Origin of the sequence: Nonomuraea sp. NPDC050202 (assembly GCF_040656115.1) — a bacterium.
GTDB lineage: Bacteria > Actinomycetota > Actinomycetes > Streptosporangiales > Streptosporangiaceae > Nonomuraea.
In genome coordinates this window covers 1-55932 of the sequence record NZ_JBFALF010000024.1, presented here as the reverse complement: position 1 = coordinate 55932, position 55932 = coordinate 1, and the positions used below count along the sequence as shown (strand labels likewise).

At 70.3% G+C, this 55932-nt stretch carries 49 protein-coding genes and 1 pseudogene; 24 read left to right on the top strand and 26 right to left on the bottom strand.

All coding sequences use genetic code 11. From position 1 onward, the window contains the following. Positions 1-108: 108 nt before the first annotated feature. Together AB0I79_RS42755 and AB0I79_RS42750 are read right to left on the bottom strand one after the other, a co-directional pair. Positions 109-555 (bottom strand): hypothetical protein, encoded by a 447-nt coding sequence (locus tag AB0I79_RS42755; RefSeq protein WP_357886001.1) that lies wholly within the window; start codon positions 553-555, stop codon positions 109-111. 571 nt (positions 556-1126) lie between these two features. Continuing rightward, entirely contained in the window at positions 1127-1462 is a 336-nt protein-coding gene (locus AB0I79_RS42750; RefSeq protein ID WP_357885999.1) for a hypothetical protein, read from the bottom strand. 274 nt (positions 1463-1736) lie between these two features. Here AB0I79_RS42750 and AB0I79_RS42745 point away from each other — a divergent pair, with 274 nt between their 5' ends. Then, entirely contained in the window at positions 1737-2162 is a 426-nt protein-coding gene (locus AB0I79_RS42745) for a hypothetical protein (protein WP_357885997.1), read from the top strand. 202 nt (positions 2163-2364) lie between these two features. Further along, positions 2365-2604 carry a hypothetical protein gene (locus AB0I79_RS42740; protein ID WP_357885995.1) on the top strand — a complete coding sequence of 80 codons (240 nt, stop codon included), beginning with the start codon at positions 2365-2367 and terminating at the stop codon, positions 2602-2604. Positions 2605-3013: 409 nt separating this feature from the next. Here the strand turns inward: AB0I79_RS42740 and AB0I79_RS42735 are convergent. The 5 genes and pseudogenes from AB0I79_RS42735 to AB0I79_RS42715 form a co-directional block, all read right to left on the bottom strand. After that, positions 3014-3530: pseudogene (locus AB0I79_RS42735) on the bottom strand (transposase family protein); the annotation flags it as partial. A 146-nt stretch (positions 3531-3676) separates the two neighbouring features. After that, positions 3677-5008 (bottom strand): radical SAM protein, encoded by a 1332-nt coding sequence (locus AB0I79_RS42730; protein WP_357885993.1) that lies wholly within the window; start codon positions 5006-5008, stop codon positions 3677-3679. A gap of 410 nt (positions 5009-5418) precedes the next feature. Continuing rightward, the gene (locus AB0I79_RS42725; RefSeq protein ID WP_357885991.1) at positions 5419-5688 is read right to left on the bottom strand and encodes a hypothetical protein; all 270 of its coding nucleotides are present in this window, start codon (positions 5686-5688) and stop codon (positions 5419-5421) included. Between the two features lie 153 nt (positions 5689-5841). Further along, on the bottom strand, positions 5842-7068 hold the full coding sequence (locus AB0I79_RS42720; RefSeq protein WP_357885989.1) for a nucleotide disphospho-sugar-binding domain-containing protein: 1227 nt from the start codon (positions 7066-7068) through the stop codon (positions 5842-5844). 460 nt (positions 7069-7528) lie between these two features. Then, positions 7529-8215 carry a hypothetical protein gene (locus AB0I79_RS42715; RefSeq protein WP_357885988.1) on the bottom strand — a complete coding sequence of 229 codons (687 nt, stop codon included), beginning with the start codon at positions 8213-8215 and terminating at the stop codon, positions 7529-7531. Positions 8216-8287: 72 nt separating this feature from the next. Between AB0I79_RS42715 and AB0I79_RS42710 the strand changes: the two genes are divergently transcribed. Then, positions 8288-8602 (top strand): helix-turn-helix transcriptional regulator, encoded by a 315-nt coding sequence (locus AB0I79_RS42710; RefSeq protein WP_357885986.1) that lies wholly within the window; start codon positions 8288-8290, stop codon positions 8600-8602. A 277-nt stretch (positions 8603-8879) separates the two neighbouring features. On the opposite strand, the gene AB0I79_RS42705 is transcribed toward AB0I79_RS42710, so the two are convergent. Further along, positions 8880-9371 (bottom strand): hypothetical protein, encoded by a 492-nt coding sequence (locus AB0I79_RS42705; protein WP_357885984.1) that lies wholly within the window; start codon positions 9369-9371, stop codon positions 8880-8882. Positions 9372-9769: 398 nt separating this feature from the next. Between AB0I79_RS42705 and AB0I79_RS42700 the strand changes: the two genes are divergently transcribed. Continuing rightward, the gene (locus tag AB0I79_RS42700; protein ID WP_357885982.1) at positions 9770-10303 is read left to right on the top strand and encodes a hypothetical protein; all 534 of its coding nucleotides are present in this window, start codon (positions 9770-9772) and stop codon (positions 10301-10303) included. Positions 10304-10864: 561 nt separating this feature from the next. Here AB0I79_RS42700 and AB0I79_RS42695 read toward each other — a convergent pair. Further along, a complete protein-coding gene (locus AB0I79_RS42695) occupies positions 10865-11584 on the bottom strand; it encodes a transglutaminase domain-containing protein (protein ID WP_357885980.1) in 720 nt (239 codons plus the stop codon). A gap of 955 nt (positions 11585-12539) precedes the next feature. On the opposite strand from AB0I79_RS42695, the gene AB0I79_RS42690 reads away from it, so the two are divergent. After that, positions 12540-16175, top strand: a complete 3636-nt coding sequence (locus AB0I79_RS42690) for a helix-turn-helix domain-containing protein (protein WP_357885978.1) — start codon at positions 12540-12542, stop codon at positions 16173-16175. A gap of 49 nt (positions 16176-16224) precedes the next feature. Here the strand turns inward: AB0I79_RS42690 and AB0I79_RS42685 are convergent, their stop codons facing one another. Both AB0I79_RS42685 and AB0I79_RS42680 read right to left on the bottom strand, forming a co-directional pair. Next, positions 16225-19107, bottom strand: a complete 2883-nt coding sequence (locus AB0I79_RS42685) for a BTAD domain-containing putative transcriptional regulator (protein ID WP_357885976.1) — start codon at positions 19105-19107, stop codon at positions 16225-16227. Between the two features lie 667 nt (positions 19108-19774). Continuing rightward, complete coding sequence (locus AB0I79_RS42680) at positions 19775-21127, bottom strand: MFS transporter (RefSeq protein ID WP_357885974.1); 1353 nt, start codon at positions 21125-21127, stop codon at positions 19775-19777. A gap of 422 nt (positions 21128-21549) precedes the next feature. Here AB0I79_RS42680 and AB0I79_RS42675 point away from each other — a divergent pair, with 422 nt between their 5' ends. Next, positions 21550-22725 (top strand): MFS transporter, encoded by a 1176-nt coding sequence (locus AB0I79_RS42675; RefSeq protein ID WP_357885972.1) that lies wholly within the window; start codon positions 21550-21552, stop codon positions 22723-22725. 104 nt (positions 22726-22829) lie between these two features. Here the strand turns inward: AB0I79_RS42675 and AB0I79_RS42670 are convergent, their stop codons facing one another. Further along, entirely contained in the window at positions 22830-22988 is a 159-nt protein-coding gene (locus AB0I79_RS42670) for a hypothetical protein (protein ID WP_357885970.1), read from the bottom strand. Between the two features lie 16 nt (positions 22989-23004). After that, entirely contained in the window at positions 23005-23577 is a 573-nt protein-coding gene (locus AB0I79_RS42665; RefSeq protein ID WP_357885968.1) for a dihydrofolate reductase family protein, read from the bottom strand. Between the two features lie 72 nt (positions 23578-23649). Between AB0I79_RS42665 and AB0I79_RS42660 the strand changes: the two genes are divergently transcribed. Beyond that, a complete protein-coding gene (locus AB0I79_RS42660; protein WP_357885966.1) occupies positions 23650-24222 on the top strand; it encodes a TetR family transcriptional regulator in 573 nt (190 codons plus the stop codon). 357 nt (positions 24223-24579) lie between these two features. On the opposite strand, the gene AB0I79_RS42655 is transcribed toward AB0I79_RS42660, so the two are convergent. Beyond that, positions 24580-25383: a hypothetical protein gene (locus AB0I79_RS42655; protein ID WP_357885964.1), complete on the bottom strand. Its 804-nt coding sequence runs from the start codon at positions 25381-25383 to the stop codon at positions 24580-24582. A gap of 295 nt (positions 25384-25678) precedes the next feature. On the opposite strand from AB0I79_RS42655, the gene AB0I79_RS42650 reads away from it, so the two are divergent. Further along, positions 25679-26764, top strand: coding sequence for a hypothetical protein (locus AB0I79_RS42650; protein ID WP_357885962.1), 1086 nt, complete (start codon positions 25679-25681; stop codon positions 26762-26764). Between the two features lie 151 nt (positions 26765-26915). Here the strand turns inward: AB0I79_RS42650 and AB0I79_RS42645 are convergent, their stop codons facing one another. Together AB0I79_RS42645 and AB0I79_RS42640 are read right to left on the bottom strand one after the other, a co-directional pair. Next, positions 26916-28241: an ABC transporter permease gene (locus AB0I79_RS42645; protein WP_357885960.1), complete on the bottom strand. Its 1326-nt coding sequence runs from the start codon at positions 28239-28241 to the stop codon at positions 26916-26918. Continuing rightward, complete coding sequence (locus AB0I79_RS42640) at positions 28238-29011, bottom strand: ABC transporter ATP-binding protein (protein WP_357885958.1); 774 nt, start codon at positions 29009-29011, stop codon at positions 28238-28240. Before AB0I79_RS42640 ends, AB0I79_RS42645 begins: the two co-directional genes overlap by 4 nt. A 68-nt stretch (positions 29012-29079) precedes the next feature. Between AB0I79_RS42640 and AB0I79_RS42635 the strand changes: the two genes are divergently transcribed. Beyond that, a complete protein-coding gene (locus AB0I79_RS42635; RefSeq protein ID WP_357885956.1) occupies positions 29080-29646 on the top strand; it encodes a TetR/AcrR family transcriptional regulator in 567 nt (188 codons plus the stop codon). A gap of 43 nt (positions 29647-29689) precedes the next feature. On the opposite strand, the gene AB0I79_RS42630 is transcribed toward AB0I79_RS42635, so the two are convergent. Then, positions 29690-30676: a DUF5937 family protein gene (locus tag AB0I79_RS42630; protein ID WP_357885954.1), complete on the bottom strand. Its 987-nt coding sequence runs from the start codon at positions 30674-30676 to the stop codon at positions 29690-29692. Between the two features lie 193 nt (positions 30677-30869). Between AB0I79_RS42630 and AB0I79_RS42625 the strand changes: the two genes are divergently transcribed. The 6 genes from AB0I79_RS42625 to AB0I79_RS42600 all read left to right on the top strand — a co-directional run bounded on the left by AB0I79_RS42625 (position 30870) and on the right by AB0I79_RS42600 (position 36832). Next, on the top strand, positions 30870-32246 hold the full coding sequence (locus AB0I79_RS42625) for an MFS transporter (RefSeq protein ID WP_357885952.1): 1377 nt from the start codon (positions 30870-30872) through the stop codon (positions 32244-32246). 217 nt (positions 32247-32463) lie between these two features. Next, the gene (locus AB0I79_RS42620) at positions 32464-32625 is read left to right on the top strand and encodes a hypothetical protein (protein ID WP_357885950.1); all 162 of its coding nucleotides are present in this window, start codon (positions 32464-32466) and stop codon (positions 32623-32625) included. Positions 32626-32686: 61 nt separating this feature from the next. After that, on the top strand, positions 32687-33661 hold the full coding sequence (locus AB0I79_RS42615) for an MvdC/MvdD family ATP grasp protein (protein ID WP_357885948.1): 975 nt from the start codon (positions 32687-32689) through the stop codon (positions 33659-33661). Beyond that, positions 33658-34626: a TIGR04500 family putative peptide maturation system protein gene (locus tag AB0I79_RS42610; protein ID WP_357885946.1), complete on the top strand. Its 969-nt coding sequence runs from the start codon at positions 33658-33660 to the stop codon at positions 34624-34626. The genes AB0I79_RS42615 and AB0I79_RS42610 overlap by 4 nt, the downstream gene beginning before the upstream one ends. A gap of 167 nt (positions 34627-34793) precedes the next feature. After that, a complete protein-coding gene (locus tag AB0I79_RS42605) occupies positions 34794-35519 on the top strand; it encodes an ABC transporter ATP-binding protein (protein ID WP_357885944.1) in 726 nt (241 codons plus the stop codon). Continuing rightward, entirely contained in the window at positions 35516-36832 is a 1317-nt protein-coding gene (locus AB0I79_RS42600) for an ABC transporter permease (RefSeq protein WP_357885942.1), read from the top strand. The genes AB0I79_RS42605 and AB0I79_RS42600 overlap by 4 nt, the downstream gene beginning before the upstream one ends. Positions 36833-36948: 116 nt before the next feature. Here the strand turns inward: AB0I79_RS42600 and AB0I79_RS42595 are convergent, their stop codons facing one another. From AB0I79_RS42595 to AB0I79_RS42585, 3 genes are read right to left on the bottom strand one after another with little or no spacing between them, the layout of a single operon-like run. Continuing rightward, complete coding sequence (locus AB0I79_RS42595; protein WP_357885940.1) at positions 36949-37719, bottom strand: hypothetical protein; 771 nt, start codon at positions 37717-37719, stop codon at positions 36949-36951. Continuing rightward, positions 37716-38216, bottom strand: coding sequence for a SigE family RNA polymerase sigma factor (locus tag AB0I79_RS42590; RefSeq protein ID WP_357885938.1), 501 nt, complete (start codon positions 38214-38216; stop codon positions 37716-37718). Before AB0I79_RS42590 ends, AB0I79_RS42595 begins: the two co-directional genes overlap by 4 nt. A 59-nt stretch (positions 38217-38275) precedes the next feature. Further along, complete coding sequence (locus AB0I79_RS42585; protein WP_357885936.1) at positions 38276-39073, bottom strand: AraC family transcriptional regulator; 798 nt, start codon at positions 39071-39073, stop codon at positions 38276-38278. Positions 39074-39150: 77 nt separating this feature from the next. On the opposite strand from AB0I79_RS42585, the gene AB0I79_RS42580 reads away from it, so the two are divergent. From AB0I79_RS42580 to AB0I79_RS42570, 3 genes are read left to right on the top strand one after another with little or no spacing between them, the layout of a single operon-like run. Next, a complete protein-coding gene (locus AB0I79_RS42580) occupies positions 39151-40554 on the top strand; it encodes an MFS transporter (RefSeq protein WP_357885934.1) in 1404 nt (467 codons plus the stop codon). A 34-nt stretch (positions 40555-40588) separates the two neighbouring features. Then, entirely contained in the window at positions 40589-42139 is a 1551-nt protein-coding gene (locus AB0I79_RS42575; RefSeq protein ID WP_357885932.1) for a PP2C family protein-serine/threonine phosphatase, read from the top strand. Then, positions 42136-43158 carry a cobalamin-dependent protein gene (locus AB0I79_RS42570; RefSeq protein WP_357885930.1) on the top strand — a complete coding sequence of 341 codons (1023 nt, stop codon included), beginning with the start codon at positions 42136-42138 and terminating at the stop codon, positions 43156-43158. The genes AB0I79_RS42575 and AB0I79_RS42570 overlap by 4 nt, the downstream gene beginning before the upstream one ends. A 56-nt stretch (positions 43159-43214) precedes the next feature. Here AB0I79_RS42570 and AB0I79_RS42565 read toward each other — a convergent pair whose 3' ends face one another. Next, a complete protein-coding gene (locus AB0I79_RS42565) occupies positions 43215-45035 on the bottom strand; it encodes a rhamnogalacturonan lyase (protein WP_357885928.1) in 1821 nt (606 codons plus the stop codon). A gap of 354 nt (positions 45036-45389) precedes the next feature. Here AB0I79_RS42565 and AB0I79_RS42560 point away from each other — a divergent pair, with 354 nt between their 5' ends. Then, the gene (locus AB0I79_RS42560; protein ID WP_357885926.1) at positions 45390-46919 is read left to right on the top strand and encodes an amidohydrolase family protein; all 1530 of its coding nucleotides are present in this window, start codon (positions 45390-45392) and stop codon (positions 46917-46919) included. On the opposite strand, the gene AB0I79_RS42555 is transcribed toward AB0I79_RS42560, so the two are convergent. Continuing rightward, positions 46905-48233 (bottom strand): MFS transporter, encoded by a 1329-nt coding sequence (locus AB0I79_RS42555; RefSeq protein WP_357885924.1) that lies wholly within the window; start codon positions 48231-48233, stop codon positions 46905-46907. The genes AB0I79_RS42560 and AB0I79_RS42555 overlap by 15 nt on opposite strands. A 197-nt stretch (positions 48234-48430) precedes the next feature. Here AB0I79_RS42555 and AB0I79_RS42550 point away from each other — a divergent pair, with 197 nt between their 5' ends. Beyond that, on the top strand, positions 48431-49651 hold the full coding sequence (locus AB0I79_RS42550; RefSeq protein WP_357885922.1) for a cytochrome P450: 1221 nt from the start codon (positions 48431-48433) through the stop codon (positions 49649-49651). Between the two features lie 113 nt (positions 49652-49764). Here the strand turns inward: AB0I79_RS42550 and AB0I79_RS42545 are convergent, their stop codons facing one another. Continuing rightward, positions 49765-50394, bottom strand: a complete 630-nt coding sequence (locus AB0I79_RS42545; RefSeq protein WP_357885920.1) for a TetR family transcriptional regulator — start codon at positions 50392-50394, stop codon at positions 49765-49767. Positions 50395-50472: 78 nt separating this feature from the next. Here AB0I79_RS42545 and AB0I79_RS42540 point away from each other — a divergent pair, with 78 nt between their 5' ends. Continuing rightward, positions 50473-50745, top strand: a complete 273-nt coding sequence (locus tag AB0I79_RS42540; protein WP_357885918.1) for an antibiotic biosynthesis monooxygenase — start codon at positions 50473-50475, stop codon at positions 50743-50745. 56 nt (positions 50746-50801) lie between these two features. On the opposite strand, the gene AB0I79_RS42535 is transcribed toward AB0I79_RS42540, so the two are convergent. After that, positions 50802-51716, bottom strand: coding sequence for a LysR family transcriptional regulator (locus AB0I79_RS42535; RefSeq protein WP_357885916.1), 915 nt, complete (start codon positions 51714-51716; stop codon positions 50802-50804). A 72-nt stretch (positions 51717-51788) separates the two neighbouring features. Between AB0I79_RS42535 and AB0I79_RS42530 the strand changes: the two genes are divergently transcribed. Further along, positions 51789-52178 (top strand): RidA family protein, encoded by a 390-nt coding sequence (locus AB0I79_RS42530; protein ID WP_357885914.1) that lies wholly within the window; start codon positions 51789-51791, stop codon positions 52176-52178. An 88-nt stretch (positions 52179-52266) separates the two neighbouring features. Here AB0I79_RS42530 and AB0I79_RS42525 read toward each other — a convergent pair whose 3' ends face one another. Both AB0I79_RS42525 and AB0I79_RS42520 read right to left on the bottom strand, forming a co-directional pair. Then, positions 52267-53322 carry a hypothetical protein gene (locus AB0I79_RS42525; RefSeq protein WP_357885912.1) on the bottom strand — a complete coding sequence of 352 codons (1056 nt, stop codon included), beginning with the start codon at positions 53320-53322 and terminating at the stop codon, positions 52267-52269. A gap of 257 nt (positions 53323-53579) precedes the next feature. Next, on the bottom strand, positions 53580-54644 hold the full coding sequence (locus AB0I79_RS42520; protein WP_357885910.1) for a hypothetical protein: 1065 nt from the start codon (positions 54642-54644) through the stop codon (positions 53580-53582). 379 nt (positions 54645-55023) lie between these two features. Here AB0I79_RS42520 and AB0I79_RS42515 point away from each other — a divergent pair, with 379 nt between their 5' ends. Then, the gene (locus AB0I79_RS42515; protein ID WP_357885908.1) at positions 55024-55581 is read left to right on the top strand and encodes a DUF6624 domain-containing protein; all 558 of its coding nucleotides are present in this window, start codon (positions 55024-55026) and stop codon (positions 55579-55581) included. A 78-nt stretch (positions 55582-55659) separates the two neighbouring features. Continuing rightward, on the top strand, positions 55660-55932 hold a 273-nt coding region (locus tag AB0I79_RS42510; RefSeq protein WP_357886208.1), incomplete at its 3' end, for an alpha/beta fold hydrolase.

Genomic DNA, 55932 nt, shown 5'->3' with positions numbered 1-55932 from the left:
GAGCCTTCAAAGAGTTAGGACCTGTTGGGCGCTCACGCAACCCGGTGCCGTCGAGCTGCAACTCGGCGGCACCACTGTTTGACCCGGTCGCCAGACCGGCATGTCGGCTCAGCTCGTGGCGGCGCTCCCTTCGCCGGCGAACCCGTTCACCCCGGCGGCGATCGTGAACAGGCCCTGCTCCCGCTCGGCCAGCCAGCCATCGTCCACCAGCCGCTTGAGCCGGGCGCGCATCCCCTCCACCTGGCCGCGGACATCCTGCTGACCCAGCGCCCGCACCACATCCCGCGCCCGCAGCGGCTTGTCGGAGCTGGCCAGCAACACCACCGCGTCCTTGCGCAGCCCCCGCAGGGCCGGACGCTCCTGAGGGGCCTCCGCGTGCCCGGCAGTTCCCGGGGCGACGTGGCCCGCAGCATCATGATCGGCATCGGCAACCTCGCCGAGCCCCGCGTCGGCCGGCTCGTCGGCCGCCTCCAGCGCGGTCAGCTCCTCGCGCGCGATGGACAGTCGTTCCAGGCGCCGCTGCGCCACGGCCAACCGCTCCTGCAGTTCCTCCATCTGCTGGGGACAGCTCGGCGCATTGCTGCCGTGCGGCCTCCTCGGCCCGGCCCAGCTCTGTCAGCAGCGACGTCACCATCGCCTCCCTCGCGGCAGTCCCAGAACCATCGCTATCACTCAGCGCATAGCTGCAACTCCACACTGTAGGCGGCAATGGCATCGCTGACCCCAAAGACTGCAAGATCCCTTACCGGCCGCACGAAGAAGGCATGCCCTCCACCACGTGGACAACGATCATCGCATTGTCATCAGAGCCACCGCGGCTCTCCGCCCTCAACGCAGGCCGAAGAACATCCTGAAGGATGGCGCAAGCGTCCATGGTCAGGTCAGGCGAACGACTTTCGCGTTCAACGCATCTCATTCAGCGGAAAACGCCGATCCGAGAGGCGCCCGATGGCACTCAGACGAAGGATGTGGAATCAGCCTCGATTCTTCAGCTGGTTGGCTTGCGTGAGTGGCCCCGCGGGTTCGCCCGTAATGTCCCCAAGGCGGTTGGGGCGGGCCGTCGCATGACGCTGCGGGGGCGCCGGGGCCCACGGGCCCGGATGAGCTCCTTCCTCGATCGTCGTGGTCAGGCCCGGCTCTCAGGCGAGAGCGGGCAGGTCGGTGAGGCGCTGCCAGGCCAGGACGAAGGCTTGGGCCCAGGGCCAGGTCTGTTAGATGCGCAGGTGGCGGCGGGCGTGGGCGGCCAGCCGGGCCGGCAGGTCGCCGCCTGGTGAGCTTGCAGCCGCTCGGCCTCCAGCAGGCTCCGCGCGCCGCACGCGATCGCCGTGGCCAGGCTGACCAGGACGTGCGCGCGGTCGCGCCAGGTCGCGCTCTGCCGATGCGGCCATAGCCTGCCGAGCGCCTCGCTCAGCCCGACCCGGTCGGCGAGCTTGTGCAGCAGCACCGCTCCCGCATGACCCACAAGCCCTTTTCCATCGGCTGTGACAGACAGCCGGCGGTCCCACCCGGTACGCTCGTTCACCAGAAAGGTGCACCTGCTTCTGCACTGGATATGGCGTCGACACCCAAATCCTTGCAGCTCAGGGGCACCTTTTCTCATGTTGCAGGTAGAGCTGGCTCCCTCGGCTGAATACCTGAGGTCAGTGAGAACACGTGACTTCAGGCTCCCGCTCTGGCATGGCTTGGGCGCTCTCGCGCTTGCCACGCTCATGGGCTGCGTTCCGACCAGCCCAGCGTTGACCGGGCTGACCGGCATCACGGTCAACGCCGAAGGACGGCTGACACTGGTCGTGGCCTGGTGCCAGCAGCCCCCAGACCGTGTGGTCATCTACCAGAGGGTCAATGATCGGCTTGAGGACCAGGCTGAACTTAAGGCTCCGAAGTTATCCGGATCGCCGGTCTTTCTGGACTTGGAGAAGATTCCGCCAGGCTGGTCTCTCGTCGAAGGCGATCTGAACTTCCAGCCAGGTCACAAGTACGTTGCCGGCGCGTACAACGCCAAGACGTCTGGGGGAACGTTCCGCGTCTCCTTCACAACCGCGTCCAAGACGAACCCGACGGGTCGCATCCTTATCCAGGACCACAGCGGCGAGCAGCCCGACGGTGTCGATGTGCCGCTTTCCGCCGCCGAGTTCATGACACGAGCAAACTACTACTGCTGAGAGGCTGCATCTGCTTCCGGCAGCCCGCGGGATGGCCTCGGAGCTTCTGTCAGAGACCACCACGACCTGACCCTGGGAAACGATCACCTCGCTACGCGAAACGATCTTCTAGACATGGGTTTTAGCCCAGGCCAGACGTACTCGTGAACACCCCAGTGCCAGGAGGGCGGCCCGTCAGAAATGGATCCTCATCTACGAGGAGATGCTGGCACTCAACGCTCTGGAACTGCGTCCCGGCATCACCATCGAGGACCTCGCGGACATCCTCTCCGTCACCATCGAAGGCGTCGCCCTCCGCGCGCTGTCCGGTCCACCGGAAGAGCGGGAGCAGCTTCGGCTGACCCTGCGCAAGGCAGTGCTCGCCGTGCTGGTTTCCAGCGTGAATCCCGGGGACGGCCTGTGCCTCGACGAGGTGCTCTGGCAACTCATGGCCGTTCCATAAGCCATGCGGGGCACCCCGTCGCCGTGAACGATCCCCTCTTCACGAGACTGCCGCGCTGCATGGTCAGCAGGTGGTCGAGAGTCACGTGCGGTTGCGGGCTGAGGCCGACGTCGCGCTCAGGCGCGACGTGCCGGCCGCGGAGGCGAATCGAGGCCTCGGCCGCCTCACAGGCGTGCCCAGCGTCAACCGGCCGACGCCCGGTACGGGTGGCCACGGTGGTGGGCGGCAGAGCGTGCTATGCAGGAGGTCCGGATGGAGCGGAGGCTGGCATGGGGCAGGGCAGAAGACCAGCGGTCGTGGCCTGGTGGGCCAGCGACGGCACTGCGATTCTGCCGCCATGTCACCTACCGACGAAACCCGACCCTCCAGCACGGCTCGACGCGCGTCTGCCAGTGGCCGGACCCGGTCGGCCCGTTTGGTTGATCAGGACGGTGGCATACCGGTGCCGCCGCTTGAGCGCGAAGTCATCACCCCCAGCACGCGCGGGACCCGCAACGCCGGCAGTGGCAGCCGCACCAGCAGCCGCAGCGCCGTGGACCTGGAGATCGTGACGGCCAGGACCGCCGACAGCCTCGCCCCCGCCCGGCCGGCCAGTTCCCTGACCACCGCACCCCCAGTTGATCGGTGAGTCTGCTGGTGCGACGCTGGTAGCGCTCGAGCAGCCCGGGAACCTGCTCACGGAACGTCCGGCGAGGACACTCCCACGCTGGGCAGAGCAGACGCCGTACCTGTAGCGACACCACCACCCGCCGTCCGTCGACCGGGACATCCGTGACCGTCCGGCTCGCGTGGCCGTGCACCCGGCCGGTCAGCGCGCCACACACCGGACGCGGCACCGGCTCGCCCCGGGTACGGGCCATCACCCGAACGAGGTCGTCCTCGTCCTGCACTCCCTCGATGACCAGGGCAGCCAGACCTGCAAACACCACACCTACAAGATCGTCGATCTTCAGCACGGCCCAGCTTGGCAAGCATCACCCAACGCCACCACCGATTACGGGCCAGAGCCGTTAGTTTTACAGTCCCTGCCCGGTTCAGCGGGGAACTACGGAGCCACCGCGGTCTCGGCCGATCAGGAGAGCCCCGCTGTGTTCATCAGCCCACTGAGCTGATTCTGTTCGGCAAAGTCGACGAACTTGCTCACTTGCTCGTGGAAGGTGTGGCGGAATGTCCCGCACCGGTTCTCGTAAAGGAGCTCGTCGAAGGCATGGTGGGCGCACCCTCCCATGCAGACCGGAAGAGCGATGCACTCCCTGCACTCTTGGTTCTGAAAGGGGTCATAGGAGAGCCACTTGGCCAGTCGACCATTGGGGCTTGCATGGTCACGGATGTCACCGATCACCTCGTTCCGGTCGCCGACTGAATCCCAGCACTTGTACAGCTCGCCACGGCTGCCGACCACAAGTTCATTGGCGCGCACCGCGGTACAGGGCGCACCCTTCGGCGAGGGCACGCGTGGTGCGGCCAGGCCATACCGTGCCGCCAGGTCCAGGAACCGCTGCTCCTCGCGTGCGAACTCGGCGTTGGAGAAGCACCCGTGATAGCTGGCAGAGGGCGCGCGGAGGTTCTGCTGCACGCCGACGATCTGGCCGGGGTAGACGGTCAGCTTCCCCCCGAAGCCTTCGTCCGCGAGCAGCTTGAAGAGTTCCTCCACGCTGGAGGCGTTAGCGCGGTCGATGTTGACTCTCACGGTGATGTCGAGATGGTGGACTGCCTTATGCAGGTTGGCCAGGATGGTGTGGAAACTGCCCCGTCCGCTGTTGAGGGGCCGCATCCGGTCGTGTACGGTCGGCGGGCCATCGATGCCGACCTGCACGCTGGATACACTCCGAGCTGCGAGTTCTCGGCAAGTTACCTCGTCCAGGAGAAACCCGTTGGTGACGATGCTGGCGTCATAGCGCACCGCTCCCGAATCGCAGCGACGGATGAAGGCGTCCGAGAGTTGGAAAAGTGACCTTTTTCCGACAAGAGGCTCTCCGCCGAACCATGTGACATGGAATGATTCGATGTGTGGAAGCTGTGCGTCGAGGACCTCTAGGATGTGCGTCTCTACCTCTTCGTCGAGTAGTGAAGGGTGCTTCTCCTCGAAGCAGTAGGGGCACGAAAAGTTGCATCCCAGGCTTGTGACCACAGTCAGCGCGAAATGCCTGTCGGTGTTTCGGCTGGAGTGGTAGCGCTTCTCCAGGCTCTTAAGCTCGTCGGCGTCGTCACGTACGATCATGAGACCTGCGATCAGATTGGCCAGGAGGCTGGGCGGGCAGGAGACGTTGGTGTCGCCGGCCATAAAAGCGCGATACGCAACGTAGTGCTCGGTGGGAATGCGCAGCAGAGCGCCACTGCGAGAATTGAACACATACGCGGCGTCGGGACGCTGCACCCAGACGTTGTAGCGGGATTCTCTCATGATTTCGTCACCTGAGGGATGAATGGAGCGTTGGGCGAGGATGGGTTAAGTCGGCCTTGTGAAAGTACCGCACGATGCAAGGCTGGAGCAGCTATCGGCGCGGTAGGTGGCGCATTGCGCCAACGTCGGGCACTCTCTTTCTATGGGCTCATTGGCGGCCTCGGCTTCCTGGACGCGAACCATCAACTGGTGCAGCACTTCCAGCATCTCGGGAGTGAGGCTATCCGCCCGGGTAAGACATTTTAGTTCGTTACTGATCTCGCTCGACACGTTTGGTCGCCGAACCCAGCTGCCTTGGGTCTGCTCTCTTTCCGCGGGTTGCTCAACCGGCTCCGATTTATTTTCCATGCCTTCCTCTCTCGCTCTCCAGTCGGTTAGAAGGTAGATTTAATCCTATGAAACTTTCCGTCTCACTGAATGCCGTAGGCGCCGCAGTGTCCGAGCCGCGGGCAATCTGGCGGCGTTCCCACCAGCACGTCCCTTTCGGCGGCCTCGAATTCCTGGGCGCGAACCATCAGCTGGTGCAGCAGCTCCAGCATTTCAGGAGTGATTCGGTCCGCCTTGGTAAGGCTGGCGATTTCGATACTGGTCCCGCTCGGTGCGTTCGGCCGCCGCACCCAGTTGCCGTCGGCTTGCTCTCTTTTCGCGGGCTTCTCAATCGACTCCGATTTCTCTTCCATGCCTTCCTCTCTCGCTCTTCAGTCAGGTAGGACGTAGATTCAACCTTTACGAATCCGATGCGGCCACGCCGATGGCTGTCTGCGGATCCTAACCGGCGAGGGGTTGAAGCCTCGGTCAGGTCGATGCTTGCTGGAGTTCCGATCGGCGACCCATCACGCACGAGATAATCCGCTAGTCACGGAACGTTTAGAGACGGCCGCACCTTCGGCGAGAGACTCCAGGAGGTCGGCCGCACGGAGATGACCCTGAACCTTCGACAGGTAGGACTGGATATGCATTGCCGAGGCTCGGAATCGTGGATTTACGCCAATTTCTCGGAGTGCTGCGTGGAGTGATTCCGGAGTGACGCCCTCAGGGTCGAGCGTCAGCGCCGCGCCAATGCGTTTGCAGATGGCAGCCATCTCCAACTGTTCACCCCCGCCCGGAAGCAGGATGAGCGGCAAGCCGAAAGACAGGGATCCCAGGACAGCGGTTGTGTTGGCCGTACTGACTACCGCTGTTGCGTGCGGGAGAACCTGTCCCTGGGGGACATGGTCCCGGACAAAGAAATTGAGAGGTGAGGGCTTCATCAGTTCTGCATCCGTTCTTCCTGTCGAAGCTACGAGACGAAGATTCGCTCCGCCGAGACACTCGGTCACTGCCTGCCAGAGACTTCCCAGATGGAATAGACGGCCGTGCTGCATATAGACGACCGGGCCCAATTCTTCCGTGTTTTTCATCCACTCAGTAAGATCCTTGTCAGTAGTCGGGGGTTCCCATACGCAGGATCCGACACAGTGGACTTCAGGCGGCAGGTCTGCGGACGCCGGCTCTAGTTCCGGAACGGACTGGAGCAGGAACAGATCGCCCAACAGGAAGTCCGCCGCCTGCTTCCGGGAAAGGGGCGGAAGGTGCAGGTATTTCCTGGCCTCATGAAGCTTTTTTGACATCGAATCCAGTCGCCAGGCGGCACGCTCTTCGGCCTCGTCCGGCTTTTCGTCACCTTGCTCGGCGTCTCTTCGGGGCTTAGGGAACAGGTGCGTAGCGAACCCGAGGATTGCGACCGGCAGATCAAGGGCCTCTCCCATAAGCATGGGTCCATAGGCGAGTTGGCCGCCAATCAGGACATCCGGCTGGAATTCCGAGGCCGCTTGGAGGATGTGGGCGGATTGCAGGGCAATGCTCGTCGGGTTCCACCACGTCTCGAGCTGGAACGACTCACCGTCGCGAGGACGTCGGGGAATGCGACGGATTCCCTGGCTGTGGAGGAGATCGCCGAACCGGGCGCTGGTGGCGAATGCGACGCTGTGACCTCGTCGGGTCAGCTCGAGAGAGATTCCGACCATGGGGAAGACATGACCTGGCGAAGCCAGCGGGCAGAACAAGAAGCGGGAAGTCAAGGCATCTTCCCTTTCGGGTCGGATTACCGAACAGCAGGTTCGCAGAGCTGAAGATTTGGACACGGCCACCGCCATGACGGTGACTGCTTAGTCGAGTCAGCTAGTGGACATGTCGTACTCCATGAAAAGCTGGCGAGGCGAATCTGTACAGCGAGTGACTAGCGTCTCAGGGATGTCGCACAGAATTCATCTGCTGCGTGCGTTCCCTCGAATGAATAGCGGTGCTGTCGGCCTCCGGTCTCAGACGCTAGCAGATTTGTTGCGATCCGCGCGATAATGACATCGCCAAGCTTTCGCCAAATCCGCCTGCTGCGGCGTCTTCGCGGTCAGTCCCCCGTAAGGAAAGGACTCAACCTCAATCTTTCCTGATGGGCCGCCGACTTCATGTTAAGCACATGTCGATGGACTGTTCAGCACAGCACCACTGACGTTTCTCATGTTGAATAAACCGGGCAGGGCCTTAGCCCAACGCGCTGCTCCAGAGTTTCGCTCCCCCTGCGCCGTGACCTCCGCTTGAGGTCGGGTCGCGCATGAAATCGCAACCCCCGGATGACCGGCGAGCCACCAGCCAACCGTGGCCAATTCCGAGGACATCGTCGCGTCTTGCTTCTCCGGGGCACAGCGTCCTCGCTGGCGAACGCCCGAGACACCGGCAGCCAACGTCCGGCAGGAACAGGCCGAGGCGGTCACCACGCACGCCGCAGTGACCCAGGCGCTCGAAGCTGCCCGACGCTGGCGACCCGGCCGAGAGCTGCGACCATCGCGGTGCCGGTAGCGGCTGGCATCGACCCGGATGGCGATGATCCGGTGCATGGGAATCCCGAAGGGCTGATGTCCACCGGCGGCCGAGAAGGAGAGAGCCAGACGAGATCGGGCTGGACGCCAGGTCGGTGCAGCCGGTCAGGACGAACGCGTCGATCGTCTCGTGCCGCAGCCACACTTCCGGGTCATCGGGCAGGCCGGAGCGGTGACACCACACGGCCAGGCGGGTGGTCGCGGTGAGGAGCCGCTCGATGCGGTAGGGGGAGCGGTCGGCGCTGGCGGCGACCAGCATCCGCACGTGCCCGGCGATGTGGTCCCATTCCGCCGGGGCCTGCTGCGGCCGGTAGCCGGTGATCGTGGCCGAGGTTTCCGCGTCGAGGGTCACACCCCATCCAAAGCGGCAGGACAACCTGCCGTTACGGAGGGCGTCGACATCTACCAAAAGGAGCCGTTTGTCATGGTCGAAGGACGCGGGCGTTCCCGCTCTCCCCGGGAGTTGGCCGACGACCCGGAGAACTGGCCCCACGCGGACCTGTCCGGCCATCCAGCCGCCGCCGTCGTCCAGGCCATCGCCGCGACCCTGCAAGCAGTGATGGCAGAGCGGGGACTGAGTTTCCGCCGGCTGGCCGAAGTCAGTGGGGTGAACCGGCAGACCGTCAACGACGTGGCCGTCGGGCGTTGCTGGCCGGATGTGGCGGCCATCGCCCAGCTGGAGGCTGGCCTGGCCGTCCGGCTGTGGCCTGCTTCGCCCACCGGGAGCGGTGGAAGCTGACCCGCGCCGGACCCGTTCTCGCCCTGGTGAGGGCATCGTCGATCCTTCCCGCCCCTGCCCGGCGATCGCAGGGCAGGGCAAATCCAGGCTCGACGCCTCCCCAAGAGACCCCATTCGAGTTACTCTCGGGAGTGCGCGAGACACTGTCAGTTGAGACCTAGAGGGTGCTCACGCAACCACGGGTGCCGCCGAGGGCCTAATCTCGGCGGCACCCTGTTCGTCCGGCCCGGCGCCCACGACCGTCGTTGAGCGCCTGACCAGCGATGTGTCTGTTGCTCTATGCCTCGTCGTTGGCGACTCCCCCCAGCGCGTGGCCATTGATGCCCGCGGCGATGGAGCACAGGCCCGGTTCGTGCTGGGTTAGCCAGCCCAGCGCCGTCAGCCGCTTGAGCCGTGCCCGGGTGGTCTCCACCCGCCCCCGCACGTCGGGCTCGCCCAGCGCTTGAGCCACTTCCTTGGCCCGCATCGTTCGCCCGTAACTCGCCATGATCACAACGACCTTCTTGTCGAGCCCGGCGACCGGTTTCGGCGCCGGCGCGGCTTCCTGCGGCGAGGCGGGCGTCGGGGCGTCAGGTGCGCCGCCAGGGGACGCATGCTCGGGCCGGGATCGTCCGGCCAGCATCGGCGCGACTATCCTCCGGGCGGTGGCCAGGTCGCTCAGTCGCTCTTCCAGGGCCGCCACCTGCTCGCGCAACGACTCAAGTCGCCCGCGGACGGACTCCTCCTCCGCAGCCAGCTGCTCCAGCAGCCATGCTTCGCCCAACATCATGCCCGACCTCCACGTACCTGGCGCCGTGCGCAACCCGCAGAAAACCTGCGATCGCAAAGAGTCACATAGCGCCTGCAAACCGTAACTGTAGATGGCTTTGCGGCTCGCGTGAAGAGACACATCTGCAACAGGCGCCTCACAGCCGAGCGCAGCTCCCGCCTTTGCGACTACAGACCCGCCGGATGCTCACGGCGATGCTGCGTCCGTGGACCCAGTAAGATCGCAAACCGCTTGTTGCAGCGTGGGGATGAGCCGCCGCCAGCGAAGCATACGGTTCGTGAAGATGATCAGGGTCGGGAAGCCCGCGCCCGCCTTGGACGAGTTCATCCCGCCTGGGCCTATTCGGCGGGATACGTCGTGGGCATCGAGCTCCATCCCTGCCACTGGATGGAATGACGATGACAGCCGAGACAGCGGCAAACGAGGGAGAGACTATGGGCTGGTGGGATGTGAAGGACGATGCGGAACGGGAACGGTGGGAGTTTGCGCCGCTGGTGAGCGTCGGACCACTGCGGTTCGGGACAAGCCACGCCGACGTGGCGCGTGCGCTCGGCAGGTCCCCGGAGGATCTGATGCGACGCAGCAGCGAGCTTGACTTCAAGCACGAGGGAGTGCAGCTGTATTTCGACATTCACGAACTCTTGGCTGGTATCGCGATCGACATGCGGACCGGCCCGCAGGTGACTCTAGACGGCACTGAGCTGGTGGCGCGGGTGCCATCGGTGATGGAGGAGTGGCTGGAGAACTACCTCACCGCGAAAGAACTGCCCTTCTACTACTTCGGCAACTACGAGCCTGGATCAGCGGACCTCGGGTTCATCCTGCGCGTGCAACGTGCCGACGATCGACTCCTGACCCGCCCGCTCTTCCTCAACGAGGCATGGGCCGACGACACCGAGCGGATCCCGAGGAACGAGTGGGCGATCCACTGACCATGGTGAACCTGTGATCTCGAGTGCGGCCAGGCGCGCCCCGAACGGCTAAACCGGAGTGAAGTCCGAGCCCGCAAAGCCGTTGGCCAAGCCGGCGGGTCCTCATTATGCTCTCGCCACACCGCGGTCCGACACCACACCCATCAACCCAATATCCTCACACAGCTCACGCAGTGCTGCGTCCTCGTGGCTCTTGCCCGGTTGGAGACGATCGCGGTTGCAGGGCGAGGGGCAACCAAATTTTCTTCAGGCCAGAGCTCGCGCGGCAGGTGTGGGAAACGATCATTCTCCCTTCGGGAAGCGATCTTTCCCGCCCCTCTTGCACCCCAGGCCAGCCCAATTCGTGAACACCTCCGACTGTCGACCTGTTGTCAGGCAGACACCACTACCATGCGCGAAGTTGACGGGATCCCGTCCGATCATCGGATCGGGCGGGATTCCCTGTTTCCGGGGTCTTCGAGCCGCTGGGTGGGCGACGCAAACCCGCGGGCCGGTGATCGAACTCCCTCACCGCATCCATCGAGGTTGCAGGGCAAGGTGTTGTTTTGTGGACCACGCGTCTCAAGCCGCCCGACGACTCATGAGGAGATCTGCAGGAATGCGTACCGGCAGGCACAAGGTTTGACCGTGCTGTTTGAAGAGATCGTCACGGGAGTCGAAATAGCCCAGATCGGCCAGGACGTGTCCTGACAGGTCACATGAGGAGCAGGTGCTGCCGTCCCAGTCCACGGCAGTGTGCGCAATCGCGTCGAAGAGTGTCACGCCACCTGTGTTGGAGAATCGGCCTCCCGCTCGCAGCGTGCCCAGATCACCATAGAGTTCGGACACGGCCACCCACTGACCATCGAGGAGGAACTCCGGCCAGGCCAGCACCACGTGCCGGGGGATCAGCGCACGCAGGCGCGGGAACCGCGGGTACCAAAAACGCCCATCGAGCAGCAAACCTCTTACCCGAGTGGCGATTCCGCAGCCGCGTGCCACGGCCTCAAGCAGCGCCAAGCGCTGGCTGCACGAACCGCGTCCCAGACCCAGGGTCGTAGAGACAGGCTGCCTTTCATTCATGGCGTATACCGGGCGCACGCGGGCGGCGATGAGTTGGTGCGCCGTGATCAGGCACGCTCGCTCTGCCTCAGGGCCAACGTCCCGGGTCTCGGTCAACAACGCCAGCACCCGAGGATGCCGCCAGTTGAGGATCGGTGTGGCCGCCGAACTTCCTGCGAATGTTGTCCGTGGAGAAACGGCCGCGCCGCCGCCCCATGATCGTAAGCGCGCCAGCTTCACATGGCGATCATATCTTCGTCCGGGAAACGATCACAGAGAACCTGGGAAGCGATCTTCGCCACCCCTACTTCATCGCAGCTCAATCACACTCGTGAACACCCCACCCAGGGCCGTTCCTGGAACGGCTGGACTGAGGTTGACGGGATCCCGTCCGATCATCTGAATCGGACGGGATCTCGTATTTTCCGAGCCATCTCCGTGGACGCCAGATGCTCATGCACCAGGCCGCTGCCCGAACTCGGTCCGGCGACCACGAGAAGGCCATCGGCGACTACACCGCGGTCGTCACCGTCGACCCGAAGAAGTCACGCGCCTGTTTCGAGCGTGCTGCCTTCCACCGGCATCTCGGGCGTTCGACCGAGGTGCTGAACGACCACGACCGGGCCCCCCGGCCGGCCTCCGCCCTTCTCCGGGGTGGTCTGCGACCGCGGCAACGTCCGCGTGGACGTCGAAGAACTGGACGGGGGCGTCCAGGTCTCCGTCCTGGTCGGCCGACGCATCGCGGGACGCTCCCGCCTCGGCCGGCCTGGAATCAGCCACGACCGCGGCTGACAGGGCCGCCTTGACGGCCGGAATGTCGTTGTCCTCGGCCAGGAGCCGGTCCAGGAGTCGGCCCATTGGCCGGCCGCCCAGGCGCAGCAGGTGGGGATCGGACGGCGCGAGCGTCAGGCCGGCCTCGACGTCGCGCCGGACGTCGACCCTGTCGCCCATGCCGCACAGGAGCCCGGCCCGGTTCACGTGAGCGACGACGGCTCCATCCCCCGCGTGGATCTCCAAGGATCCCAGTACGTGAAATCTCATTATTTGCCCCCTCTTGTCGTGCTGGAGATCTAAGGTCTAAGGCGGCCCAGGGATGTCCGAAATAGCCCTCCGTGGGTTCAGGACAACGCGGCGAAGACTCCGGACAACAAGAGGTGAGTGCACATTGGGGCGGCCCGAGCAGCCGGTGGATCCGTTGGCCGGTCCCGTCGAAAGGCTCGCCTGGGAATTGCGCCGGCTCAGGGACGAGGCCGGGCGACCGAGCTACCGCGTACTCGCGGAGCGCGCGCATTTCTCGCGGAGCACCCTCGCCGAGGCGGCCACCGGGACGCGGCTGCCCACTCTTGAGGCGACGCTGGCGTACGCCGTCGCCTGCGGTGGCGACCCCGCCGAATGGGAGCGGAAGTGGCAGCTGGTCGCGGCCGAACTCGAACGGTCGCAGCGCCGTTGCCCTTACCCCGGCCTGCTTCCGCTGGACGTCGACGCCGCCGACCTGTTCTTCGGCCGGGACGACCTTCTCGAGGTCCTGCTGAAGGCCGTGAAGCAGGGACCGCTGACGGTGGTCCGCGGGGCCACCGGCAGCGGCAAGTCCTCGTTGCTGAGGGCCGGCTTGGCCGCGCGGCTGACCGCCGACGGAACTACCGTCACGCTGCTCACTCCGGGTGCGCACCCGCTGTCCCGGTTGCACGCCTCCGACGCTGACGGCGCCGACGTGATGATCATCGACCAGTTCGAGGAGACGTTCACGCTCTGCGCCGACGAGCCGGAACGCGCTGGCTTCCTCGACGCGCTGAGCGAGCTCGTCAGCGGTCAGGACGGCCCGGCGCTGGTGATCGGGATCCGCACCGACTTCTACGAGCGCTGCATGTCGCATGCCGGTCTGGCCGCGGCCCTCCTCGACAGCGTTCACCTGCCGGTCGGCCCCATGTCCGAGCAGGAGCTGCGCGCCATCATCACCGAACCCGCCGCCCGGGCGGGGCTGAGCGTGGACCCGGATCTGGTGGTCACCGTGGTGGCCGAGGCCGCCGAGCAGAAGGGGGCGCTCCCGATGGTCGCGCACGCGCTGCGCGAAACGTGGAGCAGGCAGCAGGGAGACACGCTGGCGCTGGCGGACTACCGGGCCGTGGGTGGCGTGTCCGGCGCGATCGCGCGGACCGCTGAGCACCTGTACGCCGATCTGGAAGCCGACCAGCAGCAGTTGCTCCGCGCCGTGCTGCTGCGGCTCGTCGCCCTGGGCTCGGGCAGCTCCGACACCCGCCGCGGTCTCGACCGGGACGAGCTCGCCGGCATCGGACCCGCCGGCGAGCTGGACGCGGTCCTCGACCGGCTCGCCGCCGCCAGGCTCGTCGTCGTGGACCAGGACCTGGTCGACATCGCGCATGAAGCGCTCCTCACCGGCTGGCCCCGGCTGCGGGAATGGCTCACCGCGGACCGTGAGACCCTTCTGCGGCACCAGCGGCTCACGTCTGACGCGGCCGAGTGGGACCGCAACGGGCGTGGCGAGGACTACCTGTACCGCGGCACTCGCCTCGCCCTCTGGGACGGCGAGGCGAGCTTCGTGCCGCTGAACGAGCTGGAGCGGACCTTCCTGGCGGCCTGCCGCTCGAGCGCGGCCAAGCGCGACCGAGCCCGCCGCCGGACCCGTCTCGCCTTCGGCGGGCTGCCGGTCGCTGCCGCCGCGGTCATCGTGCTGGCCGCGCTCGTCCTGGTCCAGGTGGGCGACAGGGACGTCGAGCGCGACCGCGCCGCCTCGGTACGGCTGGCCGCCGAAGCACGCCGCCAGCTCCAGCAGGACCCGGAACTGGCGTTGCTGCTGGCGATCGAGGCGTACGAGGCGGAGCCGACTCCGGAGGCCGACCTCGTGCTCCGCCAGGCCACTGCGGACTCCCGGCTGCGCGGCTCCACCCCGGTCGGCCTGCGCAGGGTCACAGGAACGACGGCCACCCCGGACGGCCGGAAGATCGCGATCTGGGGCGCCGGGTCGGGCCCGGCCAGCCTGGAGATCTGGAGCCTGGACGGTACCGCACCGCGCCGGGCCGGCCATGTGCTCCAGGCGGATCGGACGGACGGTATCCAGAGCGCCGCGTTCAGCGGCGACGGCCGGCAGCTCGTCACAGGAGGCTCCGGAGGAGAGCTGGTGCTGTGGGACCTGGCGTCAAGCGGTCCGCCCGTGGTCCTGGGGACCGTTGACGGTGGCGTCCACGGCGTCAGCGTCAGCCGGGACGGTACGGTGGCGAGCGCGCACAGCGACGGCGTGCGCATCTGGAAGCCGGGACGTTCCAAGCCCGTCAAGCTCAGCGTCCCCGGCCGCGCGGTCAGGAGCGTCGCGTTCAGCCCCAGCGGCCGGCTGCTCGCCACCGGGGGCAACGGATCGCCGCTGCGACTGTGGGACATGACCCGGGACCGGCCCGTTCTGCAGCGCGCGGCCACGCGCGGCGAGCCGGAGCAGGCGGCCTTCAGCCCGCGTGGACCATGGGTCGCGACCGTCGAAGGCGACGTTCCCCGTGTCTGGGACGCGACGGAGGCGCCGGCCGGCGACTGGATCCCGCAGGTCGAGCTGACCGGCCACGCCCCGAAGCTCAACGGCCTGGTGTTCACCGCGGCCGGGAATCGTATGGCGACCTTTGGCGCCGACGGCGTGATCCGTGTCTGGACGACGGGCAGCGACGCCGACCCGCTGGTGTTGCGCAGCCCGAAGGGGAATCCGCGCGGGGCGGCGTTCACCCCGGAGGGTAAGTCATTGGTCAGCGTCGATGCGGACGGCACCCTGCGGACGTGGGACGTCACGGCGGGCGACCCGGCACCGAGCGAGGGCAGGCCCCTGGCGCTCAGCGCTGACACGAGCACGGTGGCGGTCAGCGCGGGGCCGACCTCACTCCTCAGCCCGCGGGACGTCCGTATCAAGATATGGCGCGGCGCGGCCCCGGCCGAGGTGCGCGGCCCGCGTGATACCGGCTACCTCGTCGCGCTGAGCCCTGACGGCCGGCGGATGGCGGGCATCGGCCGGGCCGGGACCCTCAGCCTGTGGGACCTCGCCACCGTCGGCGCGCCGGTCACCACACCCGCGCCCTTCCGCGGCGTCCCGATCGGCCTGGCGTTCAGCGCCGACGGGAAGCGGATCGTCGCGGGCGCTTCCGGCACCGAACCGCAGGTGTGGCAGATCTCCCCGTCCGGCGGGTTGACAGCGCTCACCGGCTGGCAGACCCGGCCCACCGGCCGAGCCGACGGCGACGTGGCACTCAGCGCGGACGGCATGAAGCTGGCCGACGCCCGTGACGACCACACCGTCGTCGTCTGGGACCTGGCCGGCAAGAGCGAGCCGAAGATTCTCCGCGGCCATGTGGAGGACATCACGGGCCTCGCCTTCAGCCCGGACGGGCTGCGGCTGGCCGCCGCGGCCGCGGACGGCGCCATCCGGCTCTGGGACACCGACGGCCGCGGCGAGCCTGCGGACGTGCTGTACGGCGCCGAGAACACCGTCCGTGAAGTGAATTTCAGCCCTGACGGCACCTGGCTGGTCACCAACGAACCCGCGGGTCACCTGCGGCTCTGGCGGGCGGCAGGCGGCGGCGAACCGCTGGAGTTGACCGGCTGGGGCGCGACCGGCGGTCTCGCGGCGTTCAGCCCCGACGGTACGCGGATCGTCAGGGGGTTGAGCCCGCAGATCTTCCTCGGTCGCTCGCTGGCGACCGGTCTGGGCGGCAGCCTCGTCCGGACCCGCGCCTGCGAGGTGTGCGGCCCGGCCGGAACGGTGCTCGAACTGGCCAAATCCCGTCGTACCCGCGAGCTGACCGCGGAAGAACGCCGCAGCCATCTCGGCCCGAACTCCTGACCCGCACCGTTGCCCATTCCGGGCGTCCGCCGGGAGACCATCGGTCTGATCAGCGCGCTCCCGCGCTCAGGTGCTTGACGGGGTCGGGAGCTTGAGGGAGGTCCTGGGCGAGCAGGACCTCCAGCTCCTCCTCGGTGAGGAGATGGAGGTCACACAGAATCCGCGCCGACTGGTGCCAGCGCTGCCGCGCCTCGTCCTGCCGTCCGAGATCGTGCAGGGTGTCGCCGAGCCCCCACAGAGTACCGGCCTCCAGCGCGCGGGCACCGGCTTTGTGGTGGAGGTGGGCCGCCCTCCTGTATCCCGCCTCGGCCTCAACGAGCCTGCCGGCGCGTCGGTAGGCGTCGGCCAGCGTGTCGGTCGCCGTTCCCTCGCCGTAGGGATTGTCGAACTCCGCCCAGATCTCCAGGCTTCGTCGGCTGGCGTCGATCGCGTCGTCCAGCCGGCCCATTCTGATCAGCACCGCAGCCCGGCCGTTGAGGATCATCGCTTGGTAGTCGCGCAGGCCACTGGCTGTCGCTGCCGCCGTCGCCTCGTCCTGGGTGGCGAGCGCCTCGTCGAACCGCCCCAGCTTGCCGTAGGTCGTGCCGAGATTGTGCAGGGCGCCCGCCTTACGCAGGGGCAGACCTGCTCGATCCCAGCACGCGAGGGCACGCTCGAACTGCTCGACCGCAAGCTCGAAGCGACCCTGGTTCTTGTGGATGAGGCCCAGATGGTTGTGCCCGCGGGCTTGGCCCGCCCAGTCACCGGTCCGGGCGGCCACGCGCAAGGCGTGGTGATGGATCTCGGTCAGATCGGCGAGCCAGCCTCTGTGGCTGAAGGGTCTGTTGAGACTGGCGGCGAGGCCTTCCACTGTGCCGGGATCGTCGGTGCGGGTGGCGGCCTGTCGGGCGACGGCGATGAGGTTGTCGCGCTCCAGCTCGATCCAGTCGATCGCCTCCTGCGGTGTGTCCAGGGGAAGGCCCGGCTGGTCGGCACGAAGATCTCTGACGATGGGGGAGGTGGGATCGAGCAGAAGGCTGGCCGTTCTGACTGTGGCGAGGTAATGGTGCAACGCGCGGCGGGTGGCGGCGCCCCGATCGTTCTCCTGGATGATGTCGTCCGCTTGTTCGCGGGCGTAGAGGCGCACGAGGTCGTGCATCCGGTAGCGGCCCGGCCCCGCCGATTCGAGCAGCCGGGCATCCAGGAGGCGGTCCAGCGCGTCCGCCACCGTGCGCTCGGGCCGATCAGCGAGGGCGGTGGTGGCCGCCGAGGTGTGGGTGGGCGTGTCGAGGAGGCCGAGCAGAGCGAACAGGTGAGCGGCGTCCTGGCCGGCGGGCTCCTCCTGGAGGTGATGGAGGCTGACGGCGATGCCGGCGCGGACGGCCAGGTCGGCATGCTCCAGGGTGTCCAGGCGGCGGGTGGCGTCGGCGAGCCTGTCTGCGAGGTAGGACAGCGTCCAGTCGGGGCGGGCGGCCAGACGTGCCGCCGCGATGCGCAGGGCCAGGGGCAGGCCCCCGCAGAGCCGGACGATCCGCCCGGCGGCCTCCGGCTCGGCGTGGACCCGGCCGGGGCCGGCGATCCGGGCCAGCAGCGCGGTGGATTCGGCCGGGTCGAGCTCGGGCAGGTTCAGCTGGCTCGCCCCGTCGACCGAGGTGAGAACCTGCCGGCTGGTGATGACGACCGCGCACCCCGACCCGGCGGGAATGAGCGGGCGGACCTGGCGGGTGTCGAGGGCGTTGTCGAGGATGATCAGCACGTGCCGCGCCGAGGTGAGGGATCGGTAGCGGGCCGCTGCCTCGTCGACCGTGGTCGGTACGGCGGAGCCGTCCAGGCCGAGCGAGCGTAAGAGCCGGCCGAGCGCCTCGAGGGGCGACAGCGGCCGGAGGCCTTCGGTGGCGCCGTGCAGGTCGATGTAGAGAACACCGTCGGTGTAGCGGTCGGCGACGGCGTGCGCCAGGTGTACGGCCAGCGCGGATTTGCCGATCCCGCCGGGACCGCCGATGGCGACGATCGCCGGCGTGCCGGCTTCCGAGGCGGTGAGCGCCTTGTCGAGCCAGGCGAGCTCGGCATCGCGGGCGGTGAAGGCGCGGGTGTCGGCGGGCAGCTCGGCCGGGACGACGGCGTCGCCGAGCGTGACATCCTGCGCCGGAGTGGTCAGATCGAGGACGGGATCGTGAGCGAGCACCGCCTGCTGGAGCCGGCGCAGCTCGGCACTCGGCTCGATGCCGAGCTCCTGGATCATGACGCGGCGAGTCTCCTGGTAGACCGCGAGCGCTTCCGACGACCGTCCAGCGCGATACAGCGCCAGCATCAGCTGCGCATGCGGCCTCTCCCGCAGGGGGTGCGCCTCGATGTGGACGGTGAGATCCGGTATCACCGCATGGTGATCACCCGCCGCCATCCGCAGATCGACGTGATCCTCCAGAGCGGTGAGACGTTCCTCCGTCAGGCGGGTGGCCTCGATCTGGGCCCACTCCGCCGACATGCCCGCCAGGGCCTCTCCTCGCCACAGGGCCAGCGCCTGCCGGAACGACCTGTCCGCCGTGACGGTCTCTCCCCTGGCCCGGCCGGCACGCGCTTCGCGCACCAGCCTCATGAACAGGTGAGCATCGACGTGATCAGGTGGTACGTCCAGGCAGTATCCACCCGGCGCGGTCACGATGACCTCGTCGAGCGCCCGAGGCGCAAGGAACTCGCGAAGCTTCGACACCACGATGTGGAGCTGCTTCGGCGCCGTCGCCGCCCGGCTCTCCCCCCACACATCGGTGAGGAGCTGGTCGGTTGTGACCACCCGGCCGACGCTCGACGCCAGCCGGGTCAGCAGGCCGACCCGCCGGCTGCCGGTCAGCGGCAGCACGTCGCCGTCCGCCGTCAGCTCCCATGGGCCCAAGATCTTGATCCCCAACCCCATCGCACAACCCTCCGTAGGCAGGACCAGCGTTTCATCGGTCATGACCGTTACCTGTGGGAGGGCCTCCTTCGTGATCTCCTGAGCGGCAGGTGACGAACCTACCGGAACACACCGGTGTTGGCACGCTGTCGCCGTGTCGTTGCGTGCGCGGGCCGCTTCCGCTGCCACGTCGGACGCAGATCCCCGGAGGCGTCGCAGATCGACTCCCTACGGTCCTTTGGGCGTACGGCGACGAGCAGCGCGATCAGGATCGTCCGAGCGCAGACGTTCCCCCTTCATCTGTGTTCTTCGTCCGGCTACGGCTCAGCTGTGCTCTGGCCTCTGCGAGTGTTTCTGCCTGCCGAGTCCACTCTCCGCCGTCAAGGCTGAGCCCGACCATGTCGGCTCCGGCCTCCGCATGGGCGTGCAGGCGTTCCGCCACCTGCTCCGGGCCGCCGGTGACAGGTACGTCCGCGGCTTCCTCCGACGCCTCTGGTGGGCGGGACGCTCGGATGCCCGTCATCGGGGACGTCGTCGTGATGGACGGCGGGGCCGAGGTCGTGCTGGTGACGCCAGGCGTCGAGGAAGTGGTCGTTGGCGACGGTGACGATGAGAGCGATCAACAGGGTTCGGCCGACGCGGCCGTGGGCGAGCCGGTTCTTGGGGTCGCCGAGGTCGAGGTCGTTCACTGCGACGTCGATCGCAGGCCTGGCCGGGGCCGAGAAGGCGCTCATTCCGTCACCGTCCCAGCGCCCGCGGGGAGCGAAGAAGCGTGCGCGTGCACCCACCAGGCGAGCGGAAGTGCGATCAGCACCACCGCCTGGATCGCGAGCAACGCCGGAACGATGCCCCAACGGTCTGCCACCAGTCCGGCTCCCAGGGCGACGAGCGCGTAGAGCACGCTGCCGAGCAGAGACGCAAGCGAACCCATCGTCGCGCGTTCCCGGTCGGTGAACTCGCGCTGCAGCAACGTCTGCTGGGCGATGGTCGACATGCCGTAGGCCGGTGACCCAATCAGCACGGGCGAAAACACCGTCGGCTTGACCAGCGCCACGACGTTCGCCACGTTGTCGAACAGCTCACCGAACAGCAGCGTGCGGGCCGCGCCCACCCGGCCGATCACCCGACCACTGACGCGGAAGCCGACGAAGGCCACACCATGGCCGAAGGTGCGCCACAGGCCCAGCGCCCAGAGCGGCCACAGCCCTGCCACGAAGACAGGCGACAACTGGGCCGCGCTTTCGCCGCTGTAACGAAGCGCCGACACCAGAGTCATCCGGCGGAGCACCGGATTACGGCGGATGCCGCGCAGGGCCGATCCGAGATGCACCAGCGCGTTCGATTCCAGCGGGCCGTGCACCCGCGGTTCCCGGACCCGCAAGGCGAGGAGCACGCACAGCACCTGCGGCACGACCGACAGCGCGACCACCACACGCAGCGACCACGCGCCGGCGACCACGCCACCCATGGCTGCCGCCAGTGCGAGCGCGATCTGGAACATCGAGTTCACCCGGCCCGAGTGCCGGGGGAACTCCTCCTCCCGGCCGGCTTCGAGCAACGTGTCGTAGAGCAGAGACTCGTTGTTGCCGCTCCACAGTGAGGTCGCCAGTCCCTCCAGCACAACAGCTGCCAGGAGGAGGCCGTAGCCCGAAGCGCCGGCGTATCCGAGATGGGCGGCCACCATGACGACGGCACCGGCGATCATCGTGTCGCGTCGGCCGAGGCGGTCGGAGAGCACCCCGGTAGGGACTTCGAACGCTGCCGAAGACAGCATCTTCACCGCCAGAAGGCTGGCGGCAGCGGTGTACGAACCGGTGACTTGCGCGAAGTAGATGACCATGATCGGCCCGTACATGCGGAAGTCGCCGAAGAAGTTGAACCAGCTCAGCAGGCGGACATTCCGGTTGACAGTCTGATCAGCGGAGTTCGGGGCAGGCGGAGCTGACCTCGGCCGTTGAGGTGTCCTGCCGAACGGGGCAGCGATCAGGCGTTCGACCAGGGCACGTACGCGGAGCAGTGAAGAATGACGAGCGGACACAGCAGAACTCCCGGAAAGGCGAACGGAGACGCCGAACAGCGCCAAGGGGCGGTGACACGTGTCACCTCGCCCCGGCGACCGGGATGTGTGCGGACTTCGCTGCTACACGCGCGGCGTTACAAGCCTGCGACTGCGGTCACCAAGGGGCGAACGGAAGCTCCGGTCATCGTTGTGGACATCAGTGCTCCTCAATTCCCCAGGCGGACGGGATGCCGCAGCAGCTTCAACTCTAGCGGCCGAAGGTCACTTCCAGCGATGGGAAGTATGCGCATTCTGGAGTTCCGGCACCGGACGAGGCCGGAACCGGACGATGCGGGGCGAGAGGGTCGGAGATCCGGTCCATGGCCGGCGCGGATCCATTCGTGGCCGGTCCTGAGGCGGTTGCGTCCGAAACGTGCCAGCACCTGCAGCTTCATCGCTGCTTGGCTGGAGTTTCTGCACGCCGCGCACCTGCCTGAACGGGAATCATGTCCACCACCACGCTCGCCCGGCCCCGCTCGCCCCTCATCAACTGGCTCGCGGTCACCTTGCTCATGCTGGGCATCTTCGCCATCGTCACCAGCGAAATCCTGCCCATCGGCCTGCTGACCGCCATCGGCGCCGACTTCGGCATCTCCGACGGCACCACAGGGCTGACCATGACCCTGCCCGGCATTGTCGCCGCGGTCGCCGCACCCGCCGTCACACTGGCCACCGCGCGCCTGGACCGCCGCGTGATGCTGTGCGTCCTCATGGCGGTGCTCGCCGTGGCCGACGTGCTGGCCGCAGTGGCGACCTCCTACTGGGTCATGCTGATCTCCAGGGTGCTCGTCGGCCTCACCATCGGCGGCTTCTGGTCGATCGGGGCCGGGCTGGCCGGCCGGCTGGTGCCGCCACAGGCCGTCGGCACCGCCACCGCTGTGATCTTCTCCGCCGTGCCACTGGGCTCCGTGCTCGGCGTACCGGCCGGGACCTTCATCGGCAACCTCGCCGGCTGGCGAACCGCCTTCCTGGTGCTGGCCGCGCTGGCCATCCTGGTCCTGGCCGCCCTGCTGATGCTGCTGCCGCCGCTTCCCGCCCACCGGGTCACCAGCCCGCGCGTCCTGCTCGACCTGATACGCACCCGGGGGGCCGCCATCGCCCTGCTGGCCACCTTTCTCATCGTCGCGGCCCACTTCGGCACCTACACCTACGTCACACCCTTCCTCCAGGACGTCACCGGCCTGCCTCCCACTGCCGTGAGCGCCGTCCTGCTGGCGTACGGCATCGCCGGAGTCGCCGGCAACTTCCTGGCCGGCAAGGTCACCGCCATACGCCTGCGCGCCGCTTTCGTAACCTGCGGTTGCCTGATCGCGGCCACCACCTTGCTGCTGCCCTCGGTAGGAGGCACGACCGTCGGCGCCGTGGTGTTGCTCGTGGTCTGGGGCCTGGCCTACGGAGGAGTGCCCGTCAGCTCGCAGGCGTCGTTCCTCACCGCCGCCCCTCACGCGCCCGAAGCTGCCACGGTCGTCTTCACCTCCTCCTTCCAGGCGACCTTCGCCCTCGGCGCGTTCTTCGGCGGCCGCGTGGTCGACTCCTTCTCGGTCTCCACCGTGATGCTCTGCGGCGGACTGACCGCTGTGCTCATGGTGGTGTCGCTATGGTCACTCACCAAACCCCGCTGAGCCGGTTCAGACCGGCTCGTGAACACCTCACCCAGGCCGTTTCTGAGACGGCCGGACCGAAATTACGGGATCTTCGTCGTTGTGGGGATGGAGCGGTGACCCGCTCAGTACCCGCTGCGGCGAGGGGCGGCGGTCGGGCGGCGGGAGGGATTGGTCCGGCCCGTGGGCTTGAGGTCGCGCACGGGGTGTTCGTCCCGGTGCGGCGATCGGGTCTGGCGGTCGGTCTTGGACTGGTTGTTCAAGGCTGAGAGTTTGATATGCATGCTTCCTCCTGCGGTTCTAAGCCCTGGTGAGCCAGGTGACCTGGGCGCCGTTGTCGAAGGACTCGCGCCGGGTGGGGGTGAACAGGGTGGGGCGGAACTGTCCGGAGAACATGGGGATGCCCGTGCCCGCCACCACGGGGTAGCTCTTGAGGATGATCTCGTCGATCTCCGGGAGCAGGGAGGCGGCGAGTCTGCCGCCGCCGCAGAGGTAGATGTCCATGCCGGTGTCCTCGGCCTTCAGCCGCCGGATGAGCTCGATGGGGTCGCCGCTCTCCACCTGCACCGTGGGGTCGTCGATCGTCAGCGTGCTGGAGACGACGTACTGGCGCAGGTGGGAGTACGGGCTGGTGGTGGGGACGTCCAGGGCCGGCTCGTAGGTGCCGCGGCCCATCACCAGCGTGTCGAAGACCTTGTTGGGCACGCCGTCGAGGCCGACAAGCTTGCGGACGTGAGTGGGGAGCGTCTCGGGGTAGCGGTCGTTGATCCAGGCGGCCATCTGGTCCGACACGGGGTAGAAGTCGAACTCGGCGTTGGGGCCCGCGATGTAGCCGTCGAGCGAGACGGCGACGTAGTAGACGAGCTTTCGCATATCGATCAACTCCCGATGTAGTACTCTGTTTGGAGTGGTCAAAACGTAGTACTACAGACGGAGTGGTGTCAAGTGCGGAGAAATCCCGAGCGGCGGCAGGCGCTGATCGACGCGGCCATCGAGGTGCTGGCCAGGGAGGGTGCGCGGGGGCTGACCTTCCGGGCCGTCGATGCGGAGGCGGCCGTGCCCCCGGGTACGGCCTCCAACTACTTCGCCAACCGCGACGACCTGTTCACCCAGGTCGGCGGGCGTATCTATGAGCGGCTGCTGCCCGACGAGGCCACGATCGCCCGCAGCCGGGAGGGCGTGCAGGACCAGACCCGCTACGCCGAGCTCATGCACGAACTGGTGGATCGGGTCTCCGCCTTCAACTCCGGCTACCTGGCCCTGCTCGAGCTCCGGCTCGAGTCCACCCGGCGTCCCGAGCTGCGCGCCGTGCTGACCAAGCGCATCCGCGAGGACATCGACGCCAACATCGGCCACCACGCCGCCTCAGGTCTGCCCGGCGACTCGACCTCGGTGGTTCTTCTCTACCTCGCTCTGAACTGGCTCATCGTGGAGCAGCTGACGCTGCCCGGCATCTTCACCGAGCAGGAGATGCACGAGCTGGTGGACGCCGCCGTGCAAAGATCGCTGAATGCCTGACGTGCAGGGCCGCCCGGCTGTGCTGGGAAACGATCACTCCTTCGCATGGGAAGCGATCTTTGGACGGTTCCGCTCCGCCTGGTCATCCGCTCCTGTGAAGGCCTCGCCCGGTCGAAGGCGCGCTTGCGGCCTCTCGCGTTGCCGGGTGACCGACGGAGTGACTGCGCCGGGCGGGAGCCGACGACGCGGGCCCGACGAGGTGCCCGGATCGGGCTGCTGGGTGAGGCGATCGTCCCGCGTGGCCTGCCTCCCGGCAAGGGGCCTCGCGGCGTGGCAGCCGCGCTGGCGGGGCCCCTGAACCGCTGCAAGTCGGCAGCCATGCGATGGCTCGCAACCGCCACCGTGACCTCCCGGCACTCACCCCTTCGGCCCGTAGGCCGTCATGAGGACGTGTACGAGGATGAGGACGGCGATCCAGAACATGGCGCGTCTGGTCGGTGGCGGGCCGCCGCGCAGCAGGGAGATGCCCAGGGGGATGAAGGCGACGCAGAGGCCGCCCACGGCGATGAAGGACTGCGGTTCGGTGCCCTTGAGCGTGCCGAGCGCGAGCGCCGACATCAGGCCGAGCGCGACCGAGCGGCCCAGGCCGAGGGCGCCGGAGCGGTAGGCGCCGATGGCCAGCACGACCCAGCCGAAGAAGGCCGGTCCCGACATGGCCTTGAACGGGTGCCAACTCGTCTCCTGCCGCGCCTGGTAGTAGTCGTCGATGCCGTTGAGCATGGCTTGCAGGCCGAAGCTGTCGGTCAGGTGGAAGGCCAGGTAATCGGTGCCGTACTGGAAGGTGCGGGTGAACAGGCCGACGATCACCAGGCAGCCGCCCCACAGCCCCCACAGCGGGCTGGTGGCGGCGATCCGTTGCGCCAGCGTCATGACCGCCGGCCATAACAGTACGAAACCCGCGGCGAAGCAGGTGTAGGCGGCCATGACGAGGGCGGGGTGTTGGGCGTAGGCGGTGAGCTGGTGCGGGACGAAGTAGTAGAAGGGGGAGCGCAGGAGGGTCCCGGTCATGATCAGAAGGGGGCCGCCGATCAGCGAGACGGCGCTCACCCACCGTCCCGGGAACGGGGGTTGGCGGTCCAGGTTGGCTGCGGCGTTGGCGGCCCGGCGTTGCGCGCCGGCCTGCCGCCATCGGGTGATGCGGCCCTGGGTCGCGATCTTCATGGGTTCGTGCCCGTCCTGTCGGCTGCGGCTGGAGAAGAGGGGTGCAGCAGCATGGTGGCGGGCGGTGCGGTGCGGTCGCGTCTGGCTCGGGTCGCATCTTGGCCGGCAGGCGCGAGCCGACCTACGACCAGGGGTGGAGGCGGGCGTCCGACCGTGGGCAGATGTCAGTGGCCTCTTCATGGGTTCGCGATGAGATTGAGATTTGTCCACCCATGACCACGGACGCCGTGCCATGGCAGGTCAACACCCCGGCCGATAAGCAAGGAGGTCCCATCGACCTCTGGAGGCAGCCGGCATGCATACGTACTCACGGCGGCGATTCGCCGTCGCCACCCTGACCTGTGCCGTGGCCCTTGCCGCGAGCCCGGCGCCGGCCGCTGAGGCGGTCACGGGAGTCCAGACGCGGGGCGAGCAGGTCATCGATCAGGCCAGGAGGCGGTACCTCGTCCCGGACGCGCGCGTGAAGGCCGACGTCGATGTGCTCAGGAGCGCGTTGAGCGAGGTGAAGCGGGGCAGGAGCGTGGCGTTCAACCTGAACGCGGGGCGGGCGAAGATCACACATGCGCTGGGCGTTCTCGGCAGGGCGGCGGACGCGGAGGCGGTGCAGGCGCAGTGGGCGGGGCTGGTGGCCGATCGGGGGCGCGCCGGGAGCTCGTCCTACCTGGCCAGGGAGCGGCGGTTCTTCGGCGCCTTCACCACCCCCTTGACCAGGCTGAACCAGAAGTACCCGAACTCGCAGGCCAAGTACTGGTTGAAGAACACCCCGCCGCAGGTGCTCGATGTCGTCTTCACCGCCGCGACGCCCGATCTGCCGGCGGACCAGCTCTACACCTACGCGTTCCTGGAGGGGCTGGTCGACTACGTACGCGACCGGATCGGGCTGGGCAAGAGCGGCGACCCGACGGATGCGCAGCTCAGGAGCGTCAGCGTCACCGGCCCGATCTTCGGCTACGACTACCTCGGCACCGACCGCTTCTTCCTCGACATGAACGCCGCCAGGGTGCCCGGCAGGAACTTCCTGCCCTACGACCCGAGGAGAGTCGTCCTCGACACGAGGCGCAACGAGAAGGGCACGCTGGTGGAATCGGCCCTGTTCCCCGACCTGACGATGGGGCTGCAGGGGGAGGCCGCCATGTTGAGGCGGCGCCGCGCGTTGTTCCTGGCCGACGTCAGGGCCTACGGGTACGCCGCCCCGACCCGGGACGAGCTCGTCTACTGGACCTACGTGTACTACAACGTGGGGGAGTTCAACGGGCAGCTGAAGAAGTACGCGGGCAAGCGCCGGCTGGGCGACTGGATCGCCAAGGGGGAGTATCCCAACTCGATCAAAGCCCTGGAGAGCTGGCGCATGCTCAGGGACATGGCGATCTTCCCGATGTGAGGCTTCGGCCGCTCGACCTGGGCGGCCTGGAGCGGGTCCTTGGCGAGCTCGGCATCCCCGCCGGCATCACGTACCGTCCGCCGTCAAGCCGTGCGCGGTCCTGGAGGCGGGCTACGCGCCGGTCGGCGGTCCCGGGCCGTGGTCGTGAGCTTCATGCCGTGCGGATGACGTGCCGTCCGACGAGTGACGAGACGCCGAGGGTGACGCAGACCCCGGTCGCGATCGTGATCGCGTACGGGAGGGGCGCCGCCGCCTGCAGGGGATCGCCGGTCTTGACGATGGCGAACGGCAGGACGGCGAGGAACGCGCCCACACTGCCCGCGACGGCGCTGATGGCCGTGGCCGCGCCGATCTCGCGTACCAGCATGCGATGCGTCTGCTGGCCCGTCGAGCCGACGAGGGACATGACGGCGAACTCGGCGCGGCGCTGGGTGATGGAGGCGACGAGGTTGTTGGTGAGGGCGATGGCCATGAACGCCGCGATCAGCGCCACGACGAAATAGTTGATCGAGGCGAGGACCTGGCCGGCCGAGCCGGCCGCCGTGCCTGCGGCGTTCTCGATGCCCTGCATGCTGAGCGTGCCCGCCGCCACGCCGACGAAGAGGGTGAGGAAGGTGACGGTCGGCCGTACCCGATCGGGGGCGGCGGACAGGTTGATCGCGGCCAGGTGGGAGGCGGCGGCGCGGTGGGCCGGGCGCAGCGCCCTGAGCGCGAGGTTCACCGCGGCGACGAGCTCCGGGGCGAGCACGCAGAGGCCCACGGCGACCAGCACGCAGCCGGGCCCGGTCATCGCCGTGGTGAGGATGTCGGCCGGGTCCATGCCCAGCACCGAGGCCGATGAGGCCAGGCCGGCGCCGATCATGATGGTGGCGGTGACGCGGCGCCCGCGTCCGGGACGCCGTCCCGTACGGCGGCGCGGCGGCGCCGCGTCGGCGACCGGGCTGCGGCGAGCGAGGGAGCGGCTGCCGATCCAGGCGGCGAGCACGCTCGCGGCCAGCACGACGAGCACGCCGAGGACCGGCAGGAGCACGCCGGGCGCGAACACCGAGGCCGCGCTGGTGAGCCCGGCGGCATGGATGCCCCGGACGACCACCCAGCCGACGAGGTAACCGCCGGCCAGGCCGGGGAGCGCCGTGACGGCCGTGATGGCCGCCGTCTCGGCCACGAGCATCCACTGCACCTGGCGGGGGCTCGCCCCGATCAGCCGGATGCCCGCGATCTCCCCGGCCCGGCCGCCGAGCGCGACGCTGATCGTCGACACCATGGCGAACAGGACGATCGCGACCGTCCAGCCGCCCACGATGAGCGGGAACTGCACCAGGAACTCGCGGTCCGCGGCGACCGTGCTGCCGGCCAGCCCGGTGCCGAGCAGGCTCATCATGCCCGTGACCAGGATCGTGCCGACGAGAGCGACCAGGCCGGTCGCGATCGCGGCGGTGCGGTGATGCGCGAAGGAGCGGATGGCGATCCTGATCATCGGCTCGCCACCGCGCCGTTCGCGGCCTGCTCGGCCGATTCGACCAGGACGGCCATCCGGCCGGCGACCCGCTGCGCGGTGGGGCTCGGGAGCCGGTCGACGATCCGGCCGTCGGCCAGGAAGAGCACGGCGTCGGAGTAGGAGGCGGCGACCGGGTCGTGCGTGACCATGATGATGGTCTGACCGTGGTCCGCCAGCTCGCGCATCAGCCGCAGGACCTCCCTGGCGCTGCGGATGTCGAGGGCGCCCGTGGGCTCGTCGGCGAAGACGACCTCGGGGCCGGTGATCAACGCCCGCGCGACCGCGACCCGCTGCTTCTGGCCGCCCGAGAGCTGGTGGGGGCGGTGGCTGCCCCGGTTGCCGAGCCCGACGCGGGTGAGGAGCTCGGCGGTGCGCGCCGGCTGCGTCCTGCGCGAGTCGAGGCGCAGGGGCAGCTCGACGTTGTCGACGGCCGAGAGCGCGGGCAGCAGGTTGAACGACTGGAAGACGAACCCGACGCGGCGCCGGCGCAACTGGGCGAGCTGGGTCTGGTCGAGCCCGCCCAGGTCCTGCCCGTCGAGCTCGACGGCGCCCGACGTCGGCCGCTGCAGGCCGGCGGCGCAGTGCAGGAGGGTGGTCTTGCCCGAGCCCGACGGGCCCATGATCGCGATGAAGGACGAGCGCGGGATGTCGAGGTCGATGCCGCGCAGGGCGTGGACCGGGCCGGCCTCGCCCGGGTACTCGCAGCGTAGGTCGCGGATGCGCAGCACAGGCTGGCTGTACGTGGTCATTTCAGGTCTCCAAACAACCGTTTTAAACGAACATTTCATACGAACGTTTATTTGATACGGTAGGGCATATGAGTGCCAAGGACAAGCTGCTACTGGCGGCACGCGACTGCCTGCTGACCAAGGGGTACGCGCACACCACCGTGCGCGACCTGGTCGCGGCCTCAGGGGCGAACCAGGCGTCGATCAACTACCACTTCGGGTCCAAGGAGCAGCTGCTCACCAAGGCTCTGCGTGATCTCAACACGGAGTGGGGGGAGCTGCTGTTCGCGGTGATCGAGGAGCCCGAGGGTGCTTCAGACGAGCCGCGGGCCCGGGTGGAGGCGCTGTGGGGGCGGATCATCGAGTCGATCCGGGGCAACCGGGCGCTGTGGTTCGTGAACTTCGAGTCCGTCGCGTCCGCCCGGCAGGACGGCGAGATCCGGGCGATGATCGCGAGCGGCCAGGAGCGGGCGCGGGTGGCGTTGGCACGGGCGTTCGCCGGCCTCGGGCCGGACAGCGATCCGGAGGACGTCCAGGCGGCGGGGTCGCACTACCTGGCCCTGCTCGTGGGGCTCGCCTCGCAATGCCTCACCGACCCGGAACGCGCGCCGACAGCGAGCCAGTTCGCCGCCGCGCACTTCGGCCGGTCAAGCTAGCCGTTGCCGATCGTGGTGCGCGTCGGCCGTTGAGACGGTGACGCTAGTGGTGCCCGATCAGGGACGTTCCCAGGGTGGTCGTCATGTGGAGGACGTGGCGGCCGGAGCGTTCGGAGGCGACCAGCCCGCTCTCGCGCAGCACACGCAGGTGCTGCGAGATCGCGCTGGGCGTGACGCCGAGCGCGCGGGCCAGGTCCGTCGTCGTCGCGGGCGAGCGCAGGGCCTCGAGCAACCCGGCGCGCACCCGGCCGAGCAGGCGGACCGCGTTGCCCGCTGGGGCGCGCGTCCCGGCGGTCCACAGCGTTCCGACACCGCGTGCCGGATAGCGCACCGTGGTCTGCGTGGACGTCCTCTTCTTGATCAGCACGTACGGCGTGCCGAGCGCGACCGGCATGAGCACCAGGCCGCCCGGGCCGCGGTCCACGACCCGCTCCGCCTGCCAGCGCGCTCCCTCCAGCCTCAGCCGGCCGTCCTGCCAGTGCAGGTCAGGATGCAGGTCGGCGAACAGCCTCTCGGCCCCGCCGGCCGCCATCTGCCTGGCGCGGTAGATGACGTCGGCGTCGAGCACGGCCCGGATCCGCGGCCAGTGCGGGGCGATGAGCCGGTCGTAGGCCGCGCGCAGCTCCCCGGCGATCGTGCGCAGCCCTGCCGCCGGGCGCTCGGCGAGCGTGGCGACCGGCGCGGGAGGGTCCTCGCCGAACACGCGCCGGAGGCTGATCCGCACCTGGGACGCCGGTGTCCGCTGCAACGCGGCCAGGTCGTCGTCGATGGACGCGCCCGAGCCGCGCGGAGCGGGGACGAGGAACTCGGGCCAGTTCGGCCGGTCGCTCACGATCAGCGGCCACGTGTGCGAGAGGTCGAGCGGATGCCTGGCGAGCTCGTCCGCCGCCCAGCGCAGCCAGCGCAGGTTGACCGGGTGCCGGTCGCGATCACCGAGCTGCTGCAGGGCGGACACGGTCTCCGACAGCGGCGAGATCGCGAACCGGGTCGCCGCCAGCTCGGCCACGCCGAGATCGACTGTCAGAGCCATGGGCCGATTATGACCGTCAGAGCCGTGGGCTGGTCACGACCGTCGAAGCCGTGGCTGGTCATGACGGTCAGAGCCGTGGCTGGTCATGACGGCCCGAGCCGTGGCTGGTCATGACCGTCCGAGCCGTAGGCCGATGATGTAGCCGTCACCTAAAAGCTGTCGTGGCGGCGTCCCGGCGCCGGAAGATCGCGGCATGACGCAGAGCGAGGCCGCGCCGCGCCTGTCCTCGGGGTACTGGCGGTTGTGGTGGGCGACGGGGATCAACAGTGTCGGGGACGGGGCGTTCGCGGCCGCGGTTCCGCTGCTGGCCGTCACGGTCACCCAGGACGCGCGGCTCGTGTCGGTGGTGTCCGCGGCGACGTTCCTGCCCTGGTTGCTGCTGTCGTTGCCCGCCGGGGCGCTGGTCGACCGGTACGACCGGGTGGCGCTCATGTGGCGGGCTCAGGCGATCCAGGCGGTGATCGTCGGTGTCATCGCGGTCCTCGTCGCGTTCGACCGGATCGATGTCCCGGTTCTGGCGGTCATGGCGTTCGCGCTGGGGGCCTGTACGGTCGTCTTCGCCAACGCGGCGCAGGCCGTGCTGCCGGACCTCGTGGCGAAGCCGCTGCTGCACAAGGCGAACGGTCATCAGCAGGCGATCACCACGATCGGCCTGCAGTTCGCCGGGCCGCCGGTCGGTGGCCTGCTCTTCGCGGTCGCCGTGGCGTTGCCGTTCGGGCTGGACGCCGCCTCGTTCGCCCTGTCCGCCGTGCTGCTGGCAACGCTGTCCAGGTCCGGCGGTCGTCAGCGTTCCGGCCGCGAGGTTGGAGGCCATGGCCGCCGCGGCGGTCGCGGCCGGTACCGGCGCCCGCCGGCCGAGTGTTCGGTGGGTGAACATGCGGTGGGCGAGCGTGCGGTGGGCGAGCGTCCGGTGGGGCGGCCTGCGGTGGGCGGGTGTGCGGCGGGTGAGCGGCCGATGGCCGAGCACCCTTCGATGCGGACGGCGATCGCGGACGGACTGCGCTGGCTGGCCGGGCACCGGCTGCTGCGCACCCTCGCCGTCCTGCTCGGCGTCAACACCTTCTGCTGGCAGCTCGGCAACGTCGCGCTGGTCCTGCTGGCGACCCAGGAGCTGCACCTCGACGCCCCCGGTTACGGCCTGCTGCTCGCCGGTGCCGCCGTCGGCAGCCTGCTCGGTGGCCTGCTCGGCGCGCCCATCGTCGAGCGGTTGGGCGCGCTGCCAGCCCTCCTCACCGCGCTCGTCACGAACGTCGTCACCTTCGTCGGCATCGGACTGAGCCCGAACGCGATCGTGCTCGGCGCCCTGCTGGCCATCACCGGTTTCGTCACCACGCTCTGGAACATCGTGACCGTCAGCCTGCGGCAGCAGATCGTGCCGTCCGAGCTGCTCGGCCGGGTGAACAGCGTCTACCGCATGCTCGGCTGGGGGCTGATGCCGCTCGGGGCGCTGGTCGGCGGGGTGGTGGCGCACACGTCCGGGGTGCACGCGCCATACCTCGTCGCGGGAGCGCTGCGCGGGATCTTCCTGCTGGCCGCCCTGCCCGTGCTGGTCCGGGCCATGCGGGAGTGACGCCCGGGTCGACGGGGCCGCCGCGTGCGCCGGTGCTTTCCTGGGATCGCATCACGGGATTTTTCCCCCTCCAAGCCACATTCAAGTCGGCTCCAAATCCCGGCTGGTGTGCTTCACCCACGAGCCGCGGGACTCCGGCGCGGAGGCTCTGCGGCTCGTACGTCGAGAAAGCTCGTGCGTCGAGGAAGCTCGCACGTCGAGGAAAGGGAGGGATGTCATGACCAAGAAGATCGTGAACCTGGACGATCTGAGCGACGAGCTGCCGGTGATCGACGAGGCCGATCTCGGTCTCGTTTCGGGTGGCAGGCCGATGGAGCGCTGCTACCACACGAACGGCACCGAAGGCAGGCCGTCCGACGGCTGGGTGTCCGACTACTAAAGAACACTCGGCGTCGCGCGGGAGGGACCCTGGGCTCCTCCCGCGCGGCTGAGGGGGGCACATGCTACTGATTCTCAGCGAACCCGGCGACACCACCGTCCGGATGGTCCTGCCCAAGCTCAAGGCCAGGGGCGCCGAAGTCGTCTGGTGGGATCCTGCCCAGTACCCGGCCGCCGCCCACCTGACCGCCCGGTTCGCGGCGGGCGGGACCGAGCTCGGGCTGGTCACCGGCGGGGAGGTCGTGGATCTCGCCGAGACGACGGCCGTGTGGAACCGGCGCCCCGGGCAGCCCGCCGCCGCCCGGAGCGTCACGGCCGGGGATCTGCGGGAGCGGGTGGGGGAGCTCTCGGAGTGGTTCCTGGAGGGCTTCTGGGACCTGCTGGACGCGCGATGGCTGCCGGCCAGGCACCCGGTGCTGCGCAGGGCGCACAACAAGCTGGTCCACCTGGCCCTGGCCCAGGAACTGGGCTTCGCCGTGCCGCGTACGGTGATCACCAACGATCCGGCCGAGCTGGTGCCCGCCTACGAGCGCGCGGGCGGGCGGCTGATCGCGAAACCGATCGAGTACGCCCCGTTCGAGATCGACGGCGCGCGGCACACCGTCTACACCACCGTGGTGCAGCGCAGGGACCTGGCGGGCCGTGGCCGGCTGGCGCACGAGCCGACCATCCTGCAGCCGTACGTGCGCAAGGCCGTGGAGCTGCGGGTCACCGTGGTGGGACGGCGGGTCTTCGCCGCGGAGATCGCCTCGCAGGACTCGCCGCGCACCCGGGACGACTGGCGGCACTACGACTTCGACCGGGCCCGCCACAGCGTGCACCACCTGCCCGACGACGTCGCCCGCCGGTGCGCCGACCTGGTCGCCGCGCTCGGCGTGTCGTTCGGGGCGATCGACCTCATCCTGACCCCTGAGGGGGAGTACGTGTTCCTCGAGATCAACCCCAACGGTCAGTGGGGCTGGATCGAGGACCTGACCGGCCTGCCCATCGGCGACGCCATCGCCGACTGGCTCACCGGAGAAACGGACGCGCCATGACACAGCTCTCTCTCGGCCCGGCACTCGAAAGCGGCGTGAGCCTGCTCCGCGGCCTGACCCGCCGGCGCTCCGCGGTGGAGGAGGCCCGACGCGCCGCCGCCACCTGGGCGCGGTCGCATCCCGCGCTCGCCGCCCAGCTCGTGAGCAACCCGCGGCCCGGCTCGCCGGTCGTGGACTACGACCTGCTGATCGACGACCCCGCGGGCGGCACGATCATGCTCGGCGTGCAGCCGGACGACGGCACGTCCTGGCTGGTCGACCATTCGACCCACTGGGCCGCCGGCAACCTGCTGACCGTCGACGGCATGCAGATCTCCATGCCCGAGGCGATGCTCATGCTCCGCTCGCTCACGCGTGCCGGGCTGTCGCCGCAGGAGGAGCTGGTACGCTTCTGCGTCCTGCGCAACGCCGCCGCCAAGGAGGAGGTCGGCCTGGACGACATCCAGGCGGCCGCGGACGCCTTCCGCAGGCGCCACGGCCTCACCGGCCGGGAGGCGATGCTGAAGTGGCTGGAGCGGATGGGCATGAGCGCCGAGGCGTTCCACGACCACATGGCGACGAACGCGAAGGATGACAGGTTCCGTACCCGGATGCGTGCCGAGCTGGGCCCCGAGTATCTGGCCCGCCATCGCGACCGGTTCGCCAGGGTGTGGGCGGTCTGGGCGCTGTCCGAGGACCCGGTCGAGGTGGCTGAGCTCGACGGCTCCCTCGGCGACCACTGGGACCTGCGGCTGACGCGGATCCGGGCGTGGTCGGGGGAGCTGCCCGAGCCGCTGCGAGCGGCGCCGGCCGGGAGCGGCGTCGGGCCGGTTCCCTTCGGGGGGCGGTTCCTGACGGGCTCGGTCCACAAGCGGGAGGAGGCCGTGGCGGACGCGGACACGCTGGAAGCGGCGGGGGCGGCCGCCTTCGAGGAGTGGCTGGCCGGCGCCGCCGAGCAGGCGCGCGTCACGTGGCACTGGCTCTGACCGCCCCGGTACGGATCCCGCGCGGCGATGCCGTCCTGATGCGATGACCTTGGACGGCTCCCTCGACGGCACCGCCGGGACCTGGGGCGAGGCCGGGCAGGTCCCAGGGGCCGATGGGGGATGTTCCGGATGGGCGGCAGGCCGCGCGTTCCGGCACGCTGTCGATCATGAATGATCATGCGGTCCTCCTGGAGGAGGTGACCAGGACCTACGGGAAGGGCGCCACAGAGGTGGCCGCGCTCCGGCAGGTCAGCGTCGGGTTCGCGCGCGGGAGTTTCACCGCGGTGATGGGCCCGTCCGGGTCGGGGAAGAGCAGCCTGCTGCAGTGCGCGGCGGGGCTGGACCGGCCGGATTCCGGGGCGGTGCGGGTGGCGGGGGAGGACATCACCCGCCTCGGGGAGAAGCAGCTCGCGGTGCTGCGCCGCGACCGGGTCGGCGTCGTGTTCCAGGCGTTCAACCTGGTGCCGTCGCTGACCGCGTGGCAGAACGTCGTGCTGCCGAGCAGGCTGGCCAGGCGGCGGCCGGACCCGGCGCGGGTGCGGGAGCTGCTGCGCCGGGTCGGCCTGGAGGGGCGGGAGGGGCATCGGCCGGCGCAGCTGTCCGGCGGGCAGCAGCAGCGGGTGGCGATCGCGCGGGCCCTGCTGGGCAGGCCCGAGGTGCTGTTCGCCGACGAGCCGACCGGAGCGCTGGACCGGGCCACCGGGCACGAGGTCCTGCGGTTGCTGCGGGAGGCGGTCGGCGAGTTCGGGCAGACGGTGGTGATGGTCACGCACGATCCGGAGGCTGCGGCGCGGGCGGACAGGGTGCTGTTCCTGACCGACGGCCGGATCGTGGACGTGCTGGAGCGGCCCTCCGCCGAGCAGATCGGCACGCGGCTGGGCGGCCGCCGGTGACGCTCGTCCTCGCCGTCAGCAACGTCCGGGCCAACCGGATGGGGGTGGCCGCGTCGTTCGCCGCGGTGCTCCTGGCCGTCACGCTGGTGGCCGGAGGCGGCCTGGTGGTCGCCGCCGCGGGCGCCAGGGACGAGCTGAACGACGTCATGGGCCTGCTGGTGCTGTCGGCCGTGGTGTCCGGGTTCGTGTCGGTGTTCGTGGTCGCGGGCACGCTGAGCCTGCACGTGTTGCGGCAGCGCAGGACGTGGGGGCTGCTGCGGTCGGTCGGCATGACGCCGCGGCAGGTGCGGCGGCTGGTCACGGTGGAGGCGCTGGTGGTGGCCGTGCTGGCGAGCGCGGCCGGCTGCGTGCTGGCCGTGCCGTACGCCGTGCTGATGGCCGGGTTCGTGCGGCTGACCGGGCTGGCGCCCGCGGGCGTGCCGGTGCGGGTCACGCCGGGGCCGTTCATCGTGGCGCTGGTGGTCGGGCTGGTGGTGACGCTGCTCGCGGCCCGGGTCGCGGCGCGCAAGGCGGTACGGGTGGGGCCGCTGGAGGTGCTGCGCGACAGCGCGGCGCAGCGGCGGCTGCTGCCCTGGCCCAGGGCCGTCGCCGGGGTGGTGGCGCTGGGCGGGGGCGGGGCGCTGGTGTTCCTGGTGCCGCGGGTCGAGCCGGTCGCCGCGGTGCCGACCGGGCTGGGGGCGACGATGGCGCTCTGCGTGGGCGCCTCCGCGCTGGGACCGGTCGTGCTGCGCGGGATCGGCTGGCTGCTGGGAGCCGTGGTGGCCGGGCTGGACCCCGGCGCGGGGATGCTGGCCAGGGCGTCGCTGGTCGCCCAGCCGCGCCGGGCGATGTCGGCGGCGTCGCCGGTGATGCTGACCGTGGCGCTCGCGTGCACCTTCTTGTTCGCCGTGACGACCTCCGACGTGGCGGCGGGTGTCACCCGTACGGGGGCGTCGGTGTGGGCGGCCCCGACCCTGGTGGGGTCGGCGGTGATCTACACCGTGATCTCGGTGCTCAACGCGACGGCGATGACGATGACCGAGCGGGCCGAGGAGCTCAGGCTGCTGCGGACGGTGGGGACCGCGCCGCGGCAGCTCACCAGGGCGGTGGTCTGGGAGACGCTGATCGTGACCGCCGTGGGCGTGCTGGTCGGCACGGGCATCGCCGCCGCCTGCCTCACCGCGCTCGGCCAGGCCGCCACCGGCCGGCCGTGGTTCGCCTACTCGCTGCCGCAGTACGCCGGGCTGGTGCTGGTCTGCGCGGTGAGCGGGCTGGCCGGCGGGCTGGCGGCGACCCGGCGGGCGCGTCGCGGCCCCCTGCTGCACGGTCGGTGACGGCCGCGGCCCTCTGCTGCAGGGTGGTGACGGCCGCGGCTCCCCGCTGCACGGTGGCGACCGCCGCGGCTCCCGCTGCCTGGTCGGTGACCGCCCCCGCCCGCACCCGTACGGAGTCAGCGGGTGGGAGTCGCTGAAGCGGCGGGCCGGTCGTAGATCGCGACCGCCCACCTGCCGGAACGGTCACCCACCTCCGCCTGGAGCCGTTCGCGGACCTTCGGGTCCCTCAGCGCGCGGAGCTGGGCCGACTCGTCGCAGTCCGTGCCCTTTCCGACCGGCGGGCAGCCGGTGACCTCCTCGGCCACCTTCCGGACCGGGGCGTCCGAGGGGAAGATCCAGACGTCCAGCTTCTGCGGGCGCTCCAGCCAGCCCTCGGGCGCGGAGCGCTCGTCGTGGTGCCCGCCGAACGAGGTGCCGCACCGTCCCGCCGAGCCGCCCAGCTCGCCGCCCTTGAGCGGCTGCGTCGTGATGACCCAGGCCCGGGGATCGTCGCAGAGCACCTTGTACCCGGTCGAGGTGCTGGTCGGGACGAAGGTCACGGAACGGGCGCCCATCGTCTCGAAGCGTTCGGAGTGGATGAGGGGCATGTCGAACCGCTCGGCCCCCAGGTGCACCTCGAACTTCTCGGGGATCTCCGGGCCGGGCGGCTCGACGCGGGCCGAGTCCACGGGCTGCTGGGCGACCGGGGCTCCGCCCGGCGGCAGCTGCACGCCGGACAGGGCGACCGCGGTGACGGCCAGGGCCGCGGCGCCGGCCGTCAGGGCCCGCCGGGTGCGGCGGATGCGCCGGCCACGCCGGATGACCGTGTCGAGCCGGGCGGGGCCGCCTTCCGGCTCCCCGGCCCGCCTGGTCAGGAGCTCTCGCAGGTCGTTCTCGGTGTGGTTCATCGCTGGACCCTCTCCAAGCTCATGGTCTGAATGTCCGGATCGACCCGAAGACGGGCGAGAGCTCGGCTGAGCTGGCTCTTCACCGCTCCCAGCGAGCACCCCATGATCTGCGCGACCTGCGTCAGCGTGCGTCCCTCGTAGTAGTGCAGGACGATCACCGCACGCTGGCGCGGGGACAGCGTGCCGATGGCGCTCCAGAGCGCGGCCTGGTCATCCACCTCGGCCGCCGCGTCGCGCGGATCGGCGGTCTCGGGGAGCGTCTCGGCCGGGACCTCGCCGCGCCAGCGCCTGCGCCACCAGGACGTGTGGGTGTTCACGATGATCCGATAGACGTACGGGTCGGGGTTGCCCTCGATCCGCCGCCAGGCGAGCCACGCCTTCGCCAGCGCGGTCTGCACCACATCCTCGGCCGTGCCCCAGTCCCGGGTGAGGAGGTACGCCATCCGGCACAGCCGTAGCTGCCGGTGTGCCACGTACTCGGCGAACCCGTCGTCCATCCGTCATCTCCGTCTCGTCGTCATCCGGTGATGACTACTGCCTGGGACCCGGATCCGGATTACAGCGGCCGCCGCACTCCTGGCGCGAGAAGGGCGCGCACCCGGCCGGGCGTGTGCCCCAGCTCGGCACGCATGACGCGGGTCAGGTGGGCCTGGTCGCTGAAGCCCAGGCCGGCCGCGAGCGCGGCGAGGTCCGTCTCGCCCTGGTCCATGCGGGCCAGCGCCCGGCTGACCCGTACGCGGTTGCGGTAGCGGCTCAACGGCATGCCGACGTGGTGCCGGAACGTGTGGCTCAGGTGCGACGGGGACGTCTCCAGCAGGCGGGCCAGCTCCACCAGGCTCGCCCCGGCAAGCGGGTCGGCGAGGATCGCCTCCCTGGCGCGCTCGGCGAGGCCGGCCCGCCCCGGCGGCGGGGAGTCGTGCGGCTGCTCGCGCAGGGCCAGCCGCAGGAGGTCGAGCACCGCCTCCGCGGCGGCGAAGCCGGGGTCGCCACCGGAACGCAGGAGCAGCCGGTGGGCCAGTTCGAGCCGCGCGTCCACCCGGACGGCCCGCGAGCGCGGCGCCGCCCGCACCCCGGCGGTCAGCTCGTCACCGGCGAACGTGACCGACGTGCACACGTCGCCGCCCGCCGGATGCGCGAACCGCATCTCCTCCCCGGGAAGGTGCAGGTAACCGGTGGCGGGCTCGACGGTCACCCCCAGCCCCCGGACGTCGACCCGGAACCGGCCCCGCCGGACCAGCACGATGTGCGCGGACGGCGCCGCTTCTGGAGCCGACCAGCGAGCGTGGTCGTCGGTGCACTCGACCGAGCGGATCGCGAAGTGGCGGCTCTCCATCACCGTCCTCGTGGTACGCACCGCACCACCGTACGGCAGCCCGCAGATCCGCATATTCCTTCAATACCGGACAGCCGCCTCCGCCCCATGCTGGGCGAATGATCACTCTTGCCCGCCGCGGCCGGATGCTGGCCGTGCTGCTCACCGGCCAGGTCATGGCCTCCATGGACGGCTCCATCGTCTCGGTGGCGGCGCAGACCATCCGCGAGGACCTGCGGGCGGACGGGGCCGCGATCCAGCTCATCGTGTCCGGATACCTGCTGACCACCGGCGTGCTCCTGGTGACCTGCGCGCGGATCGGCGACGTGATCGGGCACCGACGGGCGTTCCTGCTGGGGCTCGGCTGGTTCACCGCCGCGTCGCTGCTGTGCGGGCTGGCGCCCACGGCGAGCGTGCTGGTGCTCGCCCGCATCGCGCAGGCCGCGGGCGCGGCGCTGCTGACGCCGCAGATCTTCGCGCTCATCGTCCAGCACTTCGACGGGGCGGCCAGGCGCCGGGCGATCGGCGTCTACAGCATGGTGCTCGCCCTGGGGGTGGCGCTGGGCCAGGTCATCGGGGGACTGGTGGCCGGGGCCGACCTGTTCGGGCTCTCGTGGCGGCCGATCTTCCTGGTCAACGTGCCGATCGGGCTGGTCGTGGCGGTGGCCGGGCGGCGGGTGCTGCCGGGCTCGCGTACGGACGGGCAGGCCCGGCTCGACCCGGCGGGCGTCGCGCTGCTGACGGCCGCGATGACCGCGCTCACCGCCCCGCTCATCTTCGGCCAGGACCAGGGCTGGCCCGCCTGGGCGTGGGCCTCGCTGGCGGGCGGCGTGGCGCTGCTGGCGGGGTTCGCCGGTTACGAGACCAGGGCGCGGCATCCGCTGCTGGACCCGGCGGCGCTGCGACCGGCGGGCGTGCGGCCGGGGCTGGCGGCCTGCTGGATCGTCATGGGCTGCTACACCGTCTTCCTGCTCACCCTGACCCTGCACCTCCAGGGCGAGCTCGGGTACTCGCCGCTCCGGGCGGGGCTGGCGTTCGTGCCGTACGCGCTGGGGTTCGGCACGCTCAGCCTGACCTGGAGCCGCTACCCGCGGCGGCTGCGGGACGCCCTGCCGGTGGCGGGACCGCTCGCGTTCGCGGCCGGAGCCGGCCTGCTGGCCCTGCGCTGGCACGAGGTCGCCTCCGTGCCGCTGCTGATGCTCGCCGGGGCCGGGCACGCCGCCGGGTACAGCCCGCTGATCGCGCGCATCACGTCCCTGGTGGAGCCGCGGCTGGCCTCGGCGATCTCGGCGCTGAACGCCACCGGCCCCGTGCTCGCCGGGGTGACCGCCGTGGCCGGGCTCGGCAGCGTCTACTTCGCCGCCCCCACCTCCGCGGACGGCCTGCGACGGGTCACCGTCGCCGTCGCCGTGCTCCTCCTCATCGGTACGGCCTGCGCCGCCCGGGTCACGCTCGCGCAGCGGAGGAAAGATCCTGCAAAGAAGCGATATGGCGGAAAGAGGGCTCCGGTGTCCCGCCGGTAGCGTGGAGAGTCCGGGGGTCTCGCGGGATGGTGCCATGGTCGGGATGGTGTGGGAGGACGCGCCGTACCCCATGCTGGCGGTCAGCACCACGGGGACCGTCGAGCAGGCGAACAAGGCGGCCCGGCTGCTGCTCGCCGGCCCCGTCGTCGGCGAGCGGGTGGAGCACGCGGCCCCCGAGTGGCTGTCGCGGGCGCACTTCGGGTGCGGCGGGTCGGAGCGGTACGGCGAGATCGGCGACCGGGTGTACCAGGCGCACGCGGTGTACGCGGCGGCCGACCGGGTTGTCTGGTGGCTCACCGACGTCAGCGGCAGGCAGCACGCGGTGGACTCGCTGCGGGAGTGGGCCGCGTTCCTGGCCGAGGCCTCCAACGAGCTGCTGCCCTCGCTGAATCTGGACCGCTGCCTGGCGGTGACCGCCTGCCTGGCCGCCCGCCGCCTGGCCGACGCCGCGCTGGTCGTCCTGCCGAGACCCGGACGCCGGTACGCGATCGCCCGCTGCCGCCGGGGAGGCGAGGCGGTCAGGGAGGACGTGTCCATCGACCCTGGCACGCTCCCCGGCCTGGCCGAGGCGTTGCAGGGCTTCCCGCCGGTGCCCACGCGCTGGGTCGCCCCCGAGGAGGCCCCCGGCTGGGCGCTGCGCGACGGGCCAGGCGAGGTGGGCTCGGTGGCGGTGACCGCCCTGCCCGGCCACGGGCTGCCGGCGGGCGCGCTGGTGCTGGTGCGCGGCTCGCGGGCGCGCTTCTCGGACGACGAGCGCATGTTCGTCCGGCTGTTCGCGCTGTGGGCCGGCTCCGCGATCTCGGTCGCGCGCCTCTACGTCGAGCAGACGGTCATCACCGAGACCCTGATGTCCGAGCTGCTGCCGCCGCCCACGCCGGCCCTGGACGGGGTGGAGCTGGCGGCCCGCTACCGGCCCGCGGGCCCCAGCGAGCGGGTCGGCGGCGACTTCTACGACGTGTACCCGGTCGCGGGTTCCGGACGCGAATCGCTGGTGGTGCTCGGCGACGTGGCGGGCAAGGGCCTGGAGGCCGCCGTGCTCACCGGCCGCATCCGCAACACCCTGCGGGCCCTGCTGCCGCTGGCCGACGACCACCACCGCGTGCTGGAGCTGCTGAACGGGGTGCTCGTCAACGACGGCGATCCGGCCCGTTACGTCACGCTCGTGCTGGCATCCTTCCAGCATCGCGGCCCGCGGGTGGCGATGCGGCTCACCAGCGCCGGACACCCGGCGCCGCTGATCATGCGCAACGACGGCCGTGTCGAGGCGGTCCCGGCCGTCGGCACGCTGATCGGGGTGCTTGACGACATCACCAGCGTCACCGACTCGGTGGTGCTGGAGCCCGGCGAGACCTGCCTGCTCTACAGCGACGGCATCATCGAGGCCAGAGGCGGCCCGCTCGGCGACGAGTTCTTCGGCGAGGAGCGGCTGAGCGAGCAGCTCCGGCAGTGCGCCGGCATGCCTCCCGAGGCGCTGGCGGAGCGGGTGCAGATGCTGGCCTCCCAGTGGGTCGGCGAGGGCGAGCACGACGACATGGCGGTCGTCGCCATCTCGGCGCCCCGAGCGGCAGGGGAGGAACGCCTGTGACGGACGGCGTCGAGGAGCGGGTGGAGGCGTTGTGGGCGGCGGCGACGGCCGGCGACGAGCACGCCGCGACCGGCCTGGCGATGGACGCGCTCGACGCCGGCATGCCCATGGAGACCCTGCTGCTGGACGTGGTGGCCGCCGTGCAGTCGCGCATCGGCCACGAGTGGGCGGCCAACCACATCTCGGTCGCCCAGGAGCACACCGCCACGGCGGTCAATGAGCGGGTGCTCGCCACCCTGGCGCACCGCTCCTCCCGGCCGGCCGATCAGACCATGGGGCGGATCATGGTGGCGTGCATCGACGGCGAGTGGCACGCGTTCCCCGCGCGGCTGCTGGCCGAGGTGCTGCGGGTGCGCGGCTGGCAGGTCGACTACCTGGGCGCGCAGGTTCCCACGCCGCACCTGGTCGCACACCTGCACCTGACGAACCCGGACGCGGTGGCGCTGTCCAGCTCGCTGGCGATCCGGCTGCCGGCCGCGCACGCCGCGATCACCGCCTGCCAGGCGGCGGGCACGCCGGTCGTGGCCGGGGGCGCCGCCTTCGGCCCCGACGGCCGCTACGCCCGCCTGCTCGGCGCCGACGCCTGGGCCCCGGACGCCCGGGCCGCCGCCGACCTCCTGGCCGCCGGGCCGCTGCCGCGCCGGACCACCTCCCGCGACGAGCCGCGGCAACTGGCCGACCGGGAGTACACCGAGCTCACCCGGTCCGCCGGGGACCTGGTGCGGGACATCGTGGCCGACCTCACCCGGCGCATGCCGCAGCTCGCGGGCTACACCGAGCAGCAGCTCGGACGGACGGCGGAGGACGTCGCCTACCTCGTCGACTTCCTGCGCGCCGCCCTGTACGTCGACGACCCCGAGCTCTTCTCCTCCTTCGTGGGCTGGATGACCAGCGTGCTCGCGGCGCGCGGCATCCCGGAGTCCGCGGTGCCGGCCGCCCTGGACGCGCTGGCCGATCGCGTCACCGGCTACCCCCGGGCCCTGCGCATGCTCGCCCGGGCACGCGCCGGGCTCGGGTGAGTCCCGCGATCGGCGGCGCGTGCCTGTCCGGTGAGGGGATCCCGTACGTACGGAGGTCAGCGCACGTAGATGTCCGGCCGCGGGGGCGTGGGCATGCGGTCGCCGAGGAAGAAGCTGGTGTGCGGAGGCTGGTTGTAGGCGGTGTTCTGCCAGGCCACCGAGACGCGGTAGAGCGGGTCGTGCATCAGCGTGTAGATGCGCCGGTCCGTCGGCGTGGTGGTGGCGTGGATGCGCAGGGCGCGGTTGTCGCTGGTGGGCCAGATGACCTCCTCGCGCCAGTCGCCGAACAGGTCGGCCGACAGCGACGGGGTGGCCTTGGTGCCGTTGTTGGAGTGCACGCCGGAGGCGGTCAGCAGGCGGGTGTCGGAGCTGGTGCCGTACTTGTCGATCCTGGTCTGGTCGAGCAGCTCCCTGAGCGGGTCGGCGTCCCACCAGATGAGGAAGTTCACCGAGGACGGCTCGCGGCCCGCGCTGTTGCCGGTGACGCTGCGCATCGTGGTGTCCGAGGCGGACCAGAACTCGCCGGCGACCCGGACCGTCGAGATGTCGCCGGCCACGCCGCGGCCGTTGTCGGAGCCCGCGGCGGTGGACCACAGGATGCCGCCGGTGCGCGGGTCGATGTAGAGCGAGCTGGGCTGCGAGGAGGACTCGCTGACCTTGAAGTACTCCAGGCCGGCCCTGGCCGGGTCGAAGTCGCCCAGGTGCTGGGCGTCGCCGTGGCCGGTGCGGGTGGACCACATGCCGGTGCCGTTGTCGTTGACGGCCATGGCGCCGTAGACGATCTCGTCGCGGCCGTCCTGGTCGATGTCGCCGACGGACAGGCTGTGGCTGCCCTGCCCGGCGTACTGGGAGCCGGCCGAGTTGCTGTCGAACGTCCAGCGCTTGGTGAGCGCGCCGTTGCGGAAGTCCCAGGCGGCGATGACGCTGCGGGTGTAGTAGCCGCGGGCCATGATCAGCGAGGGGCGTTCGCCGTCCAGGTACGCGGTCCCGGCCAGGAACCGGTCGACGCGGTTGCCGTAGTTGTCGCCCCAGGAGGAGACCGTGCCGCGGGGCGGGTCGTAGTTCACCGTGGACATGGCGGCGCCGGTCAGGCCGTTGAACATGGTCAGGTACTCGGGGCCGCTGAGCACGTAACCGCTGGAGTTGCGGTGGTCGGCGCCGGAGCTGCCGATGACCGTGCCGGCGCCGTCCCTGGTGCCGTCGGCGGTCTTCATGGCCACCTCGGCGCGGCCGTCGCCGTCGTAGTCGTAGACCTGGAACTGCGTGTAGTGCGCGCCGGCGCGGATGTTGCGGCCCAGGTCGATGCGCCACAACCGGGTGCCGTTCAGCCGGTACGCGTCCACGAACACGTTGCCGGTGTAACCGGACTGCGAGTTGTCCTTGGCGTTGGACGGGTCCCACTTCAGCACGATCTCGTACTGCCCGTCGCCGTCCACGTCGCCGACGCCGGCATCGTTGGCGCTGTAGGTGTAGGAGACGCCGTCCGGGGTGGTGCCGCCGGAGGGCGGCTGGATGGGCACGTCCAGGTACGAGCCGCCGGTGAAGCGCAGGGAGGCGGGCGAGGCGGCCTGCTCGGCCCCGTTCACGACGGCGCGGACGGTGTAGGAGGACTCGGCCGTGGCGCCGTTGTCGAGGTAGTTGGTCGAGCCCGTCAGGCCGGTCGCGACCCTGGTCGAGCCGCGGTAGACGTTGAAGGCGACGCCGTCGGGGTCGGTGCCGAGCAGCCGCCAGGAGACGAGGTTGCCGGAGCCGGAGCGTACGCTGACCAGCCCACGGTCCAGGTCCTCCATCTGCTTGGTCGGCGGTGCGGCTTGGACGGGGTACGCGGTTGCTGCCAGGGCCAGGACGGCGGCCGCGGCGGCCAGGTGTAAGCGCATGGCGGTTTCCTTTACGCTCGGTAAGCGCTTTCCCGATGGGCAAGAAGAAAGTTTCACGAGGCGGGGCGGCGCGGTGATAGCGCTAACAGGACGGCGTGGAGATCGAGGGCGGCGGAAAATGTCGCCCGACCTGCGGGGATGTTCACAGGGGCTCCTTGTCGGCGGCAGGGGTGGCTGGGTCAGCGCCGGGCGTATTTAAAGCCGGCCGGTATGTCGTCCGCAAGAGTGTCCTTGCCGCCGCTTTGACTTCACGCCCGATCCGGATGTCAGCGACCGGCCATGGAACCTAGGCCGGCGAACGACGTTGTATGACATGACAAGATTTATTGACTCTTGCGATGTTGGGTGGGTTACATGGTCGATCTCATCCTCAGTGGTGGCACCGTGTACGACGGTCTCGGGTCCCCGGCCTTCGTCGGCGACGTCGCCATCTCGGGCGGCTGGGTCGTGGAGACGGGGCGGGAGCTCGGGGCCGCGCGCCGGGTGATCGACGTCACGGGGCTGGCCGTGGCGCCGGGGTTCGTGGACGCCCACGCGCATTCCGACCTGGTGCCGCTCATGGCGCAGCCGCAGCCGTTCAAGCTGCTGCAGGGCGTCACCACCGAGGTCAACGGCAACTGCGGCTTCTCCTACGCTCCCGACGCCTCCGTGCTGGCGGAGGTGACCGGCGTCGCCGTGCCCGACTGGATGTTCGCCGAGTACCTGGAGACGATCACGGCGGCCGGGCCCACGAACCACATGGCGACCCTCATCGGGCACTCGACGCTGCGCGCGGCCGTGGCCGGGTTCGACGAGCGCCTGCGTGACGGCGACCTGGAGCGGATGTGCGATCTCGCCGCGGCGGCCTTCGCGGCGGGCGCGTGCGGGCTGTCCAGCGGGCTGATCTACCCGCCGGGCGGTTACGCCGGCACCGAGGAACTGGTGGCGCTGGCCGGCGTGGCGCACGGGTACGGGGCGCCGTACGCCACGCACCTGCGTGACGAGGGCGCGGGGCTGGCGGCGGCGCTGGACGAGGCCATCGAGGTGGCACGGCGGGCCCGCGTGCGGCTTCAGGTGTCGCACTGCAAGGTCGCCGGACGGGCCAACCACGGGCGGGCCCGGATGTTGCTCGACCGGCTGCGCGAGGCACGGATGCGCGGGGTGGACGTGCGCGGGGACCAGTACCCCTACGTCGCGGGCGCGACCGTGCTGGCCGCGCTGCTGCCGCCGTCGGCGCTGGCCGGTGGCCGGGTGCGCGAGGTGCTGGCGGCGCCGGCCGAGCGGGAGCGGCTGCGCGCGCGGGCCGAGGCGGGCGGGACGGGGGCGGGCCTGTGGCAGGACGTCACGCCGGAGGACGTGCTGGTCACCGCGCACGCCGAGCCCTCCTACACCGGCCGCTCGCTGGCCGACATCGCCCGCAGGCTGGAGGTGGACGCCTGGGCGGCCACCTGCGCGCTGGTCGCCGCCGATCCCGCCGCCACGATGGTGGCCTTCCTGATGGCCGAGGAGGACCTGACCGAGATCATGGCCGACCCGCTCATCGGCATCGGCTCCGACAACGGGCTCCCCACCGGCCTGGAGCACCCCCGTACGTGGGGCTGCTTCCCGCGCTTCTTCGGCACGTACGTGCGGGAGCGCGAGGTCGTCTCCTGGGAGGAGGCCGTACGCAAGGCGACCTCCGCGAACGCCGACCAGTTCGCCCTGCGCGGGAGGGGCTGGCTGGGACCCGGGGCCTGGGCCGACATCTGCGTCTTCGACCCGGGCACCATCGGCCATGCCGGCACCTACGCCACCCCCTCGGCCCGGCCGTCCGGGATCGTGCACGTGCTGCTCGAAGGGCAGGTGGTGGTGGAGTCGGGCGAGTTCACGGGCGAGCGCAGGGGTCGCGTCCTACGGGTGCGCTGACCGGGCCTCCTCGCGGGACGCCGCCGTCGCGAGCCGGCGGGCGCGCAGCAGCGGGACGGCGGCGGCCATGGCCAGCGCCGTGGCCAGGACCAGGCCGGGAAGCAGGGGCAGCGGGGACGTCGCGTCCTCCGCGAGCTCGGCGAGCCAGTCGCCGGGCGGGCCCAGGAGGATGGTCCCCGCTGTCTCGCTCAGCGCGACCAGGGCGACCAGCGTGCCGCTGACCCGGCCGAGCAGCCGGTCGGGGGTGATGGCCTGGCGGTGGCTCGTCAGGGCGATGGTGACGACGATCGCGCCGGCCAGCGGGACGAGCTTGCCGGCCGTGTACCAGATGAAGCCGCCGGCCCCGCCTGACAGGGCGAGCAGCAGGGTGAACGGCTGGCTCGCCAGCAGGGCCACCCAGGCCAGGCGATAGGTGCCGAGCCTGCGGTGCAGCAGCACGGCCGCCGGCGGTCCAAGGATGATCGAGCCGTAGCCGATGACCGTCAGGGACAGCGAGAAGTAGCCGCTCGCCGGTACACCGTGCACCAGCGCGTCACGCGCCGCGTCCTCCACCTCGTCGGTGAACTCGGCGGACAGGGTCGTCACCATCAGGCACAGGGCGATCGCCCGCAGCGCCGGCTCGCGCAGGGTGAAGCGCACTCCTTCCATCGCCTCGCGCCAGAGCCCGGCCCGGGACGGCTCCTCGACCGCCTCGACCGCCTCGACCGCCTCGACCGTCTGGGCCGTCTGGGCCCCCTGGACCGGTTCGACGGCCTCGACCCCGCGGAACGCCGCCGCCGCGAGGACCAGCAACGCGCAGACGACGATCACGAGCGCCGGACCCTCGGGCTCGGCCCAGGCCAGCAAGACCCCGATCGCCACCATGACGCCCTGCGGCAGGACGTACAGCAGGGCATTCGCGCTGACCAGGCGGTCGCGGCCCACTATTGCCGGCAGGTACGCCTCCTGACCGACCGGCCCCAGAGCCGTCAGGCAACCCACCATGATCATCCCGGTCGCGGCGGCGGGAGCTCCCGCCGCGTCCCATCCTGCCGCCGCCCCGCGGGTGATCGCGAGCCCCGCCGCGCCCACGAGCGCCAGCGCGACCAGCACCGTACGGCGCCGCCGCGCCCGGTCCACGAGCACCCCGAGCAGCGGCGCCACCAGAAGGGCGGCGACGGTCGCCGCGAGACCGCGCAACTGGTACACGCCCGGCGTCACGGGGGTCAGATCGAGCAACGACGGAGTGCTGAACGTGAGGGCAACGGCGACGAGGGCGACAGCGAGGCCGAAGAGCGGCAGCCGTCGCGGCCGTAACGGGCTAGGAGTGATCATCCGGATATCTTGCTACAACCGCAGGAAAGGGCTTGATGGGCCGGTTCGATGGTGGAGCTGGATGAAGTCATCCCGTAGCAGAAGGTAACTCCGGCGGCAGGTGTCGCCGACTGCGCGGTGACATGACCACGAAGCGGTCTGGCCCGGATCGTCGGTTGAGCGGACAGTTGAAGTCCCTCCGACACGGGAGACTGCGCATGGAACCCCTGCAGATTCCAGTCCCTGGTGAGCGAACGTCGCAGACGATCCGCCGGTTCAGGGACGAAGGCGGACCCGTCGTTCCCATCGAGCTGCCGGGCAAGGTCCACGCCTGGATGGTGACCTCGTACGAGAGCGTCAACGAGGTGCTGGCCAACGACGGCACCCTGTACAGCAAGAGCCATCTCAACTGCCCCGCCATGCACGACGGCACCATCCCCCCTGACTGGCCGCTGCGCCAGCTCGTCCAGGGCGACCACCTGCTGACCAAGGACGGCGACGAGCACCGCCGGCTGCGCGGCCTCATCAACCGCGCCTTCACCCCCGCCAGGGTGGCCTCCATGGCGCCACGCATCCAGGAGATCACCGACGGGTTGCTCGACGGGCTCGCCGGCGAGGGCGAGGTGGTGGACCTCGTACGGCACTTCAGCGAGCCGCTGCCCATCGCCGTGATCTGCGAGCTGTTCGGCGTGCCGGAAGCGGAGCGCTACCAGCTCCGCGAGTGGACGAACGTGCTGCTCTTCCACACCGCCGGCCCGGAGGAGGCCGCCGCGGCGGCGCAGGCGATGCTGGCGTACATGGCCGCGTTCATCGAGCGCAAGCGCGCCGAGCCGGGCGACGACCTGACCAGCGGCCTCATCCAGGCGCAGGAGGACGACGGGGACCGGCTGTCGGACAACGAGATGTTGTGGATCCTGTGGCTGGTGCTCATCGCCGGCCACGAGACCACCGTGCACCTGATCGCGAACACGGTCATCGCCCTGTGCGCCGACCCCGCCCAGGTGCCCGTCACCGACGACCACGACTCCTGGGCGAGGGTGGTGGAGGAGGCGCTGCGCAGCCGTAACTCGGTGCTCAACGTGATGTTCCGCTACCCGCTCAAGGACGTGCAGGTGGCCGGCACGAAGATCCCGGCGGGCGAGCCGATCGCCGTCGCGCTCGACGGGGCGGACACGGACCCGGCCAGGTACGGCGCGGACGCCGCTCACTTCGACGCCTCGCGCAAGCCGGACGTGCACGTCGGCTTCGGCCGCGGGCCGCACTTCTGCCTGGGCGCGCCGCTGGCCAGGCTGGAGATGCGGATCGCGCTGTCGTCGTTGTTCGGCCGCCATCCCGGGCTGCGGCTGGCGATCGGGGCGGACGAGATCCCCTACACGCCGTCGCTCATCACGGAGGGGCCGATGAGGCTGCCGGTGGTGCTCGGGCCTCGCAGCCGGTAGCTGAGGTGGTGCTGGAGAGACGGCCCCTGGAGCTGACTGGTGGGGGTGGTGCCGGACGGCGGGTTCCCGGCGTCCGGCCGGTGGGGTGGTGCTGGAACAGCCGGATCCCGGAGTCAGCCGGTGGGGTGGTGCTGGACGTCCGGATCCCGGAGCCGGCCGGTGAGGTGGTGCTGGACGACCGGGGCCAGGATGGAGGCGGCGTCCTGCCTGGGCAGTGAGGCCAGGGGCCCGATGCGGAGCACGTACCGTGCCGTCGCCACGCCGAGCAGGTAGGCCCCGGTGAGGGCGGCGCGCAGCTCGGGGTCGTCGGCGTCGATGGCCCGCGCCAGGGGCAGCATCACCGCGTCCGTCATGAACGCCGTGACCATGGCCGACGCGCTCGGCGCGGCCGTGGCGGCCCGGATGACGGCCAGCATCCTGGGACCCGTGTGCGGGTCCTCCCACAGCTCCAGATAGCGGCGGGCGAGGCGCATGCCGAGGTCGGCCGCCTCGCCCTCGCCGGCCAGCGTGACCAGGTCCCGCATGGGCGGGTCGGCGCGCAGGGCGGCCTCGAAGAGCCCGTCCTTGCTGCCGAAGAACTGCACCACCAGAGCGGGATCGACGCCCGCCGTCCGGGCCACCCCGCGGATCGTGGTGCCGTCGTAGCCGGAGTCGGCGAAGCTGCGCTGCGCGGCCTCGAGTATCTCCTCGCGCGTACGGGTCGCACCTGGTCGCCGCCCGCCGGCCCGTTTTTGTTGTGGCATGCCCCCAGATTATCTCACCGCTGTTGAGTTTTGTGTGTTACGGTGAACTCAACATCGTTGAGTTAGAGGAGTCCAGCCATGGAGTACCTGCTCATCAGGCAGCGGTTCACCGACTACGACACGTGGCGTGCGGCGTTCGACGAGCTGGCGGAGGTGAGGGCGGCGGCCGGGATGCGCACCGTCCTGGTCACCGTCGACGCCGAGCGGCCGGAGGAAGCGGTCGTGCTTTTCGAATGCGAGGACGCCCAGGCGATGCGGCGGCACTTCGCTTCCGACGCGCTCAAGGAGGCGCACCGGAAGGCGGGCGTCGTGCCCGGCAGCAACCAGGCCAGCGTGCTGATCCCCCGCTGAAGCCTGCTTGCTTCCGGGACGCAGTTCCGCTGATCGGGCATGGCCCGGCCTGAGAGTCAGACCCCTTCCGGGACAGAGCCCCGCTTGAGCACTGTTTCCAGCAGGCCCGTGACGAGCGGGTCGGCGTCGCCCGCGCGCCAGGCCGCCGCCACGCTCGTGCGTACACCGCCCGGCGTCACCCGGCGGAAGGCCACACCCCTGAGCCGGATCCGGCGGATGCTCGCAGGCGCCAGCGACACACCCAGCCCCGCCTCCACCAGCGCACAAACGGTCTGCCACTCCACCGCGTGCTGCGCCACCTCGGGAGTGAACCCGGCGTCCCTGCACATCCCCGTGATCCGGTCGTGCAGGCCGGGCCCGTGCTCGCGCGGCAGCAGCACGAAAGGCGAGCCGGCCAGCCGCGCGAGCTCGACCGTGCGCCCGGCGGCGAGCGGGTGCCCCAACGGGAGCACGGCCACGAACGGCTCGCGCAGCACGGTCGCGAACCCCAGCTCGGGCTCGTCGTCCGGCGGCTCCCGCAGCAGCCCGACGTCGATGCGCCGCTCCCGCAGGGCGGCGAGCTGGGGCGCCGTCGTCATCTCGTGGATCTCGATGCGCACCCGAGGGAAACGTTCCCGGTAGGCGCTCAGCAGCTCCGGCAGGATCGTCAAGGCCAGCGAGGCGGCGAACCCGAGCCGGATCCGCCCCGCCCGGCCACTGCCCACGGCCCGCGCCGCCGCCAGGCCGCCCGCCAGCTCGGCCAGCGCGCGGCGGGCCGCGGGCAGCAGCTCGCGACCGGCCGGGGTGAGCGCGACCCGGCCCGGCGTGCGGCTGAACAGCGCATGCCCCACCTTGCCCTCCAGGCGGCGGATCTGCTGGCTCAGCGGCGGCTGCGCGATACCCAGGCGATCGGCGGCATGGCCGAAGTGCAGCTCCTCGGCGAGTACGACGAAGGCGTGCAGCTGGGCCAGCGGCAGTTCCGGGCGATCCATACCTCTAGAGATATCAGCCCATGGCTCGAGCTGTATTAGACGTATCGGTGCTGGCCACGTACCGTTCCGCGCATGACGGAGCGACGCGCGATCCTCAGCGGTTCCACGTTCGAGGAGCAGATCGGATATGCCAGGGCCGTGGTGGACGGTGACTGGGTGCACGTCTCGGGGACGACCGGGTTCGACTATTCGACGATGACCATCTCCGACGACGTGGTGGAGCAGGCCGCGCAGTGCCTGCGCAACATCGGCCAGGCGCTGGAGGAGGCCGGGTGCGGCTTCGGCGACGTCGTGCGGGTGCGCTACCTCCTGCCCGACCGCGCCGACTTCGAGCCGTGCTGGCCCGTGCTGCGCGAATGCTTCGGCGAGGTGCGCCCGGCCGCCACGATGCTCATGTGCGGCCTGGCGGATCCGCGGATGAAGATCGAGATCGAGGTGTACGCCCGGCGGCGCGCGGCCTGATCTCCCTCGCGGCCGAGGCGGTGGAGGAGCGTGGCGCCGGTCAGTCCGGGGTGCGCGGCGCCGGTCAGTCCGGGGTGCGCGGCGCCGGTCAGCCGGGGTCACGTGCCGCCGCGGCGCCCAGCTCGACGGGCCAGACCACCAGCAGGTAGGACTCGCCCGGCCGGTTGGACAGCCGGCCCTGGCCCCCGTCACGGCCTTGGGCACGGTCGCGGGTGCGGCCGTGGATGCGCAGACCGTAGCGGCCCGCGCCCTGGTAGGTCAGGTTCGGCCGGCGGTCGTCGTCGGTGGTCATGGTCGCGACCTGCATGATGCCGGTCGTCGTGACGAACTCGATCTCCTCGGACTCCTCCCAGCCCTGCGCCTCCATGCGGGGCGGCGACGGTTGCCAGTTGACGTGCACGTCGACCCTGCCCCTGCGTCTCAGCGTGCGGATGACCAGGGAGTCGGGAGCGGCGGCGACCAGACCGGCAGGCAGATCCGGGGCCGGCGCGGTGTCCTGGTGAGGGTTGACGACACGTAAGCGGTGCTCCTCGGCCACGGCCACCGCGCGTGTGGGCGCGGGGACGAGCAGACGCGGCTCCGCCCGTACGAGCCGGCCGGGCTCGTGCTGCGGCAGGCCGTGCCGCTTGGCCCACTCGCGGATCTCTCGCGACTTGTCGGGCAGCCCCAGCTCCTCCGCGACGCCGATCCCGAGCCGGGCGCGAGCCTGCGGCCCGACGTCGATGGGCCACACGGTCACCTGGTAGAACTCCGCCGGCACCCCTGTCACGCCGCCTTCGGCGATGTCCCTGCCGCGGGCGTGCACCCGCATGCCGTAGCGTCCGGGGCCGTGCGCGGTCAGGACGGGGAACCCGCCGGGCGGGTCCGCGCCGAGGCTCACGAGGCGCATCTCGCCCGTGAAGCTGACGAGCTCGACCTCCTCCACCTCGTCCCACCCGTCGTCGGGGCCGGTGGGCGGGGCGTCGGTGAGCCGTACGGTGACGTCCACGACGCCGGTGTGGACGCCGGTCAGGATGACGGCGACGCCGGGCGCCGACGCGGTCAGCCCGTTGGGCACGTCGGACGGCGCGCTCGCGTCACCCTGCTCCTGGATCAGGAACCGGTGGTGGCTCACGTGGACATCGGCCCGGGCGGACGTGCTCATGCGGCGACCCCTTCGGCGCGGACGGCTGCGGCGACCGTGCCAGCGTGCCAGCCGGGTCCGACAGAAACCGTCCGCGGACGGGCCGCCCATGCCCGGCGGCGGCGTCATCGGCACGGTGGGCACGCACAGCGTCGCGCCTTGCCCGGCGGCGTCATCTGCACGATGGGCACGCACCGCGTCGGCGTCGATCGGCGTGACATGGACGCTTACGCGGTTGGCGCCGATCGGCGTGACATGGGTGCCATCCGCGCCCGGTGTCAGCCGGCCAGCTCCTCGAACAGGCTCGTCACGCCGATCGAGTCCAGGAGCGAGGTTGAGGGCCCGCCCGTCGAAGCCGAGCCCGCGCAGAGTGCCGGGTAGGTGGTCAGCGTGCTCAGGATCTGGCTCACGCCGATGACGTCCAGCAGCGTGGCACGGCCCTCCGCCGGGCCGGCCGCACCGGCGGAGGGAGAGCCGGCCGTCACGCAGGAAGCTGGGAGGTTGGTGACGAGCGTTTCGAGATGCTGGGCGACTTCCCCGGTGTCGGTGTCCGGCATGGACGACACTTCCGTGCCCAGGATCGCCGTGGCGTTGCCGCACACCAGCACCCGGCCGATGAGGTCCTCGAACATGTCCCGGGCGGGCGAGACCGGCGCCCCGCCCGCGCTCAGCGGGGAAGTCCCGAGGCGGGGCGCGAGGGATGCCAAGGGGCTGGGAACCGTGGACGCCGAGGTGCTCGGTGCGGCGGAGACCGAGACGCTCGGTGCGGCGGAGGCGGAGACCGAGGCGCTGGGTGCGGCGGAGACCGACGAACTGGGGGCGGCGGACGGGCTCGGGCCCCAGTACCCGGGCTGGCCCGGGCTCGCGCCCCAGTAGCCGGGCTGGCCCGGGCTCGCGCCCCCGGTCCCCGGCTGGTACGTGGCGGCGTTCAGCGGCTGATCCGGCAGAGCGTGTTGCGGCTGCCCGGCCATGATCTGCCGCAGCTGGCCCGGCAGGGCGGCTTGCGGACCGTACGGCACCGCGTGCTGCGCATCCCAAGGCATGGCGTACGGCACCAGAGGCGCGATGTACGGCACCGCGGGAACGGCGGGTGCGCCGGCGCCGGCCGAGAAGAACCCCTGCAGCCGGCTGCCGGTGACGATCGTGTCCATCAGCCCCCTGATGTCCTCGGCGGTGACGGTCCCGGCGAGCGGTGAGGGTGGCGACCCGTTGATGCTCAACACGTCGCGGATGCTGCACTGGCCGGCGGGCTCCCTCTTGGTGTCCTCCGCGAGGGCCGGCGCGGCGGTCGCGAGCAGGGCGGCGGAGGTGGCGGTGACGACGGCAACGGCATGCCGGTACATGATGCTCCCTAAGGGTGATGATCCAGTTATCGCTGCGATCAGTACCCTTAGTGGTGGTTCAACTACTTCATAGTTGGATCTAGCCCTCTTTACACCGGGGCTCTATTGTCACGCTTCGTGAAATCGTTGAAGGTCCCCGTCGTGGCGTACGTACACATCGGGCCCATGGTTGGTACGACGAGTGCGCGGCGGCGACATACCCCGTGAAACACCTGGGAGAAGCACCTCGATGAGGACGACTCCCGGGCGTTGTACTGTGCCAAGAACCGCACCTTGGCCGTTCAGGTCGGCAAGAGCTGGACGTCGGTAGCCTGACCGGACGACCGCCCGCGGTGGCCGTCCGGCCACCGCGGCATCCCCCGGCGGAAGGAGCCGGAGCATGCGCGCGTTCCTCCTCTCCCTGCTCACCACGCTCGCCTTCGTCGCGGCCTGCGGCGACGCCGCGCCCACGAACCCGGCCCTGCGCACCGAACTGCTCGCGATGCTCAAGCTGGACCAGGAGGTAAGGACCCTGGAGGCGTCCCAGGAGGACTGGGACCGCGTGGAGAAGGCGAACACCGACCGCATGCGCCAGATCCTCGACCAGCACGGCTGGCCCGGGTACGAGCTGGTCGGCAAGGACGGCGCGCAGGCCGCCTGGGCGCTCATCCAGCACGCGGACCGCGACCTGGAGCTGCAGAAGCGCGGTCTGGAGCTGATGCGGCGGGCCGCGGACGAGGGCGACGCCGACCCGTCCGACTTGGCCTTCCTCGTGGACCGGGTCCGGGTGGCGGAGCGAAAGCCGCAGGTGTACGGAACGCAGTGGGAGACCGATCCGCAGGGCCAGTGGCGGCCCCGCACCCCCATCGAGGACGAGGCGAAGGTGGACGAGCGGCGGGCCGGCGTCGGGTTGAAGCCCTTGCGCGAGTATCTCGAGGAGCTCAAGTCGGCAGGGTGACTCCAGCTATATTGAAGCGCTGTTACATTGCTGAGAGGAGCCCTCTTGTATCCCCCGATCGAACCGTACGAGCACGGCATGCTCGACGTCGGCGACGGCAACCTCGTCTACTGGGAGGTCTGCGGCAATCCGGACGGCAAGCCCGCCGTGGTCGTGCACGGCGGACCGGGGTCGGGCTGCTCGACCGGCGCGCGCCGCGCGTTCGACCCGGAACGTTTCCGCATCGTCCTGTTCGACCAGCGCAACTGCGGCCGCTGCCGCCCGCACGCCAGCGACCCGGCCACCGACCTCACCCACAACACCACCCGGCACCTGATCGCCGACATGGAGCTGCTGCGCGAGCACCTCGGC

Bases quoted from the DNA above. Each gene is read 5' to 3' on its own strand.
- AB0I79_RS42755 (WP_357886001.1), bottom strand. From the start codon at position 555: ATGGAGGAACTGCAGGAGCGGTTGGCCGTGGCGCAGCGGCGCCTGGAA.
- AB0I79_RS42740 (WP_357885995.1), top strand. From the start codon at position 2,365: ATGCTGGCACTCAACGCTCTGGAACTGCGTCCCGGCATCACCATCGAG.
- AB0I79_RS42730 (WP_357885993.1), bottom strand. From the start codon at position 5,008: ATGAGAGAATCCCGCTACAACGTCTGGGTGCAGCGTCCCGACGCCGCG.
- AB0I79_RS42725 (WP_357885991.1), bottom strand. From the start codon at position 5,688: ATGGAAGAGAAATCGGAGTCGATTGAGAAGCCCGCGAAAAGAGAGCAA.
- AB0I79_RS42710 (WP_357885986.1), top strand. From the start codon at position 8,288: ATGGTCGAAGGACGCGGGCGTTCCCGCTCTCCCCGGGAGTTGGCCGAC.
- AB0I79_RS42705 (WP_357885984.1), bottom strand. From the start codon at position 9,371: ATGATGTTGGGCGAAGCATGGCTGCTGGAGCAGCTGGCTGCGGAGGAG.
- AB0I79_RS42700 (WP_357885982.1), top strand. From the start codon at position 9,770: ATGACAGCCGAGACAGCGGCAAACGAGGGAGAGACTATGGGCTGGTGG.
- AB0I79_RS42685 (WP_357885976.1), bottom strand. From the start codon at position 19,107: ATGACCGATGAAACGCTGGTCCTGCCTACGGAGGGTTGTGCGATGGGG.
- AB0I79_RS42675 (WP_357885972.1), top strand. From the start codon at position 21,550: ATGTCCACCACCACGCTCGCCCGGCCCCGCTCGCCCCTCATCAACTGG.
- AB0I79_RS42670 (WP_357885970.1), bottom strand. From the start codon at position 22,988: ATGCATATCAAACTCTCAGCCTTGAACAACCAGTCCAAGACCGACCGC.
- AB0I79_RS42665 (WP_357885968.1), bottom strand. From the start codon at position 23,577: ATGCGAAAGCTCGTCTACTACGTCGCCGTCTCGCTCGACGGCTACATC.
- AB0I79_RS42655 (WP_357885964.1), bottom strand. From the start codon at position 25,383: ATGAAGATCGCGACCCAGGGCCGCATCACCCGATGGCGGCAGGCCGGC.
- AB0I79_RS42650 (WP_357885962.1), top strand. From the start codon at position 25,679: ATGCATACGTACTCACGGCGGCGATTCGCCGTCGCCACCCTGACCTGT.
- AB0I79_RS42645 (WP_357885960.1), bottom strand. From the start codon at position 28,241: ATGATCAGGATCGCCATCCGCTCCTTCGCGCATCACCGCACCGCCGCG.
- AB0I79_RS42640 (WP_357885958.1), bottom strand. From the start codon at position 29,011: ATGACCACGTACAGCCAGCCTGTGCTGCGCATCCGCGACCTACGCTGC.
- AB0I79_RS42635 (WP_357885956.1), top strand. From the start codon at position 29,080: ATGAGTGCCAAGGACAAGCTGCTACTGGCGGCACGCGACTGCCTGCTG.
- AB0I79_RS42630 (WP_357885954.1), bottom strand. From the start codon at position 30,676: ATGGCTCTGACAGTCGATCTCGGCGTGGCCGAGCTGGCGGCGACCCGG.
- AB0I79_RS42625 (WP_357885952.1), top strand. From the start codon at position 30,870: ATGACGCAGAGCGAGGCCGCGCCGCGCCTGTCCTCGGGGTACTGGCGG.
- AB0I79_RS42620 (WP_357885950.1), top strand. From the start codon at position 32,464: ATGACCAAGAAGATCGTGAACCTGGACGATCTGAGCGACGAGCTGCCG.
- AB0I79_RS42615 (WP_357885948.1), top strand. From the start codon at position 32,687: ATGCTACTGATTCTCAGCGAACCCGGCGACACCACCGTCCGGATGGTC.
- AB0I79_RS42610 (WP_357885946.1), top strand. From the start codon at position 33,658: ATGACACAGCTCTCTCTCGGCCCGGCACTCGAAAGCGGCGTGAGCCTG.
- AB0I79_RS42605 (WP_357885944.1), top strand. From the start codon at position 34,794: ATGAATGATCATGCGGTCCTCCTGGAGGAGGTGACCAGGACCTACGGG.
- AB0I79_RS42595 (WP_357885940.1), bottom strand. From the start codon at position 37,719: ATGAACCACACCGAGAACGACCTGCGAGAGCTCCTGACCAGGCGGGCC.
- AB0I79_RS42590 (WP_357885938.1), bottom strand. From the start codon at position 38,216: ATGGACGACGGGTTCGCCGAGTACGTGGCACACCGGCAGCTACGGCTG.
- AB0I79_RS42580 (WP_357885934.1), top strand. From the start codon at position 39,151: ATGATCACTCTTGCCCGCCGCGGCCGGATGCTGGCCGTGCTGCTCACC.
- AB0I79_RS42575 (WP_357885932.1), top strand. From the start codon at position 40,589: ATGGTCGGGATGGTGTGGGAGGACGCGCCGTACCCCATGCTGGCGGTC.
- AB0I79_RS42565 (WP_357885928.1), bottom strand. From the start codon at position 45,035: ATGCGCTTACACCTGGCCGCCGCGGCCGCCGTCCTGGCCCTGGCAGCA.
- AB0I79_RS42560 (WP_357885926.1), top strand. From the start codon at position 45,390: ATGGTCGATCTCATCCTCAGTGGTGGCACCGTGTACGACGGTCTCGGG.
- AB0I79_RS42555 (WP_357885924.1), bottom strand. From the start codon at position 48,233: ATGATCACTCCTAGCCCGTTACGGCCGCGACGGCTGCCGCTCTTCGGC.
- AB0I79_RS42550 (WP_357885922.1), top strand. From the start codon at position 48,431: ATGGAACCCCTGCAGATTCCAGTCCCTGGTGAGCGAACGTCGCAGACG.
- AB0I79_RS42545 (WP_357885920.1), bottom strand. From the start codon at position 50,394: ATGCCACAACAAAAACGGGCCGGCGGGCGGCGACCAGGTGCGACCCGT.
- AB0I79_RS42540 (WP_357885918.1), top strand. From the start codon at position 50,473: ATGGAGTACCTGCTCATCAGGCAGCGGTTCACCGACTACGACACGTGG.
- AB0I79_RS42535 (WP_357885916.1), bottom strand. From the start codon at position 51,716: ATGGATCGCCCGGAACTGCCGCTGGCCCAGCTGCACGCCTTCGTCGTA.
- AB0I79_RS42530 (WP_357885914.1), top strand. From the start codon at position 51,789: ATGACGGAGCGACGCGCGATCCTCAGCGGTTCCACGTTCGAGGAGCAG.
- AB0I79_RS42525 (WP_357885912.1), bottom strand. From the start codon at position 53,322: ATGAGCACGTCCGCCCGGGCCGATGTCCACGTGAGCCACCACCGGTTC.
- AB0I79_RS42520 (WP_357885910.1), bottom strand. From the start codon at position 54,644: ATGTACCGGCATGCCGTTGCCGTCGTCACCGCCACCTCCGCCGCCCTG.
- AB0I79_RS42515 (WP_357885908.1), top strand. From the start codon at position 55,024: ATGCGCGCGTTCCTCCTCTCCCTGCTCACCACGCTCGCCTTCGTCGCG.